This is a genomic window from Microcoleus sp. FACHB-672, assembly GCF_014695725.1.
GTDB lineage: Bacteria > Cyanobacteriota > Cyanobacteriia > Cyanobacteriales > Oscillatoriaceae > FACHB-68.
Genome location: NZ_JACJOU010000015.1, coordinates 1 through 57,671, shown reverse-complemented (window position 1 = coordinate 57,671; position 57,671 = coordinate 1). Strand labels below are relative to the sequence as shown.

The following is a 57,671-nucleotide window of genomic DNA, read 5'->3' as shown; positions in this document are numbered from 1 at the left end:
AAACCGCCGGAGGTTTTATGGAAAATACGGTTTTTTATGGTCTGATTTTCATGGCCATCGGGCTGATGGTCGTTGTGACAGGTGGAGTGCTGTATCTAACAGCCGCCGAGTGGCGCGATCGCCGGCGGCAGCTGCGGGAGAAGCGATCGCGCTAAGCAGGGGCTAAACTGCCCTAGAGCTAGGGACTGGTGCCGGCTAGTGTGTCACTCGCAAAAGTCGTGATGAAGTTATCGCTGGAGAAGTTTTCAGCTTGAACACCCACAACGACCCCGATCAGCACATTGCGGGCAGATTTCCCGTCGGAGCCTGTGACAAGCGGGCCAGTGCCGCCTCTGAGTGTATCTTCAGCGGGAAACTGAGCGTAAATTTCTGAGGTGTTGGCTTCTGATCCTTGTTGGAAAACGAGATCTTCAAACGTCAACCCGTCACTCAAGAATAAATAATCATTTCCGCGAAGCAGATCGTTGATTCGAGCAACACCCCCTAGCTGTAGGCCAAACGTGTCGCTACCGTCGCCGCCGATGAGGGTATCATTGCCCAAGTTGCCAAATAACGTGTCATTACCACCACCGCCCGACAGGCTATCGTTATTTTGGCCGCCGTAAAGCAGATCGCCCTCGGAGCCGCCGACCAGGATATCATCACCGGCGTTGCCATAAAGTGTATCAGAGGCTTCGGTGCCGACTACGGAATCTGAGCTGAGACCGGCAACCAAACTATCATCGATGAAATCGCCATAAATGACATCGTTGCCATCGCCCCCATAGATGAGGTCAGCATTTGAGGCTCCGATGATGGTATCGTTTCCAAGATCACCGTTGAGGGTATCGTCGCCGAATTCGCCATAAACCCGATCATTATCTTGACCTCCAAAGGCAAGGTCGTTGCCGGCTCCGACTAAAACGATATCGTCCCCGATATTACCGTTGAGAATATCATTGCCGACGCCGCCGCCGAGAAAATCGGCATCTCTGCCACCAAACACCAAGTCGTCCTCGGTGCCACCAATGAGGGTATCACTGCCAGCATTGCCAAAGAGTGTATCGATGCCGGTGTTACCATCGACATTATCATTGCCCTCACCGGCAACGACAACATCGCTATCAATGCCGGCCAATATCCGATCATTACCGATTCCGCCAAACAGGGTATCCGCCCCTTCGTTGCCCTCTAGTAAATCGTCGCCTTCGCCCCCATCTAGGTAATCTAAATCCACACCGCCAAAGAGGGCATCATTGCCGGCTCGCCCAAACAGCGTATCTAAACCCAAATCCCCTTCCAAACGGTCATTTCCGCTGTCCCCGTCGAGGAAGTCGCTGTCTAAATTGCCAAACAGCGTATCGTCGCCCAAATCGCCGTAGAGTGAGTCATTGCCTCGCTCGCCGTTCAAAATATCATTGTTTTGACCGCCCAGGACGAAGTCATTGCCCAGACCGGCGAAAATAGTATCGTTGCCAGGATTGCCGCCGAGGGTATCATTGCCTTGATCGCCATCGATAAAGTCATTCCCCGCGCCACCCAAAATCACATCATCGCTAATATTTCCATAGAGGGAATCATTATTGGTACCCCCGGCGATCAAGTTGCTGCCTTCTCCCCCTTCGACAATATCAACACCCTCAGTTCCCGGAATGAAGACTCCTTCGGGAGAACGTTTGGCAACCACCGCAGTCCAGTAATGATTTTGGTTGAAGTTGCCGATATCATCTTCAAGAAAGTAATAACCAATGCCGATATTTGTAACATCCGCCCTAAAAAGGTTCGTCGCTTCCGCACTGCTGAACCAAGAAGCGACAACTTCCTCTGCTGTTTCCTCGCCGGCTTCTACGTTTTGTGCATGAGTTGTAAAGTTGTACCCGGCATTTCTAATCCGACTCGCCGCATTCGAGCCATTCGAGCCGATTTGACCGAAAAAGTCATTCACAGCCATATCAGTGCTATGAATTTGCGCGGCACTATTAAGCTGGGTATCGATAGTCAGCGGGGGTAACCCAACCCGACTGCGTTCTATGTTGACAAGCGCGACAACTTGACTTACTAACTCCAGGGTAGCCATCCCTAATTCCCTCTCCGCATCGTTTCTATGTGACTTGCGACTTACAGCGTAGCTTGAATCTTTGGGGATTGGGGCAAGGCTTCGCCAACCTAAAGGTATGGGGATTGGGGATGGGGCACTCGAAGTTCCCGCTCTCCCCCTCTCCTATGCCCCTATAATTTTTATAGGCAGCGCATCCTAGGGGAGGCACAACAAGTGTTAAAAAAACCAGAAAAGGGCTGGACACCGGCACACTGGGCGAGTTGGAAGCCTTTTGGGATTGGTGAGCAATATCCGAATAACTATTGGGAAGTGTTTCGGGCAATTGGGGAAAATTTAGACGAACTGCCCTATGCGCTGCGAATCCTCAATCAGGGCGTTTGCGACGGTTGCGCCTTGGGGACAACCGGCATGAAAGATTGGACGGTTGATGGAATCCACGTTTGCAATGTTCGGCTGCGGTTGCTCAGGTTGAATACAATGCCGGCACTTGATAGCAAGCTGCTAGAAGATGTTTCTGCGTTAAAAGGCAAACGCAGTGCGGAATTGCGCGATTTAGGCCGGCTTTCTTATCCAATGGTACGCAAAAAAGGTGAGCCTGGGTTCCGCCGAGTTAGTTGGGATGAAGCATTAGATTTGGTTGCTGAGGGCATTCGCGCTGCCAAGAGGGTGCAAGATCGGGACAGGATGGGGTTTTATCTGACGAGTCGGGGCATTCCCAATGAGACTTATTATGCCGCTCAGAAAGCCGTGCGGGCGATGGGAACGAACTCGATTGATAATGCCGCCCGGATTTGTCATTCTCCCAGCACTGCCGGCATTAAGGAAGCATTAGGAGTCGCAGCCACAACTTGTTCTTATAAAGATTGGATCGGGACAGATTTACTGGTTTTCATCGGTTCTAATGTGGCGAATAACCAGCCGGTTACAGTTAAATATCTCCACTGGGCAAAGAAAGCCGGCACGAAAATTGTGGTGATTAATAGCTACCGCGAACCGGGAATGGAGCGGTATTGGGTGCCTTCTATTGTAGAAAGTGCGTTATTTGGCACGAAATTTGCTGAGCGATTTTTCTTAGTAAATGTCGGAGGAGATATTGCTTTTCTCAACGGCACACTAAAGCATTTGGTTGCGAATAATTGGCTGGATGAGTCATTTATTCAAAACTTTACTGTCGGCTTTGAGGAATTAAAAGCCGCACTTGATAGCCAATCTTGGGAAGAATTAGAGAAAGCTGCCGGTGCATCCCGCGATGAGATGTATGCGTTTGCTCAGATGGTAGGAGAAGCAAAGAAAGCTGTGTTTGTCTGGAGTATGGGAATTACCCAGCATGAGTGCGGCGAAGATAATGTGAAAGCGATTATCAATTTAGCGCTAACAAAAGGGTTTGTCGGACGGGAAGGGTGCGGATTGATGCCCATTCGCGGACATTCCGGGGTTCAAGGTGGAGCAGAAATGGGCGCTTATGCAACTGCTTTTCCTGCCGGCAAACCAATTACTCCTGAAAATGCCTCAGAATTAAGTAAAATTTGGGGTTTTGAAGTACCGACAACTCCGGGATTAATTGCTTCAGAAATGATTGAAGCTGCCCATGAAGGACAGTTAAATGTACTGTTTTCTGTTGGCGGAAATTTCTTGGAAGTCATGCCTGATCCCGATTATGTGGAGGAAGCTTTAAATCGGGTGCCGATGCGAGTACACATGGATATTGTACTTTCCAGCCAAATGCTATTAGAGCCGGCTGATACCGTTGTTTTATTACCGACAACCACACGTTATGAAATTCCCGGCGGTGTCACTTCAACGAGTACGGAACGCCGGATTATCTTTAGTCCAGAAATTCCCGGACGACGCATCGGTGAAGCACGTCCCGAATGGGAAGTTATGATGGAAATTGCCCGGAAAGTGCGCCCCGAAATTGCAGAAAAACTGCATTTTAACCCGAATTTTCAAATGCCGGCGGCTTCTGACACCACCCAAGACATCCGTGAAGAAATCGCCAAAGTTGTCCCCTTTTACGATGGCATTCAACATTTAAAGCAAGCCGGTGATCAGTTTCAGTATGGCGGTTCCCATCTCTGCCAAGATTGGAACTTTTCTACATCAAATGGAAAAGCTCATTTTGCCGCTTTAGCTTTGCCGGTTAAGCCTGAATTGCCCCCAGGAATGTTTCGCGTGACAACCCGACGCGGCAAGCAGTTTAACAGTATGGTTCAAGCAAAGAAAGATGCGATCACCGGCGCTTTGCGAGAAGCAATTTTTATCTGCAAAGAAGATGCGGAAAATTTAGGCTTAAAAGAGGGGGATGCGGTAGTTTTAAATAATAACTTTGGAAAATTTGAAGGAAGAATCCATACAGCGCCGGTTTTACCCGGAAATTTACAAGTGCATTGGCCAGAAGGTAACGTTTTGTTAGATAAAAACAAACGCTCACCCCAAGCCGGCATACCAGATTATAATGCTTTAGTGCATTTGGAAAAATTATAGTGAATGCCGTTAAATGATTGGACTGAAAACTTGAAAATCTATTCAATTTTTACGCTAGCAGTTCTTAATAATTCGTGAAAACGAGTTACCCAACTGCTTAGAGAAGTCGAGGCTCTGAACATCAGATATCTCACAGCTTAAATAGGATTGCTATAGAAGCCATTCGAGATTTGCCTAAAAATCCCCGCTACCCTCAGAATTTTAAACGAGATTTATAGCAGATTGTTGATGCAATTACAGAATTGGATAACACAGTAGATGGGTTAACTATTCGCAAATGCCCACCTATCAGCGGACAGTTAGGAACTGGCGTGTTGCAGACAACGCTTAGTTTTTAGAGCGAGTAATCTATCTGGTTCGACAATTTCATCATAATTTCATTTTTGCCGGCAAAGATTGACATTAAGCGAAAGATGTTACCGAGTTCCACGGCTGAACTATCCAGCTGGCCGGAGCGCTCATGATGACTGGCTATTGTCGATTTTGAAGGTCTAAAGCTATGCTCCAAGTGTTAAAAAACACTCCAAAATCGCTCCTGTCTAGCGATATCACGGAAGCGATTGGGACTGTCCCCATTGTTCGGATCAACCGCTTGAGCGAACTTTGTCAGGATCACGAATTTTATCTCAAATTGGAATCCTGCAACCCCGGTGGCAGTATTAAAGAGAAAAATGCCGTGTATCTGATTCAACACGCAGAACGTACAGGCTTGCTCGCCCCTGGTGGCACGATAGTTGAATCGAGTTCTGGTAACTTCGGCATTGGTCTGGCAATGTTTGGTGCAGCACGGGGCTATCGTGTGATTATTGTTGTCGATGCCAAAACTCCGCCTCCGTTTCGGCGAATGCTGGCTGCCTATGGGGCAGAAATGGTGGATGTGCCCCTGAGTAAGGCAGATGCCAATGGTTCGATGCAAGTTGCGAGAATGGAAAAAGCGCAAGAACTTGCCCAGAGCATTCCGGGGGCGTGGTATCCCTGCCAGCACTGCAATCCTGAAAACCCGACTGCCCATGAGCAATTCACTGCCCGCGAAATCGAACAAGCATTTGGCGGCGCACCGGATGTCATCGTTATCGGGGTCAGCACTGCTGGACAACTGGGGGGAATCAGCCGATTTTTCAAACAGCGCTATCCTCAAACCCGAATTGTCGGCGTAGATGTCGCAGGGTCAGCCATCTTCGGCACCCCCTCCCATCCCTACAAAATGACGGGATTGGGTTTGTCCTTTGTACCGCCCAACTTTGACGCGACAGTGTTGGATGCGGCTTATTCGGTAACTGATCGCCTTGCCTTCTCCGTTTGCCATGCTCTGGCGCGTCGAGAGGGGTTGCTGCTGGGGGCCTCCACCGGCGCAATCGTTGCCGCTGCCCTTGCCTATGGCACCCACTATAACCGTTCTCAGCGGATGGTATTGTTGAACCCGGATCGGGGAGATCGCTATCTCGAAACTGTTTACAATCCGCAATGGCTGACCCAGCAAGGGATTGAGATTTTGTCAGACTCAGTGCTTACTGCTACAATCCGTGCCCTCCAACCCGTCCCTGCAACCCTTCTGCGACAGCAACAACCCGCCTGACCATGACCTTAAACGCTTCTCAAAATCCGTCTAAAATCACTTTTTTAGATCTGTGGCGGCAGTTTATCCCGCTGTCCCTCAGCGATGTGGCAATGGCTTGCGGCGATCCAATGATGACCACCACTCTCGCTCACCTACCCGACACACGGGTGAATTTGGCAGCTTTGGGCATCGCCAAATCGCTAGCGATCTTTTTTGAAAGTCCGATTATTACGATCTTGCACGCCTCTAATGCCCTTGCACCAATGGAGCGATCACGGCGTGCCTTGTGGCGATTTACGCTTTTAGCTGGGGGCGGATTGAGCGCATTACTGTTGCTACTACTGACACTGCCATTTGTTTTTGCAACGTTAGGTGGCACCCTGTTGGGGATTCCATCCCAATTACAGCAAACGGTGCGTATTGTGTTGACGTTAATGATTCTGTGGCCGTTTGCGATTGCTTGGCGACGTTATTTCCAAGGGTTGTTGATTCACACAGGACATTCCCAGGCGGTTGCGATTGCCAGCATTGCGCGCCTGGTTATTGTGGCGCTCGTGCTTTTAGCCGGATTTACATTGAAGGTAGCCGGCGCAGTGCTGGCGGGAACTGCGTTAATAGCTGGGGTCGTTGTAGAGGCGGTGATCGTGACATGGGCGGCTCAGTGGCTTGGAGCGACTCGTCCCCCTCGACCGACTGACTCTGAGCCAAACCTGCCCACCAATCTCAAAAGTGTCTGGAAATTCTATTGGCCTTTAGCCTGTTCGATGCTTGTGCTATGGGGTGGGCGTGCGGTGCTGGTGGGAATTATCGCCCGTGCCCAAGACGCTGATATTGCTCTAGCTGCTTGGCCGGCAGCTTGGGGATTGGTTTTAGTGATTGCCAATGCGACTCGCATGGTACAGCAGGTGATTATTAAAAACAGAGGTCTAGTTACTGATCGACAATTGATCGCATTTGCCCTAAGCGTGGGGATGCTATGTTCGCTGCTGTTGCTTTTGAGCAGCACGACCCCATTTGGACTCATCGTTGTTCAGAGCTTCGTGGGAAACGATTCTGCTCTGGTAGAAGGTATCCGTCCTGTGTTGCTGTTGTGCGCTGTTGTCCCTCTTCTGGTTGCGGCTCAAAATGCTACTCAGGGCTTTTTGGTGGGGTCAGGTCAGACGCGAGGCGTGAACCGTGCAACCTGGATGGGTACGACGATTTTACTATTAGGCGCGTTTTTAGGAGTCCAGCTTGGAGTGCCGGGTGCGATTGCCGCTGCGACCGCCATGATTATTGCTTTAATATCAGAAGTATCTTGTCTTGCATTCAATTTCAGCAAACAATCAAGCAGCGTTTCTTGATGATTGCTGTGCTAGTAAATCGGGTTTTGGCAGGATTTTCATCTGGGTTTTATCTTCAGTGCATCACGCTTGAGGTAAAACAGGAGTTAGGAGCTAGGTAAAATTTACCCACATCTTTAAAACATGAAGTAAAATAATAGTAAATTTTTGAATCAATTAATTGAGTTGGAGCGGGACAAAAGGCAATTATAGCTGCGTCCGCTCAATTCGATTAAATTCAATTTAATTAAGATGAGTTGACAAAGCTTATGCAACCAATACGACAAGGCGATGTAATTTTAACGCCGGTACCTCAAATTGAAGGAGAAAAGCTAACCCATTTAACGCTCGCAGAAGGGGAAGTAACCGGACACAAGCATCAAATTAGTGAAGGCGAAGCTGAATTATATGAAAAAAACGGAGTTCTCTATCTACGCATATTTTCAGAAACAGCAATTTTAACTCACGAAGAACATCACGCAATTGCCATTTCTCAAGGTAGTTGGATGGTGCGAATTCAGCGGGAATATGAGCCGGCAGGATGGCGATATGTCGAAGATTAAGATTGAAAAACTAACGCCTGAGCAAGAAGCTTTAATTCCACTTTATCAGGAAAAGTGGAGGGAAATCTCGCTGGCAACCCAACCGATTGATCGTCAAAAAGCCGCTGAAACAGTCAAGGAAGCTTATACTTCGATTGGCTTACCTGAACCGGAGATTCTTTTTTATGATAGCCCCTATGAGGCTTTGAAGACCCTTAAAAGCAAACATCACCAATTTTGCCCGAACCGATGGAGTTCTCTGAGCAATCAGTTGAAAAGCCAACTGTTGAGCCAACTGGAAAGCGAATTATTGAGTCAAGTAGATAATCAATTATTGACTCAATTAGAAAGCAAGCTACGACAAACACTCAAGGAACAACTGTGGGAAAACTTTTATCCACAACTCAAGAGATATTTGGAGCCAGATATCGGAAATAGCTTTGTTAATTTAGCTTTTTCTGAGTCTGTTAAATCCGAAATTTGGACAGCTAGTGGATGTTTATTCGACTTTTGTATAACTGCATTAGATTGCCATTATAATGAAAAAAACTGGTCATTATTTCAGTCGCTGGTTAAAAATAATGGCTGGACTTTTTATTATAATAAGATAGCAATTGTTTGTAACCGGCCTGTCAAACTCTCTTTTGATAGTGACAATCGCCTTCATAGGGAAGGGGAAGCCGCCCTTCAGTATGCTGATGGATTCAGCCTATACTCCTATCATGGGGTGACATTACCTGAAAAATACGGGAAATTACAGCCACATCAGTGGCAAGCGCAATGGCTTATTGAAGAACGCAATGCAGAAGTTCGTCGAGTATTAGTTCAGGAAATTGGTTACGGGCGAATTTGCCAAGAATTGCAAGCTGCAGCCTTAGATTCTTGGCAGGAATACACGCTTTTAAAAATAGAAAATGCTGATGTAGAGCCAATATTTTTATTAAAAATGACTTGCCCCAGCACTGGCTGCATTTATGCCTTACGAGTTCCGCCTGATATACAATCAGCAAGAGAGGCAATTTCCTGGGTAAATTGGGGAGTTGATGCGGCGGAATTTTCAGTACAAACCTGAAAGATATTTAGCTAATTCAAAAACAAAAGCCAACGAATGAAGGCAACTCCAGGCAGCAAGACGAAAACCCAAGTTTGGGTGGTAGAAAATGGGCAAGTACAATCGCGTTCAGATCGTCTTGCCACAGAAGAACCCTTAGAAATTCGCTTGATTGTCGCCGGCATGAGGCGTACGATTGCAATTACCATGCGGACGCCAGGAAATGACTTTGAACTGGCAGCAGGCTTTTTATACAGTGAAGGTGTAATTAACAGCCGGCAAGATATCCAACGCATGACTCACTGCACCGATCCTGGCGTGGATATCGAAAATCACGATAATATTGTGAATGTGGAACTTGCCGGCAATGTCTGCCCAGATTTAGTAAGTTTGGAACGCCACTTTTACACAACCAGCGCTTGTGGGGTGTGCGGGAAAACCAGCTTGGAAGCATTGCGCCTGCAACGTTCTCCCGTCATTACTGAAGGGCCGGCAGTTTCAACAGAAATATTTTACAGCCTCCCAGAAAAGTTGAGAAATGCTCAGCGAGTTTTCGCAACTACCGGCGGCTTACACGCAGCGGCTTTATTCGATGCCGAAGGTAGATTGTTAGCATTGCGAGAAGATGTAGGCCGGCACAATGCTCTTGATAAACTAATAGGCTGGGCAGTTCTCGGAGATTATCTTCCCCTTTCTAGCAACATTGTAATGGTGAGTGGGCGAACAAGTTTTGAAATATTGCAAAAATGCCTGGTTGCAAGTGTACCAATTGTCTGCGCGGTTTCCGCCCCCAGCAGTTTAGCAGTCGCACTCGCGCAAGAATTTGGCATCACCCTAATCGGATTCCTGCGCGGGGAACGCTTCAATGTCTACTCTGGCATAGAGCGAATTCTCGCAAAAGTTACAGTGAGTGCTGAGTTGTGAGTTTTGAGTTTTGAGTTGGAAAGTAGCGTCAAAAACCTTACTTTCTGGAAAAAGTTAGGCGTTCAAATTTGAGCAGAATGCAGCGACGCTTAACTTATTTGCATTCTGCTCAGGCCAAAAAACAGACTAATTAGAGATTGGCACATTTTTAAATGCCGCTGTTTCCGGGACAAAAATATCCAGGCTTTTCACAGCCTCTGGTACTCTCAGCCAGACATAAGCATCTGCCGACGCATTCGGGCGCAGTTGGTATAAAGAAACCGAGCCGGTTGAATGTTCGACCATATCAATCGCTTTATAAGATTCGGTGGTTTGTGGATTGCGGGCGGCTGTTTCTCCTACACCGATAATGTCCATTGCCGCTACTTGTTCCGCATTGCGGCGAATTCGCATCTGCACATTCACAACGTCACGATTTCCCGTTTCTGGATCTTGAATTCGCTTGACAGAAAGCAGTTCCACTTCTCCTTTCGAGCCATAGGCTTGTTGGACAAACTCACCCGGTTTCAGTTCGGCAACGGCTTTAGACGCCGCAGCGGTAGGACTCGGTGATGGAGTCGCGGCGTTTGTTGCCTGCGCTGCCGGTGTTTTGCCAGCAACGCTAACAGGCGGTTTCGGAAGTGGGGAGGTGGCCGCCGTAGGTGTGCCAATAGAGGGATTGACTAAAGAACTATTTTGTAGGTTAGTTCCCTGCCCTGCCGGTGCGACCGGAACCTTTTTAAACACGCCAACGTTTTCGATAACGACATCGATCTCCTTCACAGTTGGGGGCACATTCAACACCGCATACCCTTCCACCGGCTGCCCTCGACGCAGCTCAAACAAAGAAATCAATCCCGATGAGCGATTCAGGGGATCGATGGGTTGGTAAGTATCGAAGGTGTCTGAATTACGAGCGCTTGTTGCTCCCACGTCAATAATTTCACCGGCAGCTTCATTAGCAAGACGCTCGACTCGCATCTCGATCCGCACCTCTTCAGCTTTTCCGGGAACTCGTCGCACAGAGAGTAACTCAACTCTCGCCTTATCTCCAAAAGCCGCTACGGCAAATTGTCCCGGTCGAAGCCCACCCGTATCGACTGCTGGTGGGGGAACCGGCGTTTCTAGAAGCGGGGGAGGGGAGGTGGTTTCTACTGTATTAGTCACTGCAGGGCTTACAGACTCGCTTACCCCACCGCCTTTCATGGCTTGATACAGTAAGAAGGCACCGCCGGCTAGCAACAGCACCAGTACCGTTGCCGCACCCGCCAAAAAGCTGTTTAAACTGCTGCCACGACCTTTATTTTCGGGGGTTCCGTTAGACGTTTCAACATTTTGATTGCGTGTTTTCATAAGCTCAGTCTAACCATGAGTATTCTATAGTCTTGGCTATCCTAAAGACTTTACATACAACCGGGCAGTCTGTGCCCTCTGCCATAAGAGAGAATTCTTTATCTTGGGGATTATTTGTTAAAAAAACTTAAGCGGTTCCCCCTAGCGTCTAAGCAATTGCGCCAATAATTTGTCGGCTCGATCCCCCAAGTATTTGAAAGTAGAGGAGCAAGCCCCAACAAAAAACTAATGGATCGCTTCTGGGGCGGGTTCCTCTGCGCCCCTATTTTTTTAACTTTTGCCTGAACTACCCCTCGCTTGCTCAAATGAGCTGCAAATTCGGCTAATAAAACTTGATATTTTCGATTTAATTCAATTTAGAACTCTCATTTTATTAAAAAAATTTTTAATGCTCTTCAATGAATATTTTTTGCACAAATCTTTTATTTATCAATTTTATTTTGTTTTATCTCTATCTGTTACGGTTTTGAAACCGCCATAAGAAAATTTATCGAAACCTTGGTAAAAAAATCTTTAATTTTTAGGATTCGTAAAAAAAATCCAAAAACTAGCTTGATAGAGCAATTTTAAATCTCTTGGAATATTTTTTTAGTAGGCAAGATGCCGGCACACCAAGCTTTTCAGGGTAATAATCATTAATTAATCATAGAGTAGGGCTATAGCAAAGACCCGCTGAAACGTTTCATTTCAATGTCCTTGTAGTCTAAAGCCTTTCATCAAATGCTTTAAGTCATGGGAAACTCATTTAAATTTGCCCCAGCTTTTTACGAGATTGAAGCTGTAATGTGCGAAATTTATGGAGCAGTGGATTTCTATCCCGTATAGTTCAAAACACTTTCTAATATTTACTATGACTGTTAAATGGATGGCAAATTTCGGTCAGCCTATGAGTGCGCTGCTGCTAATTCTGGGTTCGCAGTGGGCAGGGATGCCGGCATCTGCCCAGACGCCGAACACATCACCGGCAGCGCAGTCGATCTGTCCGGCGCAATTGCCAGATGCCATTGATGCCATCGCCAACCGCCCCCAGTTCAGTCGGGCGCGTTGGGGAATTCTCGTAGAACCACTTTCCCCCGCAGATGGCCAAACGCTGTACAACCGGCAGGGAGAGGGCTATTTCATCCCGGCATCGAATGAAAAACTGCTCACCACTGCTGCTGCTTTGGCAAAACTCGGCACTCAATTTCGTATCCGCACCTCGGTTTATGGAACTCCCGTCAGCGCAGGAGAGGTGTCTCTGCGGGTTGTCGGGCGCGGCGATCCTAGCTTAACGGATGCCCATCTGGCGAGTTTAGCGCAACAACTGAAGAGTCGGGGAATTCGCCAAGTCGGGCAGATGGTTGTTGAGGATAGTTATTTTCAAGGGCAGCCGGTGAACCCCAATTGGGAATGGGAAGATGTGCAAGCCGGCTATGGTGCGCCGGTGAATAGTTTAATTGTTAATGAAAATGCGATTAATTTGACACTCTCCCCCCAAGCTGCCGGTCAACCCTTACGTGTGACTTGGGACGATCCCAAAGAAGCAAGGGGGTGGCGAGTTGAAAATGATTCGGTAACGGTTGGGCCAAATGAACCGGAGTTTTTAGACATCGGGCGCGATTTCAGCCGGCCTGTATTGCGAATTAAAGGTCAGTTGCGTGCCGGCGCGGAACCGGAAGAGGTGGGCGTGGCAATTGTCAACCCTGCTGAAAACTTTTTGCAGCGCTTCCAGCAAGCGTTGGCAGCCGAGGGAATTGCTGTGGGGCGAGCACAAGTCGCTGCCGGCAGCCCGATTGCCGGTGAAGTGGAATTAGCAGTGGTTGAATCCCCACCGCTATCTGAACTGGTGATGAAGACGAACCAGGAGAGTAATAATCTATATGCAGAGGTGTTGCTGCGTTCCCTCGGTACCGTTGCCAAGGCAGATGCAGCGATGGCCGGCAAAGATACCGCAGATGCCGGTTTAGACGTGCTTAAAGCCGCCTTAACTCAATTAGGCGTTAACGCAGAAAGCTACATCCCAGAAGATGGTTCTGGATTATCCCGTCATAACTTAGTTAGCCCAGAAGCTTTGGTGCAAACACTTCGGGCAATGGCAAGTTCACCCGCAGCAGAGATCTACCAAACTTCACTGCCCGTTGCCGGTGTCAGTGGCACGCTCTCCTCCCGTTTTCGCGATACAACCGCCCAAGGAATTGTGCAAGCGAAAACCGGCACCGTTACCGGGGTTTCAGCGTTGTCAGGATATGCCCGCCCGCTGAACTATCCGCCTTTAGTTTTTAGCATTATCGTCAATCAATCTCATCAATCTGCCGGCCTACAGCGTCAAGCAATTGATGAGATTGTACTGTTACTCACTCGTCTGCGTTCTTGCTGATGGAAGGGGGAATTGGGCATGGGGCATTGGGCATTAGGCATTGGGCATTTTTCCTGACTCTCCCTCTTCCCTAGCCCCTAGTCCCTAGTAACCGGGTTCCTCTTCGTACTCTGGCAGCTTGGTTTTCTCTGGGATGTTGAGGCGGGGGGCTTGATAAGGCTTGGGTGATTCATCATCTGCCCAGGCATCCGCCTCTATATCCTCGTACTCATACTCTTCTTCGTACTCTTCCTCGTAGCTCTTGGCTGGAGTGTAGCCGCGATCATCGTATTCTTCCTCGTACTCGTCCCGCACAGAGGCTTCGCGCCAGTTCTCTTCTTCTTCTAGGTCTTCTTCGTAGTAAATCGATTCAGACGGTTGCTGGCGAAGGGAGGGGCGCACGATAATCGGTTCAGGTTGGGATTCTTCCCAATCATCTTCATCCCAGGCTGGTTGCACCACCTGCTCGCTCTTGCGAATGGGTTCTGGGGTGCGGAGGGGGATGCCGGTGCCCAATTGGTTTTCCGGTCGGGCCACTGGCGCATAATAAGTTTCTTCTTCTTCACGTTCCCAAGGCGCTTGGCCAATGCCCAAACGCTCCAGTACGCCGACTGTTAATTGAACGAGGCGTTCTTCTGCCCCTTCAAATACGATCAGCCGGTTTGGGCCACTGCTGATAATTTCCTCAATCGGCAGTTCATAGGTACTGATTACTTGATCGGGAATCAGGGGAACGCCTATCGAAGCCAGGATGAGGGAAACGACGGTGCCGGTTTCTGAGTTGAATTTGAAGCCGCGCACTTTGCCCAACAGTTCGCCGGTTTCGGTGATCACTTCGCTGCCGATTAAGCTGCTGTAGGCGTCAACGTCAATATCTTCAATGACGTTTTCATCCTCAACTAAAATCACGTCGCCCATCTGCCGGATGCTGGTGAGGAGCATAAACCGGGGCATTCCAGCGACCGAGAGCAGGTTGTCTCGTAAACCGAGTGCCACAACCTCCCGCCGATCAATGTCTACTAATAGCTCCTTAACCACCCCTAGGCGCTTGCCGGTGGTGCGGGTGATCACTTGGGTATTTAAGAGGTCTGAGCGTTGCCGGATTTGTTCAGATGTCATTCTTGCTCGAGTCCTGCTCTCGAATCCTAATTGTGTCTTTCGTATCTTTGTCTGAGTGTCCTTTGCCGGCTTGCAGCGATTTTTTGCCGCTCACCGATACCCTGGACTTCAGACTAATTACATAGTAGCTGTAAAAAAATCACACAGATGCACTTTTAGACTGTAGGTTCAGTCCAATCACTTGCGTGTAGGCTCCCCTGGCCTGCGTAACACCAATGGTACGCTCAGAAGATTCAATCATAGGCCGGCGGAGACTGACGACAATAAATTGCGCCTGTTGTGCTTGTTGTTTGATCATTTTAGCTAATCGCTCTACATTTGCTCCATCTAAGAACATATCAACTTCATCAAAAGCATAGAACGGAGACGGACGGTAGCGTTGCAGGGCAAAGATAAAGCTGAGGGCGGTGAGAGATTTTTCTCCCCCAGACATGGATGCGAGGCGCTGCACCGGCTTCCCTTTGGGATGAGCGACGAGATTCAGGCCGGCACTGAACGGATCTTCGGGATCATCCAGTTGCAGGTAGCCATCCCCGTCTGAAAGTTCGGCAAAAATCGTCTGAAAGTTTTCGTTAACGGCGTCAAAGGCTTCTTTAAACGCACGCAGTCGCAGGGTTGTGAAGTTTTCAATCCGCAACAGCAGTTCCGTACGTTCGCCTTCCAATGTTGCCAATTTCTGACTTAATTCATCCAGACGGGTTTGGGTGCGCTCATATTCTTCTAGCGCCAGCATATTCACCGGCTCCATTGCTTGCAAGCGTTTTTGCAGGGAACGCACGTCTTGCTGTAAGGCAGAAAGGTCTTTGGCATCGACTTTTTCCGGGATTGCCGGCAGGGGATCGGGCAATTCCGCCTGTTTCGCCTGCAATTCTTCATGCAGGGTTTCCAGTTTTTCCCGACGCGCTTGCTGATTTTCCAGATGTTTTTGCAGCTGCCAGTCCCGCTGTTGTTTAGCTAAATGCCGCTCTCGTAGTTGAGATTCTGCCTGATCCCGCGCCTGTTTCTCTTCCCCTAACTTTTCTTCTAACAAAGCCAGTGATGCTTTTGTCTGGACAATTTGCTGCTGTAGTGCTAAGTGTTGAGTGGTGAGTGCTGAGTTTTGCTGTTGCTGAGTTGAGCGCTGGGAGTTATATTCTTCCAGCCGTTGGTGGCTTTCTTGAATTTTCTCTTCTATACGCTGGCGCTGATTTTCCAAGTCTTGCAGTGTTTGTTCAACTAAGCGCACGGCTTTTAGACAGTCATTCACTTTGACTTCTTGAGCGCGGATGCTGACTTGGATTTGCTGCCATTCGCTATGAGTTTGCGATTGTTCGAGTTCGGTTAAGGCTTGCCGGTGTTGTTGCAGCTGGGCTTCTTGCGCCGGCAACTCCACTTCTAAGATATACAGTCGGCCTTGAGCATCGGATAGCTCTTGGTTATTTTTAACCAGTTGTAAGCGCAATTGCTCTTGTTGCGCGGTTAAATTTTTGATTTCTGTTTGAGTTTGCTCAGCTTTTAACTGGCTTTCCCGCTGCTGCTGTTTAGCTTCTATTAGCTCCTGATTTCGCGCTTTTACGGCTGCGGTGGCTTGGGTAATCGCTGCCGTGCAGCGTTCTAAAATTTGCTCAATTTCTTGCAAACGGGAGCGTAAGGCGGGGATTTCGCCGGATTCGGTGGCGGTGCCGGTGCCAAAGTGCAAGCGTGAACCGGCACTGCCGCTGCTACCGCCGGTCATTGCGCCGGTGCTTTCGAGGATATCGCCTTCGAGCGTAACGATGCGAATCTGGCCGAGATAGCGACGGCCATTATCTAAAATATCGAAAACGGCGGTATTTCCGAAAACATAAGCAAAAACGTCGTCATAGCGGGGATCGCAGTCAATTAAATTGATCGCATAGTCAATAAATCCCAAGGCTTGGTTTAACTGATTCAGCGGGGAAAACCGGCCCGGACGAATTTTATTCAGGGGTAAGAAGGTGGCACGACCGGCTCGTTTTTGTTTGAGCAGTGCAATCGCGGCGGCGGCAACGCTATCATCTTCTACGACTAAATTTCCCAAACGCCCCCCAGCAGCGGTTTCCAAGGCTAACTGAAAGCGGGGTTCAGTGCGTCCCAACTGGGCAACTGAACCACATACGCCTCGGATGCCGGCGGCGGTAATCACTTGACTGGCACCCGTGCCGGTGGCTTCTTGCATGGCTTGGGCTTGGGCTTCCAGTTTATCAAGCTGGCGCTGTTTTTCCCGCTGTTCGCCTAGCAGGCGCTTTTGGGTTTCTTGCTGGATTTGCAGTTCTTGTTCAGCGGCGGCAACAGCCTGGGTTAAGAATTCAACCTGCTGCTGGGATACGGGATGGCGCGTTTGTTGGTTATCTGCGAGATGAGCTTGTTTGCCGGCAAGTTCAACCTCCAAGGTTTGCAAAGATTGGCTTTGCTCTTGGAGTTGGCGTTCTAGCTGATCGGCACGTTCCCGCAGTTTCGCTTGTTCGGTGCGCTGGGGATTAAGGCTTTGCTGGAGGGTTTCAATCTGCCGGTGCAGTTCCGTTTGCTGTTGCACCCAGGCTTCGGAGGCGTCGGCGCTTGTTTCAGATTTTACTCGCAGCTCGTTGAGGGTTTGCTGGGCTTGATCCCGTTCTTGTTGCCGGCTGGCGAGGGCTTTTGTCTCTAGAAGATGCTGTTGGGTGAGTTGTTCGAGGGTTTGCCGGTATTCTTTGACTTTTTTCTCGGTTTGTGAAAGGTAATTTTCTGTTTCCCGTTGGGCGGTTTCCAGTTCTTGCCGGCGGTTTTGCAGTTGCCGGTTTTCCGCTTCCTGACTGGCTAGGGTAGATTGCACCGAGAGGAGTTCTTCTTCTCCCAAGGCTTTGACGCAAGCGTTAAGCCGGTCGAGTTCAGCCGTTGCCTGAGAAATTTCTTCTGTAAGGGTGCTAATTTGGGCTGTAAGGTCGTTGCAAGTACGCTCACCGGCTTCGATATGTTCTCGAAGTTGCCACTCCTGCTGTTGCAACTGACGCCACACCAGGACAATTTCTAATTGTTCTTTTTCGTGGAGTTCTACCCGCAGCTTTTGGTATTTTTCCGCTTTGCTGCGATCCGATGCCAAGCGATCTCGCTGGGCGATCAGTTCTTTTTCGACAATACGGCTACGTTCTTCGTGTTCTTTAACTTCGTCTAACTTTTCTTTGGCAAGAACTATTTTTCGATCAAAAGCTGCGACGCCGGCGAGTTCGTCAATAATCTCTCGCCGTTCACGGGGGTTCATGGAAATGATGCTGGTGACATCCCCCTGGAGTACGACGTTGTAGCCTTCTGGATAAATTCGCAGCCGGTTCAGTTGTTCGTGCAGTTCCGTGAGGGTGCAGGGGCTGCCGTTAATGTAGTAGTTGGAAGTGTAGGTGCCCTGTTTGGTAACGCGAAGTTTGCGCGTCACACTCCACTCACTGCTAGAAGGGGGAGAGGGGAGTGCCGGTGGGGGCGTTTCTTCGGGTTCGGCGCTTTTTCCATTGCCATTTTCCGTTTCTCCCCAGAATTCTTGATCCTCTTTTTCTTCTAGGAAAGCCGGTTCATCGGTGAGATCGAAGGTGACAGTGACGCTGGCTTCGATTGTGCCACGAGGGTTTTGCGTATTGTTGACCAAATCGGGCAAACGTTCCGCCCGCATTCCTTTGGAGGTAGAAAGTCCGAGGGCAAACAACAGCGCATCGAGAATATTTGATTTGCCCGATCCATTGGGTCCCGAAACGACGGTAAACACCGGCAGCAGCGGAATCGCTGTTGTGCCGCCAAAGGATTTAAAGTTGGTGAGTTCGAGACGCTTGATGTGAACCATTTTGGCTGGGTGGCCAGGTTGTGAGCGAGACTTAAAGGATTATTAATTAGTTTAACGATGCTGTATAGGTTAGCACGGTCTTTATGGGGAGCGAAGAGGGTTTGAGCCGGCTGCCGGTTGCCGGTGTCGGGGTTTGTCGCATCTGAACCAGCCCAAAAGCTCAGCCTTTGGCTATTGTCCACTTTTATTTCAAGAGAACTTTTGCGATTAGCCTGGTTAAGTTTCGGGCCGGTTTGCGAGGTGCTATTGACAAGGTGCTGTTGAAGTCGCTGCAAGATCTAAGGTTTAGCCGAATTGGTATAGATATGAATCCTGAAATGCTTCATCAAGCTAGAGAAAAGGTTAAAGCAGCCGGCTTACAAAACATCGAATTAACTAAGCAAATGCGGCATCCCTAAGCTTTAGACATAGGGGTTTTAATGCCATTTTCTGCTCTGATCTACTTGTACTTTTGATTAACATTCCTGCCAGTTTGCAACAGTGGGATTTCAAAAAAATGTATGAACGGATAGCTAGATTAAAAGAACTTTACAAACTAAACAATTTGGGACAATTCTTTTGCTTTTTGCAGTAGCAATTCAGCTCTTAATCCTAGAAAGCTATCGTAGTCATCTGTGAACGCATTGGTAGGGCAAAAATGTGTTGCTATTATTTTATGGAAAGTTTGCGAATCAGCAGGCATTAATGTGCGGTATTGGCTAGGTGGTTTATTTTTGATTTTATTGTTGTCCGCTCTGGCAAGCAATGAAAAGTTTGCTAAACAATTGATTTGCTCATCCTTATACCTGTTCAACTTTTCTAAGTAATCTTTGGGGAAAATATGATGGAACTCCTTTCGATTACCTTGGGATAAAACATCTTCCAAAGATATCTTCGTACCTGAAATAAAATTTAACGGTTTTTCTTGTGCTAAAAGGAGAATAAAGGTTTTTGTTGCAACTGAACCCATCCGGAAGGAGTTTTCGAGAAAGAAGCGAGTTTCTAAAGACACGTCAAAGTTTTCAAGTTTATGAGGTTTGCCAGCCTTAAGATTTTGTACTTCTGCCAAATCTACATCGGTACTCTTAGCTCCTCCCCTTGCATATCTTTGAGAAAAACAGGCACGCCAAAACCATCTCTTGATAGCTTGATATTGCTCGTGAGGTACAGGCGGTGGCTGTTTCTGTGACGACGCGAAGAACGATGATAAAACGGCTAATATGTTTTCCATTGGTAAAAGCTTAAGAGAAAAAACATTTAGCTCATCCTTCAAAAAGTCAATAGCCCTAAATATGCCTGTATGAATTTCATCAAATTTTTCTCTAACGGCACTACCAGGAAGTTCCAAAAAATCTTCTGGATCTGCACTATTCATTACTACCGCAGAGCAGCATTTTAAAAGTAGATCTGAGCCAACCTGTTTAAAGCCGAATGGTTCCAATTCTTCAGCAAGATCTCTAAACTTCTCTTGCAAGTCAAAATCTTCACTCCAGTTCCACACAGATAAAAGCTGAAAAGTATCTAATTCGACCCCTTGCCGATTGATCCTCTCAAAAACGGTTGCAACATATTTTCGTTCTTCATTTTCAAACCGTTCTACAGGAATCCGAGCCGTGTTAAATCTATCAACTAGATCGTCTATCTGTTGTGCTATAATCTCATCTAATTTTCTAGTTACTTGTCTATATTTAGGAGCGTCAAAAACATATTTTAGTGGAAAAAACTTTGTAGGATCATAATTTGTATAATCTTCCAAATATTGAAACGGAACAGATTCTTTGCTATTTAATTCAAAGAACAGATGAGTCCAATCAGTCTTTTCACCATCTTCAGCAGTAAGAGAATTTTGAAATATTCCAAAAATAGAAGTGATCCTCTGTTGTCCATCTAGTACATAATCTATTGGATATTCTGGATCATTATCATGGAGTTTATAAGGGCCTAGATTCCTTTCAGTTCTTAAAGGGTTCCTAGTTCTCCAAAGTAATACAGAGCCAAAAGGAAAACCTTTATAAATACTGTCGATGAAGTAGGAAACTCGACTAGGTTCCCAAACAAAACCTCGTTGAAAAGACGGAATTCTAATCCTTCCTCTTTCCAAATCATTGATTAATTCTTTAATAGAGCGGTAAGTGTCAGCCATAGAGAGTTAATGTGAAGCTAGCTTGATATTTATAGCATAGCGACATCCCAATCCTCAACCTCCTCCAGCTCACCCAACTCCTACAAAGCTAACTCACCAAAACCAACCTCGACCAAACCCTCCAACTCCTCTGAACTGTCGGCAGCGTACTTCGATAACCGTGATAGCCCTGCCGCCGACATCTATCGGCAACTCATCAAAAACTCCACTGCCCTAAATCCACAGAAGGCAAACCACGCACCCTCCCAGAACTCAAAATTGACTTCGACGCTACAATCTGCCTGATTGCCGGCACACACCATCTCACTATTCCCACCTTCTCACTCCAACCCCACCTGATTCAAGCGATTATGACTTGCCTGCAACGCAATATTTTAGAAGCTTGATAATCTCAACTATCTCTAAACTTAGGACACACTTCAAACGCCAACTGTGAACGATAAAAACAGACATCAAACTCCATAAAAAAGTTTAACTGACCTAAAATAATAGGCGGATCGTTAGAGTTCGCCCAAGCAAAAGCTAAACGAACAGGTGGAAAATCGCTAAGTAGTCCAAAAAGAGCCAAACCCCTTGCTTCCACTGGTGCAAGATTACCTGCTAACGGAATAGAAAGCGTTTGTTCCTCCCAAACTGCTGCTAACGCTAAACCAACATAGTACGGTAAAACATTAAGGCTCGATCCCGTATCCAACAAGCCAACAACTTCCGAAACACAATCCCGATAGTTTAAAGTTATAGGTACGCAGGGAAAAACATTAGCTTCTCCTGCTTGATTCTTTCGTTCGATAAAAGGAAATCGTTTAGCATTTCGCATTTTCTGTCGTTTCTTCTTGTTCTAATAAGCTCATTAATTTCTGAGCAGCGTCACCATAATCATAAGGCGACCAAGCACGATAAACAGCGGCATTATCTAAGGACTTTAAACCTTCTTCTTTCGTTAATTCAGCGGTTAAAAACTGCATCACTTCAACCTTCTCAGCATGGGATAACTGGCGAAGTTGAGCCAATAATTCAGGATTTGACATAAAACAACCTTGAATTCATTTTTCCATCTTACTACTACCCCAAGGATTCCACCAAACTCTCCAACTCCTCTGAAGTGCCGGCAGCTTGCTTCGATAGCCCCTCCGTATCTACCGTCTGCCTGCTCACCGGCTCACTCCACATTGAAGTAATATAGCGATACTCACAATGATTGCCACTTCAAAGAGTTATGGATGCTTATCAGCAGTTGATAATAGAACTTTACAATTCTAGAACTGTCTATGATCGGGAGGAAGGGACTCGTCATCCACTAGAAGCCAAACTTCTACTTGAATCTGTGCCGATTCAGAAGGGGCAGAAAATCCTTGATGTTGCGACTGGAACAGGTTTAGTTGCGATTCCTGCTGCTGAGAAAGTTGGTTCAGAGGGTTATGTCATTGGCATAGATATGACCCCTGGAATGCTTCATCAAGCTAGAGAAAAGGTTGAAGCTGCCAGCTTGCAAAACATCGAACTAATTGAGGCAGATGCGGAATCTATAAACTTTAGTGATAGTAGTTTTGATGTCATCTTTTGCTGTGAGGCACTTGTCCTTTTTACTGACATCCCTGCGAGTTTGCAAAAGTGGTATCGATTCCTTAAACCAGGAGGGTTTGTTGCATTTACCTCTCCGCCAGAAACGGCTTATCTGGCAGATGTTTATAAAAATATCTGCGCTAGAGTTTTGGGTGTATCGCTGCCACACATCCTCGAACCACTTGGCACTCCTGAAAAATGTCAAAATTTGCTACAGCAAGCAGGTTTTAGAGACATCCAAATTAAAATTGAGCCATCAGGCCGGCATCGTAGTTTTAGTGATGACAAATTATCGTGGAAGCTAATTAATTTAAGCTTTAAAGGCCATCCACTGCTGTATAAACTGTCACCCGAACAAATAGAGCGCTTCCAAGTTGAATATAGCGCCGCAATTCAAAAACTCGCAACGAATCAAGGAGTCTGGGAAGATACGACAAAATTCTTTGTTCGCGCTCAAAAGTAGGATGATAGGTGCGGCATTGTCTGTTTGTAATGATAGCCGGCATGACCTTTAAAAAGAAATATTATAAAAAATCCAATCCAAATAAAAAACAGCTTTGTAGCTCAGCTTTATTTCAATAAAAATAAAAATAGGTTAATTTGAGAGGCAAACCATCCCTGTTACTTAATGCCATATACGAATCTATTAAAATTGAGAAACTTGGAAGAATAAACAAAACCATGAGTGAACTGAAAACAGATATAAATGATTTGCAGAACCCTAGACAAGGACTGCTGGGAATCTGGGACTTAATTGTTGGGCCTGGTATGCCCGTACCAGAGATATTGTTAGGGCTAATTCCTTCCCTTCTAGCTGCGGTTGCCGTGCCCCTTTATGCAGTTCTAAATGAAATCGGATGGAATGTAGTGCAACTGATTATCGCTGCGATCATTGCTTTCGATCTAGTGGGCGGGGCGATAATCAACGTTACCCAAACGACTAAGCATTGGCACCATAAGCCAGAACACGGGTTTAAATATCACTTCTTATTTATCGCATTCCATCTTCACCCAGCAGTCATCGCCTGGTTATATTCAGGGGGAGATTGGGCATACTTTTTGTTTGCCTACAGTTACCTGATTATCGCAGCAACTATCATCCTTCTCTCGCCCCTCTCCCTCCAGCGTGCAGAATCAATTTTGTTGTATATGGGTGGCATTGTGCTGAACAACTATGTGCTAGCAAGAATTCCTGGCATGGAGTGGTTTCTTCCTATCTACTTCCTAAAGTTGCTGGTTTGTTATTTACCGCAAGAACCTATCAGCTTATCCAATCGCTAAACCAAATTGGCAAGGCATCGCAGAGACTTTTTTTCTGCTTAAGCGAATCGTGTCCTAGAGTGTGCCCAAACAGAATCACCCGCCTGGAATTTCATGCGAGGCGGGTGATAGCGTTATTGTGAGAAATAAATTAGACAGAATTTTTAATTTAGATCAGACCTTGACCCTTCGGACGGTCATCACGATCCATTGTCAGCTTCCCGTCTTCGTCTTGGTTGGCGTCTTTGAGTTCTTGAGCGTGTTCTCTTTTGAGGGCTTCCTCTTTTTCGCGCAAGTCACCAGGTTCGTTGATGTACATTTCCGGTTCAATGGCAAAGTTATCAACCAAACCTTCTTTGTCTACTGAGTAGCCGGCGGTGGTGTTGATGCTCTCTGGATCGGTTTGATCGTCAGTTACGGCGGTTTGGTCGTTTTCTTTGGAAGGAGTGTGTCTGAAGGTATCATGCTCCCGTTCTTCGCGGGCAGCGACTTCAGCCGGGATCAGTCCTCTATCGTAGTGGGGGGTTGTTGAAGGACTATCGATTAAAGGATTCTCATTAGCTTCATGCTTAGAAACTGGCTTTTTTTCTATTGTCATATCTCTGTCCTCAAGCAATTTCATTTTCATTGATATTAATAAACTTAACCTTGGGATCGCTAACAGGTAAACTACCTTTGGGTGTAGATTGTGATTGATTGCTGTTGTTGAAACCTATGTTGAAACCTATCTCAGCAAAATTATATGGCCTTGTCTGTTTTCAATAAAATCGAGTGCTATGTAACGCTGAAGTAGAAGAAGATGAATTCTAAAAGCGGACAGGGCCGTTACCTGACACTTCACAGAACTTTCGCCTAAAATAAACTTGGGAAGACTCAACAGTTGCCGAAGCCCTATTCAGGAAGCTATCATTTTTTGCTAGTACAAAGTATTAACTTGTATCCATCTTAAGATAGATATTATTAAAATATCGTCTCTATCTAAAGGTTGTAAAGTTTTGTTGCCAGAGACAGGGTGAGATTATAGAGATTGGCATAGAAGCTGAATGCTAGAGTTCGGCTCAAGCTACAATAACGCCGTTGCCTCAATAAGTATCAGTAAAAGTTTTATTTATGCTTTACTTTCTCTTTGCGGCTGGGCTAGCCATTGTGCATCTTTTCTCAGGCCGGCTGCGTTTTCTTGATAGCATTCCTCGCCATCGCTGGCTTTCGTTTGCCGGCGGCGCTTCTGTGGCTTATGTTTTTGTTCATATTTTCCCCGAACTTAGCGAGGGACAACATACAGTTGAAAAGACAAATATTTTTATCCTTGGCTTTTTAGAACACCATGTTTACCTCATCGCTTTGTTAGGATTTGCCGTATTTTACGGGTTGGAACAACTGGCAATAGTGTCACGCCGGCAGAATCTGGAAGAAGGAAACGCAGATGTGACAAGTCAAGAAGTATTTTGGCTGCATATTGGTTCCTTTGCTGCTTATAACGCTTTAATTGGATACCTGGTTGTTCACCGCGAAGAACCGGGCTGGCTTAGCCTTTTCTTCTTTTTTATGGCGATGGCTTTGCATTTTCTGGTGAACGATCACAGCCTGCGGCAACATCACAAATCCACCTACGATAAATTGGGTCGTTGGGTGTTAGCATCTGCAATTCTTGTGGGGTGGGTAATGGGCGTGGCTATTCCCATTCACAAACCTGCACTGGCGGTGCTTTTTGCTTTTTTAGCCGGCGGAATTATTCTCAATGTCATTAAAGAAGAATTGCCAGAACAACGTCAAAGCAAGTTTTGGGCGTTTGCTTTGGGTGCAGTTGGCTATGCGGTGTTGCTGGTTTTCAGTTAATTACTGTTAAGAATTCAGTGGTTAATTGGCGTTATTCAAATCAAATTTTTACAAGTTCATTTTATTGGGCTTAACCTTGGGTTCACTTTAAATTTTTAAAAGTTCATCTTCTTTTGCAGAACGCCCTATGACTGTTAAAAAATCGGTTTCCTTCTTGATCTCTTCGATAAATTCTTGAAGACCCAAGATTGATTGAATGTTGCCGGTTTTAATGGCGAGTGCAATCCCTGGAGTGACTTGCACTCGAATTTGAATGTTTGGTCGGTAAACTTGCAAGGGGTTATCTTTCGCTTGTGCTATACAATTTTGTATGGCAATTCTCGCTTGCGGCGACTTAAAGTATTTCTCTACAACAGCACGCGGGAGATGAAGCGGTTTTACGTCACAACCGATTACTCCTGACATATGAACGCCCAGCACTATCATGCTTTCATCATTATTGACGTTTTGCGTTCTTTTTTTCATTAATTTAAAAGACTGCATGATTGTAAAAATATACTCCTAAAAAAGATGTCTACTAAAGGCTAGGGAATGAGCATTACCTGAAAACAGACTTAAAGGACTTTGTTTCCCCCAGCACTGCTCACTAGGACGTTCAGTTCAGTTATCTTGTGCCGCTTTACATCAAAGTTGCTTTTAAAGATACCGATTGTATTGTATCCAAAATCCTCTTAAAGAGTCTGGTTTTTTCTGGGATAAATAAGCTGAAGAGGCGGCCAAGTTTGCTGCTTGCTTTACAGGTGCCGGCCACATCGCGCTGCGCTACAGTCCAAAATCGATATTCTTAAGAATTGTGAAGCGGTGGTTGCCGCACTTGATTTAAACCCAGGGCCGGCTAACAATGACAGCATCTAAACTCGATAAACCAGGGGAATTTTTGATACAGTTGTCAGTGTTCCGCTCAGCCCACTGAGCTTATCTGTATAACTAACCGGAGGTGCGCTATGGCCATTCTGCAACTCGAAAATGGCACCCAACTCACGGATCTGATTGAGATTACCGCTGAATTAGCGCCTTTAAATATTAAGCTCAGCCGGTGGCCGGTGGGGGAAAATCCCGAAACTCGTGCCCTGCTTGCCAAAGATGCGCTGAGTGATGCCGAAAAAGAGCAAGTGCTGCAAGACCTTGATAGCTATTTCGAGGAACTTCAACGCACCGATGGCTATCAATCTCGCGACCTGATTGTACTGCATCCAGAGATCCCCAATCTGGACACCTTGCTGTCTAAATTCAAGCCTTGCCACACTCACGCGGATGACGAAGTGCGCTATATCATCGCCGGCGAAGGGGTGTTTGGGTTTGTGCGCCCGGATGGGAGTCAAGTGGAACTAACCGTGCAGCCGGAAGAGTATATCAACGTACCTGCCGGCACCGAACACTGGTTTTATCTCACAGAGGGACGCCGCATTAAAGCAGTGCGCTACTTCATCGGCAAGGAGGGATGGACACCAGAGTACACCGGCACTGAAATTCGCCTCCGTCCTTTGGCGGCTGTCAGTTAATCCCTATCACTCCCACAACTACGAAGACAGTCACACCTGATCCCTGACAATTGACCGATGACGATTGAAGTAGACTACCGTTTTCCTCCCGGCGTTGATGCCTCACGACAAGCCAAAATGATTGCAGTTGGGCAAACTGTCGGCACTTGGGATGCCCGTTTTGCCCACCGTGAAGAGTCGCTGCGTTCGCATTTAGCTGAAGTTGTTGCCGTCAGTAGCGAAGCGACTGGGCACAGTTTGGCGACAATCCGTTTTCCCGTGGCGAATGTCGAGAACGACATCCCCAGTCTGCTGACGATGATTTTCGGGAAATATTCGATGGCAGGTGCGGCAAAAGTCGTGGCGCTACGGCTGCCAGAGGGTTATGGCACACTTCCCAAGTTGGGGATCACCGGCATTCGGGAACGTCTGGGTGTGACGGATCGGCCTTTAATTATGGCCATTTTTAAACCGGCCCTGGGTCTTTCTGCCGCAGATCATGCCGCGATTTTAAAAGAGGTTGCCGGTGCCGGTCTCGATATTATTAAAGATGATGAAATCATGGGCGACTTGGCCGGCGCACCCACTTTGGAACGCTTGCAGGCTTGCCGCAAAGTGCTGGATGCGGTGAAGCAAGAAACCGGGCGTACCGTGCTTTATGCGGTGAACGTTACGGGCAAAAATCCGGTAGAAATGGCAAAACGTCTCGTGGCAGAAGGGGCAAATGCCCTGCTGCTGAACGTGCTTTCCTACGGCTTTTCAGTCTTGCAACAACTGGCATCTGATCCAGAAATTGACGTGCCGGTTTTTGTTCATCCAGCCCTTGCCGGTGCCCTATGCGCCGCCCCTGAACATGGCATGGCGTACTCCGTGGTGTTGGGGACGCTAATGGCTTATGCCGGGGCGGATGCGGTGCTCTATCCCGCCCACTATGGCAGTTTGCCCTTTGATGCGGGGGAGGAAGCCCAAATTCGGGATATTTTGCGTGTTCGTAATGTTTTTCCCGTTCCCTCTGCCGGCATCCATCCCGGAATTGTCCCAAAAGCGTTGGCAGATTATGGGCAGCAGGTAATTCTTAATGCCGGTACGGGGATCATGGATCACCCAGATGGGGCAGCGGCTGGGGTTCAAGCTTTCTTTGAAGCGCTGGAATGGTTAGATGCCGATAAAGCTTTTGAGGTGGAGTCTTTACCAAATGGCCCGTTGCGCCGTGCTGTTGAAAAGTGGGGCGCAACCTGAGCGAATGAAGTTAAGGTTGGGAAAAGAACTAACCCCACAAAAATTTAATCGGAAAAAACGGTCTTGGGTGGATGATGTCGATGCCGGCGTTAATATTACCGCTACTCAATTAACGCTGGTTACTTATAATGTTTGGTTTTCAGAATATTACCGCAAAAAACGTTGCGAAGCTTTACTGCAAATTATACATGATTGCGATGCAGATGTCATCAGTTTGCAAGAAGTTACACCCAGCTTTTTGAAAATTCTTTTACAGCAAGAATGGGTGAGAAATAGTTACTATATTTCTGATGCTATAGGAGTGACAGTTACTCCCTACGGGGTGTTATTTCTGTCAAAAATTCCCATCAGCCGGTTATCTTTTTATAAATTACCTAGCTCCATGAACCGCACATTATTAATTTCTGAATTGTGTGTGAATGGAGAAGTTATTAAAATTGCAACCGTACATTTAGAAAGTCAAAAATCTTCAGCACCTCTCCGCGCCGAACAGCTTTCTTTAATTTTCCCCCTCATTCAAGATTCACCTCATGCTTTGCTCATGGGAGATTTTAACTTCTGTTCTTCTTGGAAAAGCGAAAACGATAATATAGATAGCAGCTACCAAGATATGTGGGCAACTTTGAGAACCGAAGAAGCCGGTTACACGGAAGATACAGATATTAATATCATGAGACTTGAGCGGAAAGGAAAAGAAAGAAAAGTCCGCTTTGATCGAATCTTTATCCGCTCAGATTCGCTCACTTGGCAGCCAGAGTCCATCGAAATGTTAGGAAAAACACCCATTTCTCCCAAACATCCAAAAGTCTTTCCTTCTGATCATTTCGGTTTAGCCGGCAGCCTCCTATCGCAATCATCCCCCATCAAAACTTAAAAACCTAGCCACCAAAAGAATAATCCATCTGCGTTTATCTGTGTGCATCTGTGGTTAATTTAAAAATCCATATTTTCCTAAATTTAACCCCCCAGTCTATGAGAAAATACAAAAAAAATCACACTACACAACAAAATGAAAAGAATCGTATTCTGTGACTTTGACGGCACCATCACCGCAGAAGAAACCTTTGTCGGAATGCTCAAGCACTTTACCCCCGAACTTTCCGCTCAACTCATGCCCGAAATGTATGCCTTGCGATTAACATTGCGAGAAGGCGTGCGTCAACTATTAGAATCTATCCCATCACGAAGATATCCCGAAATTATTGAATTCGCCCGCGCCAAAGCGCTGCGCCCAGGTTTAGTCGAATTACTTGATTTCTTGGATGCAGAAGAAGTGCCTTTTGTTGTCGTTTCCGGAGGAGTGCGGGGGATCGTACAAACGGTGCTTGAACCCCTGTTAAATCGCATCCATGCCATCTATGCTGTAGATGTGAAGACGAGCAGTGAATATCTGCAAGTGCACTCAGATTTTGAAGGAGAAACAGAGTTGCTGGCAAAGGTGCCGGTGATGGCGCAATATCAGGCTGATGAATTTGTAGCCATTGGAGATTCAGTTACAGATTTAAATATGGCAATGCAAGCATCTCTGGTTTTTGCGCGAGATCGTCTTGCAGACTATCTAGATGAGCGGCAAAAGCCTTATATTACCTGGAATGATTTTGTTGATATCCGGAAACAGTTGAGCAGCCGGTGGAAAAAAGTTTAAGTTTTAGAGAAATTTTAGAGATAAGCTTCAATGCCAAATCTGAATCCCCCCATCTAACCCTATGGAATCTTCTTTTTCTGACATTGAAAAGCACTGGGCGCAAGCGTGTATTTTCCAACTGCAAACGCTAAAAATAGCTGGTGGCTACCCAGATGGCAGCTTTCGCCCCGATGCAACCATTACCCGTGCAGAATTTGCTGTTTTGATGTGCAAAGCGTTCCCGAATATAGAAAAAAAACGCAACGCTATTACCTTTAAAGATTTGCCGGCAACTCACTGGGCTTACGAAGCGGTTAAAACGGCTTATGAAAAAGAATTTTTTACCGGCTATCCTGATGGAACGTTTCAGCCGGCGCGAAAACTGCAGCGAGTACAAGCATTGGTAATCTTAGCAAATGGGCTAAAATATACCGCCCCTGCAAATTCTTCGGAAATTCTCAAGAAATATTTTGAAGACGCGATGCAAATTCCCGACTACGCCATCAATGCAGTCGCAGCAGCAACCGCCGGACTTTTGGTTGTTAATTATCCTAATGTCAAACAGTTAAAACCCAATCAAGAGGCAACGAGAGGGGAAGTCGCCGCGATGCTTTCTCAGGCATTACGTCTCTCAAATGTAGTTCCTAAACACTATGTTGCCTGCAGCGAGTTATTTTCCATTCAGCCGCAATTTTATTGGGCAGCTTCCTTTTCCGAAGGACTAGCAATGGTAACAGTTGATACCAAATCTGGGTTTATTGATAAAATCGGCAACTTCATCATTCAACCCAAATTTGATCACGTCGGTTCCTTTTCTGAAGGGTTAGCGCCGGCAAAAATCGGCGAAAAATGGGGTTATATCGATAAAACCGGCAACTTCATCATTCAACCCCAATTTACTTCTGCCAGTTCCTTTGTTGATGGGTTAGCCCCTGCAAAAATCGGCGAAAAATGGGGTTATATCAACAAAACCGGCACCTTCGTTAGCCCGCAGCAATTTGATGCGGCTGATGCTTTCTCGGATGGGATGGCGCGAGTCAAAATTGGCGAAAAATACGGCTATATTAACACCACCGGCACCCTCGTCATTCAGCCCCAATTTAAAATCGCTTATTCCTTTTCCGAAGGGTTAGCCGCTGTCTACGCACCCCCAGAAAGAGAAGGCGCTCTTTCCCAGTGGGGGTATATTGATAAAACGGGAAACTTTGTTATTGAGCCACTCTATAGCTTTGCTTATCCTTTTTCCGACGGCTTAGCAAAGGTCGGCACCGGCTATCTTGATAAAACCGGAAACTTTGTCTTATCTCCCCAACAAGTTGAGGGTTTTCTCTCATTTTCAGAAGGGTTAGCCGCAGCGAGCGTGGGTGGAAAATGGGGTTATATGGACAAAACAGGAAAGCTCGTAATTCAGCCGCAATTTTATGGCGTAGACAATGCCGATGAAACTATAGCCGAACCTTTTTCAGAAGGGTTAGCGCTGGTAAGAATTGGCAACAAAGCCGGTTTTATTGATAAAACCGGCAAATTTGTATTTCAGCCGCAATTTGACAATGCTTATTCGTTTTCTGATGGCATGGCACTGGTCAACGTGGGCGGAAAATGGGAAACTGCTGTAGGATACGATTCCTCTGCCAATCCCGTCGTTGAAACCAATTTCCGGGGCGGCATTTGGGGCTATATTCGTAATCCCCTTAAGTAATAAAATCTTGTCTTTGTTGAGGGAGGAGCAGAATGAATATGAAACTTCTGTAAAAACTCTCTCTTCTCTGACTCAGCACTCAAGACTCATCAACTCACAACTATTATATCGATGAACACCGATCCAAGACAAAATTTAATTGCAGCAGCTAGCCATTTTTACACCCAAGGCTGGATGGTTGGCACCGCCGGCAACCTCTCGGCAAGGGTGCCCGATGGCAGCTTTTGGATTACCGCCAGTGGGCGCAATAAAGGGCATTTAACACCTAATGATTTTATCCGCATCGCACTCGATGGTACAGTGCTAGAGCAACCCCATCCTGACGCCCGCCCTTCTGCTGAAACAAGCATTCATGAAGCGATTTATGCCTGTTTTCCCAAAGCCCAAGCCTGCTATCATGTTCACTCAATTGAAGCAAATTTAATCTCTCGGATGAGCAATGATGAGGGGCTACCTTTGCCGACAATCGAAATGTTAAAAGGGCTGGGAATTTGGGAGGAAAATCCTAAAGTAACCGTGCCGATGTTTGAAAATCATTTCCAAGTGCCTGAAATTGCCGCTGACATTCGCACGCGTTTTCAGGTTGCGCCCCCACAAGTGCCGGTATTGCTCATCCGAGATCACGGAGTCACTGTTTGGGCTGATTCCCAAGCAACAGCTTACAATTATATTGAGCTGATAGAATATATTTTCCGCTATATGCTTGCAGCTCGAAAAATTGGCTTAAAGGAGCTTTTATGAGCTAATATTCGGCATATTTAAACATCTGTTACGGTAAAAACAAAAGGCATCCATTACCTGCTACTATAACAAAAAGCAGTTGCTAGGGAAGCTAAATAGCTATGTCAAAATACACCAGAATTCTTTCAATTGACGGGGGCGGAATTCGAGGGATTATACCAGGACAGGTTTTAGTAACACTGGAAGAAAAAATTAAGAATCGGACAGGCAATCCAGATGCAAGAATTGCTGATTATTTCGATTTAATTGCCGGCACCAGTACAGGGGGAATTTTAACCTGCATTTACTTGTTTCCTGATGAAAACAATCGACCTAGACCCAGATTTACTGCCCAAGAAGCAGTCAATATTTATCTACAGAGAGGAGGCGAAATTTTTAAAGCTCCGTTCTTTAAAAAATTGCAATCTTTAGCAGGAGTTACCGATGAAAAATACCCGTCGGAACCCTTGGAAAGATTGTTAAAAGACTATTTTAAGGATAAAAAACTGAGCGAATTACTCAAGCCGTGTTTAATTACTGCTTATGATATTGAAGCAAGAAGAAGTCGATTTTTTACTCAGCATGATGCCAAAAAAGATTTAGATCAAAATTATTTTGTTAGAGATGCAGCGCGAGCAACTTCTGCCGCGCCCACGTTTTTTGAAGTAGCAAAAATTACATCGCTTGCCTCTAAAAGCTATCCTTATATCGATGGAGGAGTTTTTGCAAATAACCCAACACTTTGTGCTTATGCCGAAGCTCGAACAAAATTACAGCGAAAACCGACACCGGAAGATTCATCCGAAGGGAATCCTACGGCAAAAGACATGGTGGTTTTATCCTTAGGAACGGGCGACATTAAAGAATCCTACACTTACGCTGAAGCAAAAGATTGGGGAAAAATTCAATGGGTCAGCCCAATTATTAATATTATTATGACGGGGGTCGCCGAAACCGTAGATTATCAATTAATCCAGGTTTTTGATAGCATCAAAAGCCCAGAACAATACCTGAGAATTAATACGGTTATTCAGGATAGTGATGCAATGGCAGAAATGGATAATGTGTCAGAGGAGAATTTGAAAAAGTTAAAAAGGAGAGGCGAGGAAACGGCTTTAGAGAATAGTGAAAAATTGGACAAATTTATCGATTTTCTGCTGTAGGTAAAAGAGTGGTTTTTAATTGGCGTAGCTGTAGGGAAAAAAGTAAATGTTTCCTACAGCTTTACCAGCCTTGACGCTGCCAAAAAGTTTTCACTCTTTCTTGCCACCGGCACCAAAAATCTGTCACGACTGCCGGCTCAAACCAAAACACCTCAGCCGGCATTTCAGGAATTGCCACCACTAACATTGCATGATTGATCTCAATCCCGGAATCTTTATAAGAATGATTCACTGCGCCGGCATAGGCGGCTAATTGGATCGGATAATCGTACAAACGCTCAATTGAACCTTTAGGATAATCGGCAGTTTTCCAGTCACAAACACAGGGAACACCGCGATAACTCGCAACACAATCTACCCTGCCGGCATATCGCAAATCGTAGTGAAAAATATTGCCTTCAACCAATCGCACATCTTCAATCTCTTGCAACACCGGCTCAACACTTTCCCAATAAGGTTTGATGCCCTCTGGACAGGTAACCTCCTCACCCAACAGATAGCGTTCAATGTGCTTGTGAGTGCCGGTTCCTCTGCGTCCCGCCGTTGAAGAAATGCGATAAGCTTCTTCCACACCCACACGCTGCTGCCACTGCGCCAGCCGGTCTCTATCTTCTTGAGGTTTCGTAGCACTCAGAATCGTCGTAACACTGGGTAAACGAACCCCTTGATCATCAATATAATATTGCTTCCCATACTCCCGTATTTGCTTAGCTTTGAGCCGGGGAAGTGGTTGAAAATTAGACGCCATTAGCAACTTTATTTTATCTACATATATTGTATCATTAATGAACCTTTTCTGCAAAAAAATATTAACTTTAGGCTCAGAAATGCCCTAGCTTAAATGAGTTAGAAGACTGTCTAATAAATTGGCTTTTCTGTTTCCCACGGTGTTTCTGCGAATTTCTCAACTTTCCGCTCATTTCCAAAAAATAGGTAAGGCTTAAATGCGATTGATATCGCATTCTGGCCACCTTAAAAATCTCCTAAGCCCTCAGCGAAAGCGCTTGTCTAAACCGCCAATTGTCCCCTAAAGGCTGGCCAATTTCAGGGCTGAACTTTGCTGCATTCCACTTAGCAACTCCTCTAACCTGAAACGTATTCAGAATATCATTTCACCTATGAAGCCGGCATTCTCATTACCTAGCTCTTAGTTAGATTTCAGCCGCTTAGTAATCTGACTGATAATGCCACTAAGAATCGCACCGCCCATCAAAATCCCGATGGCTGGAGTAAAAACCGGCTGCCAAAGCTTGTACCATAAATCGAGTCCTAGCGGAACCCCAGCCCCGCGCCCGATCACCGCAGCTGCCAGCCAAGCGAAGCTAAACAACACCAGGAAGACATCCGCCACTAAAAACAGATTTAGCCAATCAAGAAATTTATCTTTCATTACTTCTAACTGAAATTTCACACAAAAGAATTACTCTATGTGAGATGCCGACGTTGAAATGCCGGTGAAATCATCCCCCATGCCCATTTGAGCAGTCGAACCATACTTTGCGGATGGGAAATCGCCCATAAATTAATGCTCAGACAGGTCGCTGCAAGCCATAGCAGGATGTAGGTGGGAGCCATGACCACACCAATCATAAACCAAGTAATCACATGAAACACCATCACCAGAGCGGGAATGGCAGCAATGGCTGCCGCTTTCCACACCTGTGCTTTAGGGCGACGCAGGGCGGTTAAAACGATTGTAGCCAGGGTTGCCACCAGATTGGCCGGCACCAGAAACGCACAGATGCTGATGCAGTGATTGCGGGAGAATTCAGAAACGGTATTAAGGTCAAACATCATAGAAAACGATAAGCTAGGCTGTTAGTTTATCTGAAATCTCAACAAACCAATGGAAAATACTGATTTGCTAAATGCCATTGCTGGCGGTCTTGCTATCGTCATTGTAATTGGTGCGTTTCTAATGATGTTCACCAACGTGTGGACGACAAAGCGGTAAGAGGGGCATTGGGCATTGGGCATTGGGCATGGGGCATGGGGCATGGGGCATGGGGCATGGGGCATGGGACAAGGCTGCGCCAACCTAAAGGTAGGGGCGTGGGGCATAGGGCATGGGGTGTGGGACTTAACTCAGGAGTCAGAAACTCAGCATTCAGGTAAAGAAGCGGTAATACTGCCGCGACTGCCGGTGGCGATTCGATATTATTAGGGAGATTTAAACCTGTTAGCGTGACTGTACAGTCCCGTGCCCATGCAAAAAAACAAGTCGATTGCTCAACTTTTCCTCGGTGTGGTGCTGTCTTTGGTGATAGTGCCTTCGCTATTGCCAACCCCACAGGCAGAGGCAAGACGACCTATTTCCCTGTTTGATGCTCGCTGTGTCAGCACCGGCCCTGGTCGCTGGCGTCGGATTACTTCAAATGTATCTGTAGGCAGAGCCGTTTACACCTCTTATCTGTATATGGGAGCCGGTTCCGAATTTTCGGGCATGACGTGCCGGATTAAGTCTGACGAACCGAAGCCTTCCGAATATGACTTCCAAACGCTGCAATTAGAGTTTGGAATGCGAGATAACGACCGGGGTAGCCCTGCCAATACGATTAGAGTTTACTTAGATGGAGAACAAGATGCTTCTCAAACGGTGACAGTCGGGCCAGGAGAAAAAGCGTCTCTGTCGGTTGATGTCACCAACGTTCGCAATATTGCGGTTGAGACTGTCTGTAATAGTGAGACCAAATATTGTGATCGGGTTTACTTTTTCAAAGCTTTGCTAGAGCCGGTGGGTGAGTCAACTTATTCCAACCCGGGTGAAACCACTCCCATGCCTCCATCAAAGGATGGAAGCGCGGATCAAGTACCTCCACCGCCACCCAACACCGGCACGGAAGGGGATGCAGGCAAGACTCCACCGCCACCCAACACCGGCACTGAGCCAGATGCCGGCAAGACTCCACCCCCATCGAACACCGGCACGGAAGGGGATGCCGGTAAGACTCCTCTACCGCGCTTATAACCTTCCTAGCTGACTCTGATTAACTTTTTGGATAGGCGTGGGCAGACTAAACCTCTTGCAGACAGTCGATATCTTTTTTCTTAATCGCAGCCTGTAGAAGATGAACGCAGCCTGTTGACGCACACCCTGCGCTAGGGGCATCCGCTATAGTTGATTTTTGCAAGAGGCGAGGTCTGCTTTTTTATCCATACCGATCGGTGTGCAAATGAAGCCAAAAATTAAAAATGAAGTTGCATGGCAACAAGCTAGTGTGTTGATGCAGCCGGCCCTAATCAGGGTCATCGACAACATCCGTAAACAACTGGAAGAATCAGCTTGGCAGGGCACCTATCAAGAAGTGCAAACGCCCTATCCGGGTTATACGCTGTGTCTGCAACATCAAGACCGGCAAGTGACCTTTGATGTGTGGGATTTGTGCTATCAGGTCTGCTTTAACAACTACAGGCCCACCCACGCTGAAATGGAGAGTGTGGACGTTGAAATTGACACCAGTCTCCTCGATGAAACCGGCGATGTAGACTGGAACCAGCTAGACGCCAAAGCAAAACAACTGGTACAAGACGTCTTTGCCAACTTGCCCAAGGCATAGGAGTTTTGACTGCCCATGCCCAATCCCCCATGCCCCATGCCCAATCCCCCATGCCCCATGCCCAATCCCCAATTCCCAGTTTTGAGGGAGATTGGCATTCGCTCGCATAAAATAGCGAATGAGATGCGCGTTTGCTTTCTGCGTTTCACTAGCATCAGAAATCATTGACAACCGCTCAGGCACAGCATGATTCAAGAATTACAAGAACTTCAAACAGCCGGTGGGGCAACCTTTGAGGAATCGGCCTCTGGCGTGCCGGTGCCGGTTAGTTTTGGCAACGATGCAGCCGCCCTCAACGCGGTGCGGGAAGCAGTGGCTTTGTGCGATCTCACCCACTGGGGACGCATTCAAGTTAGCGATGCTGACCGGCTACGATTTTTGCACAATCAAAGTACAAACGATTTCAACAGCCTTAAGCCCGGACAGGGTTGTGATACGGTTTTTGTCACCTCCACTGCCCGCACGATTGACTTAGCAACCGCATATCTTACGGAAGATGCGGTGCTGCTGCTTGTCTCGCCCCATCGCCGTTCCAAGTTAATGCAGTGGCTTGATCGCTATATCTTTTTTGCCGATAAGGTGAAATTAACGGATGTGACGGAAAAAACGGCTGCATTCAGTTTAATGGGGCCAAACAGCGATGCTTTACTGGATCAGTTGGGTGCCGGTGCCCTTGCCGGCCAACCTTATGGCACCCACCAGATAGTACCCCTAGGGGACGCGCAAGTGCGTGTGGCTGTGGGCAGTGGCTTAGCAGTTGCCGGCTACACCCTAATTGTCGAAGCAGGCAACGCAGCCGCCGTGTGGGAGACTTTAACCGCTGCCGGTGCGGTTCCTCTGGGTGAACAATGTTGGGAACAGTTGAGAGTGGAACAGGGACGCCCCACACCAGATCGGGAACTCACAGAAGATTACAATCCGCTAGAAGCGCGTTTATTGCAAACACTTTCCTTCACTAAAGGTTGTTATATCGGTCAAGAAACAATTGCGCGTCTGGAAACCTACAAAGGCGTGAAGCAGCAACTTTGGGGCGTTCGACTAAGTGCTAGGGTAGAACCCGGAACTGTAGTGACGCTAGATGAGGAGAAAGTTGGAACCCTCACGAGTTATACAGAAACCCCTCAAGGGCCATTTGGTCTAGCTTATATCCGTACAAAAGCTGGGGGTGCCGGTTTGAAAGTGCACGTTGGAGATATTGAAGGGGAAGTTGTGGATGTGCCTTTTTTAAAGGGCGGGGAATCGTAAGTTTTTTTATTTGAACCGCAGATAAACATAAATAATTTATCTGCGGAATCTGCGGTTAAAAATTCACGATATTTGTGTTTTTGCAACAAATTCAGTCATATTTTTAACATCAGTTCGAGACAAGAAAGGGCAAAATAGATAGCCTAAAAGTGCTAAATTCTCATCCATCTGCCCGTCCCATGTTCAGTGTCGATAACTTTTGTCAAACCTTTAAACCTCAGTGGGAAGTCAACTGGCCGGTTGACTGCTTCTTTGGTTTCAAGAGTGCATCTGGTCGTTAATGATAAAGGTGAGTTGCTGAACTTTGTGTTCACCCTAGGCAATATGGTTGTGACAAATGAGTCAACCCATAAGTTAGAATTAAATAAGTTATTTGATCATTTCCTAGATGACTTGTCGCGTCCGGAAATAGCATCAATTAAAGGAACAAATAGAGAAGCTGTCAATATTATGAGCTGGAAAATTTTAAAGGCTAGAAAGTCTAATACTGATTCTTTTTCTTTTTGTACTTTAATTGTCCGGGAACCGCTAAATCTTTTTCTTAAATTAATTCTCGTGTTTAGAGTGGGATCGTCCGTAGGGAGGTTATATTTTATTTTTTCGACAAGGGGTTCCCAACTAGCAGGCTCCATCCGAATGGCATCATCAGCACCACTTTCTTCTAAGTATCTGTCCCGGTCACCTACCATGACTTGACCCCACATTGTTAAAATAACGGGAATTTGTGCGGTTTCCGGGTTGGATTTTAACATTCGGATATACTCCATCCAATCCACTTGTCTATATTTACCCGAATAACCTGTATTGACTAAAATTATATCCACTTGTTTGTTAGCTGCGATTTGCATTACGGTTTCTACGTCAAACCCATAATATGCCACCAAATTAAATCTTCTAATAAACCACTTAGCACATATTCTAAAATTAGACAAATCATCTTCAACCCTTAAAACCTTTATTGAGGCTTTAATCTGTTCAGGTTCATCAATCTCTGCGATAGCACAATGATTCATAGGATGAAAATTAAAAATAGCAATTATTTTTAATTTTTCATTCTGAAAACCCAGTAAATGATCATAGGCTTTTGCAGGAAATGAGCAATAGACTAAGTCCGACTGACAGGAGTTTTTATCTGGATTACAAACCAGTAATTTAACATGACAAAGCCACGAGGAAAATTCATCATCCATTTTTTTATTTCCCTTAATTCGCTACTTTTTTTGTAACCAATCGATGCTTTTAAAGATAGTCAAATCATGTTTTTTACACTTTTACTTCAACGACTGAGGATGAAACTTGGGATAAAGCATTGCCTTCACCGGCTTCCCCGCCTGCAAATGTCGCTCAACCACCACCGGCACTTCTTCTGGGCGCACATGGCAGTACCAAACCTCATCGGGTGTGACGAGCACCATTGGCCCATTCCCACATTGTCCCAAACAACTGCTGCCGGTGACGGCAACATCATCTGGGGCGTGGGATTGAAAACTGGCGAGTACCGCCGCCGCACCCTGTTTGCGACAGGTGCGGTTTTGGCAGACTAAGACATTTTTAGAAGCTGTCATACAAACAGGGTTGAATTTAAGAAATCAGAAGTGGGAATTAAAGATTTAACTCCTTATCTTTCCTCTGCTTGCACCCTTTCTAGGCAAGCTTGCAATGTTTCAGCTAAGCAGCGAACACGAGGTTCTAAAATGATGGTTTTGTGATGCCCTGGAATCTCTTGAACTTCCACGCCGGCTGCCGCGATTTCACCCCAGCCTAACAAGGGTTCATAATACTTGGTAGTTGGCCTTTCTATTGCCCGTAAAAGGGTGACGCGTCCCGGATAAATTTGGGGGACATAATTGGTGGCAGCAACACGATTTGCAATTTCAATTTTTTTGAAATGTTCGGGTAGCGGATCGGGCAAAGTTCGACCTGTTAATTTGTAGACCTTTTTCCAAATTTTTTGGATGAACCCCTCAATTTTCCAGTACACGCGATCTGTAATGTAAAGTACCTTATCTTTGCGATTGAGTCGTGAAAGATTCAGCCGGTGAATGTCAAATTGATAAGATTTGGGAGGAGTGCCTTTGCCAAATGCCAGGGGACTGAAGGTATCGAAAACTGCTACCAAACCGACTTTGTGGCCGCCCCGGACTAACTGCTGAGCCATCTCAAAGGCGATAATTCCTCCTAACGAGTGGCCGGCTAACAGATATGGCCCTTCAGGCTGAACTGTGCGGATTTCCTTGATATAGTCAGATGCCATGTCCTCAACCCGCGTGTGGGGAGTCTGTTGAGCATCCACTCCCCGCGCTTGCAACCCGTAAACCGGCTGATCCTTGCTCAAATAAGCCGCTACACCTTGGTAAGAAAGAACGTTCCCGCCAATCGCATGAATGCAGAATAAAGGCGTTTTAGAACCGTTTGGCTGAATAGGTACAAGTGAACGGATGGGCACTGACGACCCTTCAGAGCGTAAAATATTTGCGAGTTGCTCAACCGTTGGTGCTTGGAAAAGGGTTGCTAGAGGCAGGAGTTTATCGAATTTTTCTTGAATTTGGTTGAACAGACGCAACGCTAGCAGCGAGTGTCCCCCTAGTTCAAAGAAGTTATCCTTGACACCAATCGGTTTAACATGAATCAAGGTTTCCCAAATTTCGATTAATTGATGTTCTAAATCATCGCGGGGTGCAATGAAAGAATTTTCAGATTCGCTGCGGTATTCGGGTGCCGGTAATGCTTTGCGGTCGATTTTGCCATTGGGCGTTAATGGCACACTTTCCAGCATCACAAATGCTGATGGCACCATGTAATCTGGCAGCTTTTCTTTGACAAAATCACGCAATTCACTGAGTAGTTCAGATTGCTGAGTGCTGAGTGCTGAGTCAACCGTTCCAAACTCAGGAATAGGAACAAGATAAGCAACTAAACGTTTCTCTGCCGGTATATCTTCACGGGCTATCACGACACTTTGTCGAACATTAGTATGCTGGCATAATACTGTCTCAATTTCCCCCGGCTCAATACGGAAGCCCCGGATTTTTATTTGATTATCAGCGCGACCGGAAACGGATATATTTCCATCGGATAAGTAGCGTCCTAAGTCTCCGGTTTTATAGAGCCGATCTGAGGGGATATTTGTAAATGGATTGGTGATAAATCGCGATGTAGTTAACGATTCATCTCCCAAATATCCTTGAGATAAATAAGATGTGCGGATGTATATTTCTCCAATTTCTCCAATTCCTGCGAGTCTGTGAGAGGAATTTAAAATTAGCAGTTGCACATCTTCGATGCCCTGTCCCAAAGGAATTCGGGATTGAGTGCGAGATTGAGGAATTAGGGAATTTTCTGGTTGATGGGTTGCTGTGTTTCTATGTTCTTCTAGTTTTTGATTCGAAACGATGTAATACCCCATTGCTTGCGGAGTTTCTGTGGCTCCATAGAAGTTGACGCAAGTAACATTTGGGGCTATATTTCGCAATTTTTCAACATCACGAATGCTGAGGATATCACCTCCGAAGAAGGCATAACGCAGGTTGGTTAGTTGTTGGGTTTGGGAAGTTTCTGTTAAGAGCTGTCCCATTGCCGGTGTGAGGTGGCTGATGGTGATTTGCTGTTGCTTCATCCACTCACCTAACTTGCCTGGAGTGCCAATTTCTTTTGGGGTGGGAATGCAGAGGGTTGCGCCTAACCACAGGGGTGTGAAAATGTCTCGCAGCAAGGGATCGTGAGCGAGTCCAGATAGCACACTGAATCGATCTGATTCATTTAAATTAAAGGTTTGGGCGTGCCATTGCAGGAAGTGGGAAAGCGGTTTGTGAGTGCCTAAGATGCCTTTTGGTTTGCCGGTTGAGCCGGAGGTGAAGGCGATATAGGCTAAGTCATCGGGGTTAATTTCTGTGTGGGTATTTTCTGTTGAATAATCCTTTAACAGTTCACCGATTTGAGCGGCTGATTCAGGTAGATTCAACCGGCACTGGGTTGATAATGTCCCAATAAAGGTTTCTAAAGAATCGGGAAGGTTTCCACCGGCTGACATTTGCAGCCACCCCTTCGGCTGAGCTAGCTTAACACAATCAATCAACCGTTCGGCGGGATATTTGGCATCCAGAATCACAAATGCTGCGCCCGCTTTCAGAATTCCTAGCAATGCTACGACGATTGGGGCGCTACGATGCGCGTAAATCGCGACAACATCCTGAGAACCAATGCCATGTTTTTGCAGATAATCGGCGAGTTGGTTACTGATTTTATCGAGTTCTGAATAAGTCAGACTTCCTTGCCGATCAATTATGGCTGTGCTATTTCCCACCCGGTTTGCCTGTTGGGAAAACTGAGTGTGAACAGCGCCTTCCCAAGAATCATTGAGCGTTTGATGTGGATTCGGTAAGCGTGCTTGAACTGAAGACGTTACCAGAGAAATTTCTGCAATCTTTTCTTCTGGTTTCTTGACAACTTGAGCCAAAATATGCTGGAGTTGTGCCAGCATTTCAACCATGCGTGCCGGCTCAAATAAATCGGCATTATAAACAAATTCTAGCTGAGTTCGTTCAGGATTTTCTCGTGCATATAGGGTTATATCAAACTTTGATTCGAGTTCGGGACGGGGTAAGGTTTCTACAGTTAATCCTGATATTTCAATGCTATTTTGCTCAAAACTGAGCATATTAAAAAATACTTGAAATAGCGGCGTGCGGCTTAAATCTCTTTCGGGCTGTAGTTCTTCAACTAATTTTTCAAAAGGCAAGTCTTGATGAGCATAAGCGTCTAAAGCAACTTGGCGTACTCGCTGCAAAACTTCTTTAAAGGTTGGATTGCCGGCAAGATTGGTACGCAGAACTAAGGTATTGATAAAAAATCCAATGAGTCCTTCAATTTCTGCTCTATTACGACCGGCAATCGGAGATCCAACAATAATATCGTCTTGTCCGCTTAGCCGCATTAGCAATGTTTGGAATGCTGCTAGCAGCGTCATGTATAAAGTGACACCTTCAGCGCGGCTAAATGTAGCCAATGCGGTGCTTAATTCAGGGGAAAGGGTTAAAGATTGACGTGCGCCGCGAAATGTTTGAACCTGCGGGCGAGGGCGATCTGTTGGCAAATCAAGCACCGGCAGCCGTCCGCCTAAGTGTTTTTTCCAATACGAAAGTTGCTGGTTTAAAACTTCACCCTGCATCCATTCGCGCTGCCAGCCGGCGAAGTCTATATATTGAATCGAAAGTTCGGGCAAAAGGGAAGGTTTGCCGGCACTATAATATTCATAAAGTGCCGTCATTTCTCGAATTAGTATCCTACTAGACCAACCATCTGTAATGATATGATGTATGATTAGCCCTAATACATAGGATTCTTCGTCTAATTGAAATAAATTTGCCCGAAGTAACGGCCCGGTTTCTAAGTCGAAAGGCTGCTGTGCTTTTTGAGTGGATAACTGCCAGAAAGAGCGTTCGCGTTCTTCTACGGGCAAGTTTCTCAAATCGGTTACTGATAAAGAAATTGTTTGTGAAGGCGAAATGTATTGAACGGGTTCTGCACCCACAAGCGCATAAGTCGTCCGCAAAATTTCATGCCGGCGGACAATTTCATTCAAACTCAATTCCAGCGCAACAAGGTTAAGTCTGCCAGTGAGACGAACGGTGGTTGTTTCATTATAAACAGGATTTCCCGGCTCTAATCGGTCGAGAAACCACAACCGTTGCTGAGCAAAAGAAAGTGGGTAAGATTGACTCTCACTGCACCGAAGAATTTTTTGGATTCTAGAGACATTTAAACCCTTTTCTTTGAGTAGCAACTCAAAAAGTGCCCGCTTAGTGGGAGAAAGCGTTGCAATATCTTGGATAGACTCACCCATTTTGAATCCTTCTTGATGAACAATTGATTAAGATGCCGATTAACGCTGATAAAAATTAGCTGAAACTATAGGGTTTTGCAACAAGTATGCACACATAAATCAACTCAGCACCTCTCTCTGCAATGCCCTATGCTTCTTCTTCGCTAAATTAGTGTTCCCAATCTTTCCCCGTGATGGCGCAATTCTTTGGTAACTTCAATCATTTCTGGCCACCAGTATAACAACTGACCAAATTTAAGTACCAAACGCTGGGCTAGGTGTCGCGCTTCATCTAAATTGCGTCCCTGAACTAAATCCAAGGGAATGAAATAATCATCTCGTGTTAGAGATTGACATAACAAATCGGTGTATTTTTTAACATCATTTGCCCAATATGCCGGCGACTCTCCAGAAATTCGCAGATGTTCTTCTGCTAGGGAAATAAAGGAACTGCTGGTACGCCAAACTTGCAATTTTAGAAACTCTTCAAAACCGGCTAGGGGCATTGAACCTAATTCTATTAGGTGTTTACCCAAGGAACGCAGTCTTTCTTTTTCATCTGCCGGTGCCGGCCCGAATTCGCAAGATTTAATGCATTCTACAATTAACTTAGCGGTATCAAAACCAGAAGCGGTTCTGAAAATTTCCCCTGCCCAGAATTTCCGTTGTTCCACCGGCTCATGTAATAATGCCCAAGGTAAGTGTCCGAAAAAGCTGTCTTTAAAACACTTCCAAACAGTATTGGAAAAGATTAAATCTTGCCCGCGTCGTACCGGAAGAAATGGCGGCAGCACTCCTCGATTATCTAATCCCACAAATGTGGTCATGCCGAAACTGTCATCGCTAATTCCTAGTCGATTGGTGACTCTTAAAATATCCCGACTCGTCAGTGCATTGCGGTATCCTGACTCTGATTTCACTAATCGTTCGTGGGATTTACCGGCTAGCAAAAGATAGCCCAAAGGCGCACCCCAGTAACCGAAAGGCGCACCCCACCCGCAGTCTCCAACCAATCCGTTAAACGTGACTAAAACTTTGCCTGCACCGGCTTCTAAGCGGCGCATAAATTGAGTATCGATTGGGTTGATATTGACGGTGTCGCTAGTGCCGGCAGTCTCAAGAATCGCACCAACATTTTTACCCAATAACTGCTCATGCAAAGCTAAAAGGTCTTCGTCTGCAAACTTCACCGATTTTAAGGCAGTTTCACGGTCATCAAACACCCAGTAATCGGAAGGATCAGTGCCGGCAGTTAAAGTTAAGCCTTCCTGCAATTCTGGAGAAGGGACTAACTTGCATACCGTATCATCATCCGCGCTAAAAATGATGTCGCCGGCAGTATGCAACGTCAAAGCATTGCGGTTGGCACCCGGAGATGCGCCGGATTTTTCGACATCAAACAAGGCAAAATTGACAACGTCTTGTGGCAACCCTCCCTTTTGAGTTAATGATTGAGCAAATCGCTGTTTTTCCTCTAAGCCGGCATAAAAAATCTCCGCCCCATACTGCGTTTTAAGCGAGCGTAGCATTTGCCGATAGCCATCTCGCGTTTGAGAGCTAGCAGAATCATCCATCAGGACAAAGTTATTCGTTCTGCCGTGTTGTTGGCTATTTTCGATGTAGCTTGTCAGGGCGCGTTTTGCACCTTCTATGCGGTTACACGTCACCATCCCCACGGAGGCAACTGTGCTATTTGTCGCCTTGTTGTGTGCCGAGTGTTTCCCATTGGTGTGGGTTTTTACAGGCGTAAAGGAATGACTTCTTAAGTTGTCATTTTGAATGGGATAATGAGCGGTTAATTCCTCAACTGATTTGACTGGAATCTGTTTATCAGGCTCGATTTTTTCCAATAGCTGCTGCTGGGAAATTAAAAAGCCGACTTCGACAAATCCTGCTAGCTGAGTTTTAATTGCTGCAAGATTTACTCCCAATTCACGGCAGATATTTTGTGCGTGTTCGTCTAGGGTTTTAAATTGCCGGCATTCACACAGCATCCGCACAACATCAGCGTTTAGAAGTTGACTTCTACGACTGTTTCTTGAGTAAACTAACTCTTGGCCGGCGCGAATTGCAACTCGTTCGATATCACCAATGCGATAAGCTTGAGTATAGACGGATAAGTCTTGATTGTTGAGATCTGAATTTTCAGTGCTACGAGAAAGCGAATCATCAACGATTGAGGTTCCCATTTTCGCTTCCAGCATTGCCTTCGCTTCTGCTTCTGAAAGCCGGTTAACCATTTTCAAAAGTTCAGCAATCGCTTCGGCATTAATTGGCCCTGCTTGATTCTTTTCCAATAATAAAGCGAGTCCGGAAACCGTTGGCGCTTCAAAGAACCGCTGCATTGATAGCTCAATTTGGAAGTTATCGCGAATGCGAGAAATTAGCTGTGTAAGCAATAGCGAGTGCCCACCCAGCTCGAAAAAGTTATCTTCCACACCCACTTTATCTACGCCGAGAACACGTGCCCAAATGCCTTCTAACACTTCCTCTACTGGCGTTCGGGGGGCAATGTAACTCGATTCAATTGCCGGCCTAGATCGCAGCTTTTGCGATTCAATCACTTGCAAAATTTGCTCGGCATCATATAATTCCTTGGCAATCCGAATCAGTGTTCGGTGAAAGGCCGAGGAAGAATGAACGGCTTTTTCTTGCAACCGCATCGACGCATTTTGCGGTGAGGTTTCATTTTTAATTGCAGGATTTTCTGCTACATTCGATTCGGCTGCTGAGGGTTGATAACTGACTGCTGCGGCAACCTCCACCGGCACCAGATAATGCACGGCATCCCCAACCGCTTCTTTAACTGAACTGATGCTTTCGATAAAATTGAAAGCCGGCTGATTTTTTTGGGTTGGAATATAACCGATATCAACACGACAAAGCCCGCGATCCTCAGCAATTTTTCCGAGTTTTGTCAGCATTCGATGCTCTACACCTCGTCCTAAAGCGCGGCAACTGAGCAGGAATGTATCCACATTGATCGCTTCGGGGTTGCTGCCAAAAAGCATTGCCCCAACTAAACCATAATCGCCAAATCGATCCCGCACTTCAACAACAAAACCTTCTAATTGTCCCGATTCGCATAGCTGTTGAATGTCGCTTTCTGACCGGCGAATGGTTGTAAAGTTAAATTGATTGGTTCGCTGCGTAAGCTGGGCGACTCTGGCAAGATGGTGGGCTGCCATTTCAGAGATATCAATTTCTAACCCCAATCCCTCCAAAAAATTATACAGGGTTAAGGCTGAACTACGAAACCGTTCGCGTTCAGCATTTTGTTTGTAAAGGGCGGTGCGCTTCTTGTCTTCTTCGGTAACTTTCAGCCGGTCAAATGCCCAAATGTGATTAAGAAATCTAGGAATTTCATCGATTTCCGAAGGCAGCAGCAGTGTGAGAACTTCTGGACAATTGGCTTGTACTTCCGCACATTCAACCGGGTTATCATCGATAAAGATGAAACTATCTAAACCCAAATTAAGTTCTTCGGCGATGGATTTGATATTTTCTGATTTTGGTTGCCAGTTAATCCGCCAGGAAACGATATGTTCGCGTTTCAGAGGCATTTCAGGCCGGCGATCAAAGACTTCAAAAACATCAGCTTCTATGTTTTTGCTGCATAACCCAACAATCGTGCCGGCTTGTTGCTGCGCCACCATGAATTCTTGCAGAACTTTGCGGGGCGTATCGATTTCAATGCCCATTGCGCCATCTTCGCCGCAAACGCCTTTCCATAAAGTTTGGTCGCAGTCGAGCAAAATTACCTTGTAAGGGGCGCGACTCAGGCGGGCGATTTTTCGGGCGATAGTGGAACCCAGGGCGGCAAAGAAAGCCGGTGTGTAGGGAATGTGCCCCAACTCATCTGTGTGCGCGTCGTAGTAGTTGGTAACGGGATAGAGAGCGGCGAATTCTTGAGGAGTAACGGTGAAAATATTTCTGACGCTGTCTAATTCCAAGGCGATCACTTCTTCCATCTGCTGGAAGAATGCCTGCCGGCTAGAGTCTGCAACGGCTGCCGGTGATGCGGGACACAAGCACACGAGTTGGGGGGTTGCAGAACGTTCTCCCACCGATTTTAGAATTCGCACTAGATCCGCCACATTTCGTTCAATGTGTTGCTTGACTGCCGGCTGCAGCGCCATGCCGGTGTGTGCGCGTTCTTCCTGCTGTTCCCAGTCTTCTATCCGCACCAAAATAACATTAATGCCATTGTTATTTTGAGCCAAGAGGCTATCAGGAGCAAGCAGTTGCTGAAAAACCTGATTATAGGGTGCGAAGTCAATCTTAGAGGGGATATCTAGTTCTTGCATCCAAAAAGCGAGAGATTCCCCCACCGGCTCCGCCGTAAATGTCGCTGCAATTGCAATCGCGATTGCCGACAGTTGGGATGACGTTTCCTTCTCTTTTAATTGCATCAGAACTTCCTCTCCCTGGCTTGCTTAACTTTTCCGAGTCTCTTTCCACCTATTCCTGATCTTTCTGTTGAGGCAATCTTCCTTAAGGAAGATCCAAAAATGCCTAGTTTGCTCTACGATTCCGCTCAATCGACGGTTGGCTATTTTGGGAGCGTCTCAGATTCTCTGTCCTTGCAGATTGGGGTTCCCTAAATATATTGTATTAAATATTAATGAATTTCTAGGCGTCTATCTCGACTAAATTCATTGCCCCATAAGGCTTTGGGGATTTTTATTCCAGACTCTACTAGAGCAGAATGTGGATTTGGCAAAGCAGAAAAATAAAAATTTTCTATAATTTGCCTGACAAAAGCCTCAGTAGCTTTATGCCTCTGTATTACCCACGTACTTTAAGACCAAGCCTTGTATTAATCCCCAGTATAAATGATTCATGGCTTGAAGTTGTTATTATTATTTTTTGGTAGTTTCAGGGCTTTTCACCGGCATCCCAAGCAATAACTGTCCTAAAAATTGCAAATCTTGTGAAAATTACTTAAAAAAGCTTTGCCGAAAGTCAATACTTTCTCTGTAAAAATTTTGGGTTTTACACAGACTTTTTAATCGGCAGTCATTCTTTGTTTTGTGATCGTTCAGCAACAAAGTTTTAGTTAGAATACCTCAATGTTTATTGAGATTTGTGAGGTTATAAAGCATTTTTTAGCATCTGGAAGCAGAAATTGTATTTCCACTCAGTAAAATTTCGGTTTGAACCTGAATGGGTTGTTAGACTTCATCAAAATAGAACAGCGAGTCATCGCCTTGATCCCCCTCATAGGAGTGCCGGCTTGCAAATTGTAAAGCTCATTCAGGTGCCTGACTCGCGTACCCTGGGAAGAAATCGGGTTTGATTCAGGGTACGCTAAGCGACACGATATTAAGCCGGCAGCGTGGGAATTACGCGAAACCATAGCCGATAAAAAAAGACTGCACCGCGTTATGTCAGTGCAGTCTTATGGGAATTAGGGAGCCGGCTCAATTCATTGGATTTGGCTTTTGTAAGTAAACACTCAACTTTTCTGCCAGAACCTTTACATTCGGCTCTTGAAGGATGCCGATGTGATCGCCCGGAATATCGTGAATTTCTAACTCGCCGGCAGCAAACTCACCCCAACCTAATTGAGGATCAGTGTAAGTTGCCTCAAACTCATTTCGATCCATCGCCCGGAATAACGTGATTTTGCCTGGGTAAGGCTGGGGGGCATAATTTTCAGATGCCTTCTCAAGAACGAGTTCACGCAGATCGCGGATAACGGCATCCGTGCGGGTGTTGGGTAAAGAACCCTCGCTGCTAGACTCTAATTTCCCGTACCTCCGGCTAGTCAGTCTGAGTAATTGCTTTTTGGTAAATTTCAGCCGACGCTTTACTTTGTCCAAAGCATAGGCAAAGCCTTGGCGGAAAAAGTTTTGCACATGAAGCGTCACTCGCACCGGCAAGGGCGGTTTTTTCTGACTTCCCGGCGCAAAAGAATCAAATAAGGCAAGTAAAGCGACTTGTTCACCTTCTGCACGCAATTGCTGAGCGATCTCGTAAGCGACTAAGCCTCCGAAAGATTCACCGGCTAGATAGTAAGGGCCAACCGGCTGCTGTTTTCGGATTTCTTTGAGATACTGAATCGCCAGGGAAGTAACACTGATTGAGGATATCTGTTTTTCAGGGTTATCCGCTTTCAGGATATCTACTTCGGCTTGCAGGTAGACTCCATAAACCGGCTGATCGTCCGCCAAATTGCGTGCTAAGGCGTGATAAAGCAAGATTCCGTAAATACAGAATAGAGGCGGCTTATCTTTACCTAAACGCAGCGGCACGAGCGCTTCTTCGGAAGAATCAACCCCAGAAGCGCGGATAATATTTGCCAATTGTTCAACAGTTGGGGCGCTGAATAGAGTAGGCAGGGGAAGCGTTTTGCCAAATACCTTTTCCACACGATCTAACAAGCGCACAGCGAGTAACGAATGCCCTCCGAGATCAAAGAAATTGTCTTGAATACTGATAGAATCGATGCCTAACACAGTCTCCCAAATTTGCGTTAGCTGGAGTTCTAAGGTGTCGCGGGGTGCGGCAAAAGCTTCTTGCTCTTGGGAGCGATCAAACTCAGGTGCCGGCAATGCTCTGCGATCAATTTTTCCGTTGGGAGTTAGGGGAAACGCTTCCAGTAGCACGAAGGCAGAGGGCATCATGTATGCCGGCAGCTGTTCTTTTAAGAAGCCACGCAAGTCTGTAATGAGTGCTGAGTCTTGAGTGCCCAGTTGGGAGTTGGGTAAAGAGTTAGAAGTGAGATTGAGAGATGGCCCATCGCCTTCTTCAAGAGCGATATAGGCAACTAAGCGTTTGTCACCGGCTGCATCTTTGTGGGCAAGCACAATGGTTTCGCGTACAGATGGATGCTGGTTGAGAGCGGTTTCAATTTCGCCCAATTCAATGCGGAAACCGCGAATTTTAACTTGATTGTCGATACGTCCCAGGAACTCGATATTTCCATCCGGTAAGTATCGGACGAGGTCGCCAGTTTTGTAGAGCCGGTCTACATAGTCTCCCTCTTTTTTAAAGAAGGGGTTGGGAATAAACCGTTCAGCCGTCAATTCTGGCCGGTTCCAATAGCCTCGCGCTAAGCCGGGACCTCCGACATACAGTTCACCCCAGACACCGATGGGAACGGGGTTTAAATGGCGATCCAAAATATAAGTCGGACTGTTAGCAATCGGACGCCCGATGGAAACCGAATTTCCAATCTGATCAACGTCTGGGACGGTGTAGCAAGAGGAATAGGTTGAGTTTTCGGTTGGCCCGTAGCCGTTAATCATCCGGCATCCTTTGAGGGTTTCCACAACCTTTTGAGCGTGGGCGACAGAGAAAACATCTCCGCCGGTTAACAGTTGACGTACACCTTTTAAATCCTCAAGCCGCTCATCAATCATCACATGGAGCAGGCCGGTTGTGAGAAACAGGGTGCTAACTTGGTGTTGTTTAATCACCTGTCCTAACTCTTCCAGAGACGGGGTGTGAGGCGGGCCAATCACCAGCCGGCCACCATTGAGCAAACTGCCCCAAATCTCCAAGGTGGAGGGGTCGAAGGCACTTGATGACTGGTGCAGGAAGACTTCTTCGGAACTAAAGTCGGCATAGTCGGTATTTCTGACTAACCGCACTACGCCTTGATGGGGAATGCAAACACCCTTTGGCTTGCCGGTGGAGCCGGAGGTGTACATTATATAGGCCAGGTGAAGTGAAGAAATTTCAACCGGCGGATTTTCCTCACTTTCACGGGCGATGGCTTCCCAGTCTGTATCGATGCAGACGGTGTGTGCTTTGTGTGCCGGCAAAGTCTTAGCCAACCGCTCTTGAGCAAGCAACACCGGCGCTTGAGTGTCCTCTAGCATATAGCTAAGACGCTCGTGGGGATAGGCGGGATCGAGGGGGACATAAGCGCCGCCGGCTTTGAGAATTCCCAAGATTCCGATGATCATCTCAAGGGAACGTTCCATACACAAGCTCACCAACACATCCGGGCCAACACCCAGCGAACGCAAGTAGTGTGCCACCTGGTTAGCTTTGGCATTTAATTGCCGGTAGGTTAGCTGTTCTGTGTCAAAGATTAAGGCTACGGCATCAGGTGCTAGTTCTACCTGCGCTTCAAATAACGCTTGGATCGAGGCATCGTGGGGGTAATCTGTGTAAACATCATTCCACTCAAAGAGCATTTGGTGCCGTTCATCTGGGGTCAGAATTGGCAGTTCAGAAAGACGCTGTTCTGGGTTAGTAACGATGCCTTCCAGTAAGGTTTGGAAATGCTTAGCCATGCGCTCAATGGTGCCGGCATCAAATAAATCTGTGCTGTACTCAAACCAGCCACTCACGCCGCTGGATGTTTCTTGAAGTTGCAGCGTTAAATCAAACTTCGCCGTCCCGCAATGTACATTTGAGAAATTTAGAGTTAAACCGGGAATTTCTAACGTTTCCAGCCCATCCTTCTGGAAAACAAACATGACTTGAAATAAGGGATTTTGGCTTAAATCACGGTTCGGGTGAAGCTCGTTCACTAATTTTTCAAACGGTAAATCTTGGTGAGCGTAAGCACCGAACGCCACCTCCCGCACCCGCTCTAGCAACTCCCGGAAAGAGACATTTCCTGAAAGATCCGTGCGAACTAGCAGGGTATTGACAAAGAACCCAATCAGGTTCTCAATTTCAGACCAATTGCGGTTAGCCGTGACGGTGCCGAGGACAATGTCCTCCTGGGCTGTATAACGGTGCAGCAAGGTGTTGAACGCTGCTAGGAGGGTCATGTAAAGGGACGCGCCTGTTTGCCGGCTTAAACGATTCAGCGCTTCAATTAGAGGCTTGGGTAGCACAACTGGGTGTGTCGCGCCTCGGAACGTCTGAATCGGCGGACGTGGTCGATCCGTGGGCATTTCCAGCGCGGAGGGTGCGCCCTGGAGTTGTTGTTTCCAGTAAGATAACTGGGTTTCGAGGGGCGATGCTTTACCGGCTTCTTGAGTTTGCAACCACTGCCGGTGCCAAACTGCAAAGTCGGGATACTGAACCGGCACCTCAGCCAGGGGAGAAGGTTCTCCCGCCATCAAAGACTGATAAATTGCCAACATTTCCCGATGCAGTAACCCCATTGACCAACCATCGGAGACAATGTGATGCACTGTCAGCAGCAGGATGTGTTCTGTATCGCTCAATTGCAAAAGCGTTGCCCGGACTAACGGTGCTTGCGCGAGGTCAAAGGGACGCTGGGCCTCCTCTACGGTTAATCGCTCAGTTTCGGCTTCTCGCTTAGTCTCACTTAAACTCCGCAAGTCGAAAATGGGAAGTTTTAAGTGAACAGTTGCGGCGACGGCTTGCACCGGCTGTCCATCGACGGTTGTAAAACTACTCCGCAAGGCTTCATGACGCCGAAGGATCTCGTTAAGACTTTGTTCTAAGACGTTTGGGTTGAGCCGGCCTGCCATTTTTATGGTAGTAGCGATATTGTAAAACGCTGTTGCCGGTCTTAATTTCTCCAGAAACCACAGTCGTTCTTGGGCAAAAGATAGGGGTAGAAAATCCGTTTCACCTCGCGCAGAAATGTTTTCTGGGCGGAGTTTGAGTCCAGTATTTAAAGATTTGGGGATTTGAGTTTCTACGATTTGCAAATTCCCGAAAATTTCGCTGTATTGTGGATTTTCTGTGATTGCAACTGCGATTCCTTCCACAGTCGGGTTTTCAAATAAGCAGCGTAAGGGAATTTTAATTCCGAATGCGTCGCTTAGTCGGGAGATGAATTGAATCGCTAGCAGAGAATGTCCGCCTAACTCAAAGAAGTTATCGTGAATGCCAATTTCTTGAAGTCCTAAAAGTTGGGCTAAGATGTCAGCCAGTATTTTTTCAACGGGATTGCGAGGCGCAACAAAAATTTCTTCCCGTTCAGCTTTCTGGTGATTCGGTGCCGGCAATGCTTTGCGATCTAATTTTCCATTCGGTGTAAGTGGCAAAGCTTCCAGCAACACGAAGGCAGAAGGCACCATATAAGCCGGCAGTCTTTCTTTTAAGAAACGACGCAATTCTTTAATGATTTCTGAACTAGCCGTTGCGCTGGGGGCGATATAAGCGACTAAGCGCTGATCGCCCGGTACGTCTTCTCGTGCGATGACTGCGGTTTCTTGCACAGAGGGATGAGAATTGAGTAAGGCTTCAATTTCACCCATTTCGATGCGGAAGCCGCGAATTTTTACTTGATGGTCAATTCTTCCCAGATATTCGATGTTTCCATCTGCTAAATAACGGGCTAAATCGCCAGTTTTATATAGCCGACTATTGGCATCTTGGCTAAATAAATTGGCAATAAATTTCTCTGCCGTTAAATCAGGCCGGTTTAAGTATCCAAGTGCTAAACCGGCACCGCCAATATGCAACTCTCCAGCCACTCCCACCGGCACGGGTTGCAAGTGAGAATCGAGCAGGTAAACTTGCATATTTGAAATCGGTTTACCAATGGGAACGAGGGTATTTTCTCCCAGATCACCACAGTCATAAACGGTACTCCAAACTGTTCCTTCTGTCGGCCCGTATTCGTTAAATAAAGAGGCGTGAGGTAGCCGTTGCCGATGACGTTCAATTAAATCTTTTTGACACGCTTCGCCGGCAACAATCACGGTGCGTAGAGAACCGAGTTGTTGGGGTTTTGCAATGGATAAAAGCAATCCGTACAGAGATGGAAGGCTTAACCAGTGAGAAACTTGATTTTGCTCAATTAACTCAATGAGCTGTAGCACATCTGCTTGAGTGCCATCTTGGGGTAAAACAAGACTTCCACCTTGGCAGAGTGTCCAGAAGATGCCGGCAACTGAACTGTCGAAGGCAAAGGGCGACAGCAGTAAATAACCCTTGACTGGTTCTTTGTAATAGGCAGTGCGTGCAAACGTAGAATGAACTAAGTTTTGATGGGTGATGGGTACGCCCTTGGGTTTGCCGGTGGAACCTGATGTGTAGATTGTATAGGCAAGACTTTCTGCGCTTACCGCAGCGTTGGGGTTGCAGTCACTATGTTGGGAAATCGTTTCCCAGTCTGCATCGAGGCAGATAACTTGGGCGTTGTGTTGAGGCAGTTTTTCAACAAGCCGGCTTTGAGTTAGCAGCACCGGCGCTTGGGTATCCTCAAGCATGAAACTAAGGCGATCTTGGGGATACGCCGGATCTAATGGCACATAAGCAGCACCGGCTTTGAGAATTCCCAAGATGCCGGCCATCATTTCTAAGGATCGCTCAGCGCAGATACTTACCAAGGTATCTGGAACAATTCCTAGGGAACGCAGATAATGAGCGATTTTGTTCGCCTTGGCGTTAAGTTCTTGATACGTTAAATGTTCGCCTTCAATGACAACGGCAACGGCATCAGGTGTTTTTTCTACCTGGGCTTCAAAGAGTTGGTGAATGCAAACATTTTGCAGGTAATTTGTATCGGTAGAATTCCACTCAAAGAGTAGCTGCTGCCGCTCTGATTCTGTCAGAATTGGGAATTTTTGAATCTGCTGATCTGGGTTAGCAACAATGCCTTCCAGTAAAATTTGAAAATGCTCAGCCATGCGGGTGATGGTGGCATCATCAAACAAATCTGTACTGTATTCAAAACGACCGATTAATCCCTCTGGTCTTTCGTCAAGTTCTAGGGTTAAATCGAGTTTTGCGGTGCCGGTTTCTACATCAAGTTGGCTTAATGTCCAGCCAGATTCAAGGGCCGGCATTGGCGGTTCAAGGACAAAGGAAACTTGGAAAAGCGGGTTTTGGTTGAGGCTTCGTTCTGGCTGTAATGCTTGCACCAGTTGCTCAAAAGGTACATCTGAGTGGGCGTAAGCGCCTAACGTCACTTCGCGCACGCGTTCGAGTAACTGCTGGAAACTGGGGTTGCCTGAGCAGTCGGTTCGCAATACGAGGGTGTTGAGGAAATACCCGATCAGTCCTTCAATTTCAGGCCGGCTACGGTTTGAGGTGACAGTGCCAATGACAATCTCATCTTGGCCGGCATAACGGTGCAGCAAGGTTTTAAAAGCTGCCAACAGAGTCATGTATAAAGTGACACCTTGCCGGCGCGAGAGGGCTTTCAGTTCCTCTGTTAAGGATTTCGAGAGGGATACACATTGTCTGGCACCCCGGAAGGTTTGAACTGCGGGACGGGGGCGATCCGTGGGCAGTTGTAACACCGGCAGGTTGGCCAGTTGTTGGTGCCAATAATCTAATTGTGGCGCTAAAACGGACGCTTGCAGCCATTGCCGTTCCCAGTGGGCGAAGTCTGGATATTGTACCGGCAATTCTGGCAGAGGCGAGGGGTTGCCGGCGCAGAAGGCTTCATACAAGGCGGCGAGTTCTGGCGCAAGCACGCTGTAGTTAGAAACGCCGTCATGGATAATGTGGTGCAGAGTTAGAAATAACCGGCAATCTAACTCATCTAGCTGGATAAGAATGGCCTGGATTAAGGGGCCGGCTTCCAAGTCGAAAGGACGCCGCGCTTCTTCTGTGGCAAGGCGTAGGGCTTCTGCTTCTCGTTCTGACTCTGGCAATTCTTGAAGATTTACCACCGGCAGGGTGAGCGTGAGCGTTGGATGGACAACTTGCACGGGTTGACCATTAACTTCTGCAAACGTGGTTCGCAGTGCTTCGTGCCGGCGGATAATTTCGTTAAGACTATTTTCCAGAGCGGGAATATTAATCGAGTCGGTGAGGCGAATCGTGGCTGGTTCGTTGTAAACCGGGGTATCCGGCGCGAGTTGCCCGAAAAACCATAGTTGTTCTTGGGCAAAGGAAAGCGGAAGGTTGCGCTCGCGGGAAATCGGGGTGATGGCAGGGGCGATCGCAGCCAATTCTTGCTCACCGGCTGTTTCTACCTTTTGCGCGAGTTCCGCAACCGTGGGCGCTTCAAAGAGCGACCGCAACGGCAACTCGACTTGATAGCTGTTACGCAAACGGGAGATTACTTGCATTCCTAATAAAGAGTGTCCTCCCAACTCGAAGAAATTGTCTTGAGTGCCCACTTGCTGAAGTCCCAGCACGTCTGCCCAGATAGCGGTTAATGCGGCTTCAAGGGGGCTACGGGGTGCGACAAAGGTTTCTGCAAGTGCGGTAGATGCGTCGGGTGCCGGCAGTGCTTTGCGATCTACTTTGCCGTTGGTTGTTAGGGGCAAAACGTCCAGCATTACAAAGGCTGAAGGCACCATATAGTGAGGTAAGGTTGCCTCTAGGAAATGGCGCAATTCTTTTGTGAGTGCGGAGTCAGATATTTCGCTAGGGACAACGTAAGCGACTAAGCGTTTGTCACCGGCAACATCTTCCCGCACGATCACTGCGGTTTCTCGCACGGCTGGATGTTGACTCAGGGCAGCTTCAATTTCGCCTAATTCAATGCGGAAGCCGCGAAGTTTAACTTGATTGTCAATGCGACCAAGATATTCTATAGTGCCATCGGGTAAATAACGGGCTAAGTCACCAGTCTTGTAGAGCCGGTTTGAAGTGAAAACCGAGTCTTTCCCTGTATCAAAGAAGGGATTGGCAATAAATTTTTCAGCCGTTAAATCAGGCCGGTTGAGATATCCCCGAGCCAGTCCTGCTCCTCCGATATAAAGTTCACCTTGAAGACCAACCGGCACGGCTTGGAGATGTTTATCTAAAATATAAAGTTGCGTATTTGCAATCGGATTACCGATAGGCATGGCTCCCGATAATTCCGCATCTTCAGGCACTTCATAAATGCAGCATCCCACAACGGTTTCAGTTGGGCCATATTCATTAATTAATCGGGTTTGTGGGGATTGAGTGCGCCAGTAGGACAGGGTTTTTCCTAACAGTGCCTCGCCGCCAATAATAAACGCTCTGGTTTGACCGGCTGGCTTTTCACTGGTCAAGCACT

39 protein-coding genes are annotated in these 57,671 nt (G+C 46.6%); 22 read left to right on the top strand and 17 right to left on the bottom strand.

What is annotated here, in order from left to right; genetic code table 11:
* Positions 1-17: 17 nt before the first annotated feature.
* The gene (locus tag H6F56_RS10200; RefSeq protein ID WP_190667478.1) at positions 18-155 is read left to right on the top strand and encodes a hypothetical protein; all 138 of its coding nucleotides are present in this window, start codon (positions 18-20) and stop codon (positions 153-155) included.
* Positions 156-178: 23 nt separating this feature from the next.
* Here the strand turns inward: H6F56_RS10200 and H6F56_RS10195 are convergent, their stop codons facing one another.
* Positions 179-2,056, bottom strand: coding sequence for a CAP domain-containing protein (locus tag H6F56_RS10195; protein WP_190667476.1), 1,878 nt, complete (start codon positions 2,054-2,056; stop codon positions 179-181).
* A 195-nt stretch (positions 2,057-2,251) separates the two neighbouring features.
* Between H6F56_RS10195 and H6F56_RS10190 the strand changes: the two genes are divergently transcribed.
* The 6 genes from H6F56_RS10190 (at position 2,252) to fdhD (ending at position 9,919) form a co-directional block, all read left to right on the top strand.
* Positions 2,252-4,522 carry an FdhF/YdeP family oxidoreductase gene (locus H6F56_RS10190; RefSeq protein ID WP_190667474.1) on the top strand — a complete coding sequence of 757 codons (2,271 nt, stop codon included), beginning with the start codon at positions 2,252-2,254 and terminating at the stop codon, positions 4,520-4,522.
* Positions 4,523-5,021: 499 nt separating this feature from the next.
* The gene (locus H6F56_RS10185; RefSeq protein ID WP_190667472.1) at positions 5,022-6,098 is read left to right on the top strand and encodes a PLP-dependent cysteine synthase family protein; all 1,077 of its coding nucleotides are present in this window, start codon (positions 5,022-5,024) and stop codon (positions 6,096-6,098) included.
* A gap of 2 nt (positions 6,099-6,100) precedes the next feature.
* Positions 6,101-7,423 carry a hypothetical protein gene (locus tag H6F56_RS10180; RefSeq protein WP_190667470.1) on the top strand — a complete coding sequence of 441 codons (1,323 nt, stop codon included), beginning with the start codon at positions 6,101-6,103 and terminating at the stop codon, positions 7,421-7,423.
* Between the two features lie 248 nt (positions 7,424-7,671).
* Positions 7,672-7,965, top strand: a complete 294-nt coding sequence (locus H6F56_RS10175; protein WP_190667467.1) for a hypothetical protein — start codon at positions 7,672-7,674, stop codon at positions 7,963-7,965.
* A 250-nt stretch (positions 7,966-8,215) separates the two neighbouring features.
* Positions 8,216-9,016 carry a DUF6745 domain-containing protein gene (locus H6F56_RS10170; RefSeq protein ID WP_309236493.1) on the top strand — a complete coding sequence of 267 codons (801 nt, stop codon included), beginning with the start codon at positions 8,216-8,218 and terminating at the stop codon, positions 9,014-9,016.
* A 36-nt stretch (positions 9,017-9,052) separates the two neighbouring features.
* The gene (fdhD, locus tag H6F56_RS10165) at positions 9,053-9,919 is read left to right on the top strand and encodes a formate dehydrogenase accessory sulfurtransferase FdhD (RefSeq protein WP_190667462.1); all 867 of its coding nucleotides are present in this window, start codon (positions 9,053-9,055) and stop codon (positions 9,917-9,919) included.
* A 126-nt stretch (positions 9,920-10,045) separates the two neighbouring features.
* Here fdhD and H6F56_RS10160 read toward each other — a convergent pair whose 3' ends face one another.
* Entirely contained in the window at positions 10,046-11,251 is a 1,206-nt protein-coding gene (locus H6F56_RS10160; RefSeq protein ID WP_190667461.1) for a hypothetical protein, read from the bottom strand.
* An 850-nt stretch (positions 11,252-12,101) separates the two neighbouring features.
* On the opposite strand from H6F56_RS10160, the gene dacB reads away from it, so the two are divergent.
* Positions 12,102-13,607 (top strand): D-alanyl-D-alanine carboxypeptidase/D-alanyl-D-alanine-endopeptidase, encoded by a 1,506-nt coding sequence (dacB, locus tag H6F56_RS10155; RefSeq protein ID WP_242031945.1) that lies wholly within the window; start codon positions 12,102-12,104, stop codon positions 13,605-13,607.
* Positions 13,608-13,691: 84 nt separating this feature from the next.
* Here the strand turns inward: dacB and H6F56_RS10150 are convergent, their stop codons facing one another.
* The 5 genes from H6F56_RS10150 to H6F56_RS10130 form a co-directional block, all read right to left on the bottom strand.
* Positions 13,692-14,705, bottom strand: a complete 1,014-nt coding sequence (locus H6F56_RS10150; protein WP_190667459.1) for a PRC-barrel domain-containing protein — start codon at positions 14,703-14,705, stop codon at positions 13,692-13,694.
* Between the two features lie 139 nt (positions 14,706-14,844).
* Positions 14,845-18,507: a chromosome segregation protein SMC gene (gene smc / locus H6F56_RS10145; RefSeq protein WP_190667457.1), complete on the bottom strand. Its 3,663-nt coding sequence runs from the start codon at positions 18,505-18,507 to the stop codon at positions 14,845-14,847.
* A 535-nt stretch (positions 18,508-19,042) separates the two neighbouring features.
* Positions 19,043-20,629, bottom strand: a complete 1,587-nt coding sequence (locus H6F56_RS10140; protein WP_190667455.1) for a DUF262 domain-containing protein — start codon at positions 20,627-20,629, stop codon at positions 19,043-19,045.
* A gap of 391 nt (positions 20,630-21,020) precedes the next feature.
* Positions 21,021-21,446 carry a hypothetical protein gene (locus H6F56_RS10135; RefSeq protein WP_190667453.1) on the bottom strand — a complete coding sequence of 142 codons (426 nt, stop codon included), beginning with the start codon at positions 21,444-21,446 and terminating at the stop codon, positions 21,021-21,023.
* On the bottom strand, positions 21,433-21,657 hold the full coding sequence (locus H6F56_RS10130; RefSeq protein ID WP_199312720.1) for a hypothetical protein: 225 nt from the start codon (positions 21,655-21,657) through the stop codon (positions 21,433-21,435). Before H6F56_RS10130 ends, H6F56_RS10135 begins: the two co-directional genes overlap by 14 nt.
* A 188-nt stretch (positions 21,658-21,845) precedes the next feature.
* Between H6F56_RS10130 and H6F56_RS10125 the strand changes: the two genes are divergently transcribed.
* Both H6F56_RS10125 and H6F56_RS10120 read left to right on the top strand, forming a co-directional pair.
* Positions 21,846-22,655, top strand: coding sequence for a class I SAM-dependent methyltransferase (locus H6F56_RS10125; RefSeq protein ID WP_190667451.1), 810 nt, complete (start codon positions 21,846-21,848; stop codon positions 22,653-22,655).
* Positions 22,656-22,873: 218 nt separating this feature from the next.
* A complete protein-coding gene (locus H6F56_RS10120) occupies positions 22,874-23,473 on the top strand; it encodes a hypothetical protein (protein ID WP_190667449.1) in 600 nt (199 codons plus the stop codon).
* Between the two features lie 148 nt (positions 23,474-23,621).
* Here the strand turns inward: H6F56_RS10120 and H6F56_RS10115 are convergent, their stop codons facing one another.
* Complete coding sequence (locus H6F56_RS10115) at positions 23,622-24,050, bottom strand: hypothetical protein (RefSeq protein WP_242031944.1); 429 nt, start codon at positions 24,048-24,050, stop codon at positions 23,622-23,624.
* Between the two features lie 512 nt (positions 24,051-24,562).
* Between H6F56_RS10115 and H6F56_RS10110 the strand changes: the two genes are divergently transcribed.
* Entirely contained in the window at positions 24,563-25,288 is a 726-nt protein-coding gene (locus tag H6F56_RS10110; RefSeq protein WP_190667447.1) for a hypothetical protein, read from the top strand.
* Positions 25,289-25,375: 87 nt separating this feature from the next.
* Here H6F56_RS10110 and H6F56_RS10105 read toward each other — a convergent pair whose 3' ends face one another.
* Positions 25,376-25,771, bottom strand: coding sequence for a hypothetical protein (locus tag H6F56_RS10105; RefSeq protein WP_190667445.1), 396 nt, complete (start codon positions 25,769-25,771; stop codon positions 25,376-25,378).
* A gap of 461 nt (positions 25,772-26,232) precedes the next feature.
* Between H6F56_RS10105 and H6F56_RS10100 the strand changes: the two genes are divergently transcribed.
* From H6F56_RS10100 to H6F56_RS10070, 7 genes are all read left to right on the top strand, one after another.
* On the top strand, positions 26,233-26,790 hold the full coding sequence (locus H6F56_RS10100; protein WP_190667443.1) for a 1,2-dihydroxy-3-keto-5-methylthiopentene dioxygenase: 558 nt from the start codon (positions 26,233-26,235) through the stop codon (positions 26,788-26,790).
* A 57-nt stretch (positions 26,791-26,847) separates the two neighbouring features.
* Positions 26,848-28,008 carry a RuBisCO large subunit C-terminal-like domain-containing protein gene (locus tag H6F56_RS10095; RefSeq protein WP_190667441.1) on the top strand — a complete coding sequence of 387 codons (1,161 nt, stop codon included), beginning with the start codon at positions 26,848-26,850 and terminating at the stop codon, positions 28,006-28,008.
* Positions 27,965-28,882 carry an endonuclease/exonuclease/phosphatase family protein gene (locus H6F56_RS10090; protein ID WP_190667438.1) on the top strand — a complete coding sequence of 306 codons (918 nt, stop codon included), beginning with the start codon at positions 27,965-27,967 and terminating at the stop codon, positions 28,880-28,882. The genes H6F56_RS10095 and H6F56_RS10090 overlap by 44 nt, the downstream gene beginning before the upstream one ends.
* Before the next feature lie 135 nt (positions 28,883-29,017).
* Positions 29,018-29,653 (top strand): HAD-IB family phosphatase, encoded by a 636-nt coding sequence (locus H6F56_RS10085; RefSeq protein ID WP_190667436.1) that lies wholly within the window; start codon positions 29,018-29,020, stop codon positions 29,651-29,653.
* A gap of 61 nt (positions 29,654-29,714) precedes the next feature.
* Positions 29,715-31,331 carry a WG repeat-containing protein gene (locus tag H6F56_RS10080; RefSeq protein WP_190667435.1) on the top strand — a complete coding sequence of 539 codons (1,617 nt, stop codon included), beginning with the start codon at positions 29,715-29,717 and terminating at the stop codon, positions 31,329-31,331.
* A 111-nt stretch (positions 31,332-31,442) separates the two neighbouring features.
* Complete coding sequence (mtnB, locus tag H6F56_RS10075; protein ID WP_190667433.1) at positions 31,443-32,072, top strand: methylthioribulose 1-phosphate dehydratase; 630 nt, start codon at positions 31,443-31,445, stop codon at positions 32,070-32,072.
* Positions 32,073-32,173: 101 nt separating this feature from the next.
* On the top strand, positions 32,174-33,214 hold the full coding sequence (locus H6F56_RS10070; protein WP_190667431.1) for a patatin-like phospholipase family protein: 1,041 nt from the start codon (positions 32,174-32,176) through the stop codon (positions 33,212-33,214).
* A gap of 61 nt (positions 33,215-33,275) precedes the next feature.
* On the opposite strand, the gene H6F56_RS10065 is transcribed toward H6F56_RS10070, so the two are convergent.
* The 3 genes from H6F56_RS10065 to H6F56_RS10055 form a co-directional block, all read right to left on the bottom strand.
* Complete coding sequence (locus tag H6F56_RS10065; protein ID WP_190667429.1) at positions 33,276-33,962, bottom strand: PD-(D/E)XK nuclease family protein; 687 nt, start codon at positions 33,960-33,962, stop codon at positions 33,276-33,278.
* Between the two features lie 399 nt (positions 33,963-34,361).
* A complete protein-coding gene (locus H6F56_RS10060) occupies positions 34,362-34,604 on the bottom strand; it encodes a hypothetical protein (protein ID WP_190667427.1) in 243 nt (80 codons plus the stop codon).
* 35 nt (positions 34,605-34,639) lie between these two features.
* Positions 34,640-35,011 (bottom strand): hypothetical protein, encoded by a 372-nt coding sequence (locus H6F56_RS10055; protein ID WP_309236492.1) that lies wholly within the window; start codon positions 35,009-35,011, stop codon positions 34,640-34,642.
* 172 nt (positions 35,012-35,183) lie between these two features.
* Here H6F56_RS10055 and H6F56_RS10050 point away from each other — a divergent pair, with 172 nt between their 5' ends.
* From H6F56_RS10050 to H6F56_RS10035, 4 genes are all read left to right on the top strand, one after another.
* Positions 35,184-35,378 (top strand): hypothetical protein, encoded by a 195-nt coding sequence (locus H6F56_RS10050; protein ID WP_190668226.1) that lies wholly within the window; start codon positions 35,184-35,186, stop codon positions 35,376-35,378.
* 42 nt (positions 35,379-35,420) lie between these two features.
* The gene (locus H6F56_RS10045) at positions 35,421-36,182 is read left to right on the top strand and encodes a hypothetical protein (protein WP_206753396.1); all 762 of its coding nucleotides are present in this window, start codon (positions 35,421-35,423) and stop codon (positions 36,180-36,182) included.
* A gap of 205 nt (positions 36,183-36,387) precedes the next feature.
* The gene (locus H6F56_RS10040) at positions 36,388-36,771 is read left to right on the top strand and encodes a hypothetical protein (RefSeq protein WP_190667422.1); all 384 of its coding nucleotides are present in this window, start codon (positions 36,388-36,390) and stop codon (positions 36,769-36,771) included.
* Between the two features lie 186 nt (positions 36,772-36,957).
* Entirely contained in the window at positions 36,958-38,016 is a 1,059-nt protein-coding gene (locus H6F56_RS10035; RefSeq protein WP_190667420.1) for a YgfZ/GcvT domain-containing protein, read from the top strand.
* 377 nt (positions 38,017-38,393) lie between these two features.
* Here H6F56_RS10035 and H6F56_RS10030 read toward each other — a convergent pair whose 3' ends face one another.
* The 5 genes from H6F56_RS10030 to H6F56_RS10010 all read right to left on the bottom strand — a co-directional run bounded on the left by H6F56_RS10030 (position 38,394) and on the right by H6F56_RS10010 (position 57,666).
* A complete protein-coding gene (locus H6F56_RS10030) occupies positions 38,394-39,206 on the bottom strand; it encodes a hypothetical protein (protein WP_190667418.1) in 813 nt (270 codons plus the stop codon).
* Positions 39,207-39,287: 81 nt separating this feature from the next.
* The gene (locus tag H6F56_RS10025; protein WP_190667416.1) at positions 39,288-39,581 is read right to left on the bottom strand and encodes a (2Fe-2S) ferredoxin domain-containing protein; all 294 of its coding nucleotides are present in this window, start codon (positions 39,579-39,581) and stop codon (positions 39,288-39,290) included.
* Positions 39,582-39,634: 53 nt separating this feature from the next.
* Positions 39,635-43,858, bottom strand: coding sequence for a non-ribosomal peptide synthetase (locus tag H6F56_RS10020; protein WP_190667414.1), 4,224 nt, complete (start codon positions 43,856-43,858; stop codon positions 39,635-39,637).
* Between the two features lie 143 nt (positions 43,859-44,001).
* The gene (locus H6F56_RS26265; protein ID WP_190667412.1) at positions 44,002-48,249 is read right to left on the bottom strand and encodes an HAD-IIIC family phosphatase; all 4,248 of its coding nucleotides are present in this window, start codon (positions 48,247-48,249) and stop codon (positions 44,002-44,004) included.
* A 1,011-nt stretch (positions 48,250-49,260) separates the two neighbouring features.
* Positions 49,261-57,666, bottom strand: coding sequence for a non-ribosomal peptide synthetase (locus H6F56_RS10010; protein WP_242031943.1), 8,406 nt, complete (start codon positions 57,664-57,666; stop codon positions 49,261-49,263).
* Between the last annotated feature and the right edge of the window lie 5 nt (positions 57,667-57,671).

Excerpts from the sequence above, each read along its gene's own strand:
- H6F56_RS10200 (WP_190667478.1), top strand. The coding sequence starts at position 18 with ATGGAAAATACGGTTTTTTATGGTCTGATTTTCATGGCCATCGGGCTG.
- H6F56_RS10195 (WP_190667476.1), bottom strand. The coding sequence starts at position 2,056 with ATGGCTACCCTGGAGTTAGTAAGTCAAGTTGTCGCGCTTGTCAACATA.
- H6F56_RS10185 (WP_190667472.1), top strand. The coding sequence starts at position 5,022 with ATGCTCCAAGTGTTAAAAAACACTCCAAAATCGCTCCTGTCTAGCGAT.
- H6F56_RS10180 (WP_190667470.1), top strand. The coding sequence starts at position 6,101 with ATGACCTTAAACGCTTCTCAAAATCCGTCTAAAATCACTTTTTTAGAT.
- H6F56_RS10175 (WP_190667467.1), top strand. The coding sequence starts at position 7,672 with ATGCAACCAATACGACAAGGCGATGTAATTTTAACGCCGGTACCTCAA.
- fdhD (WP_190667462.1), top strand. The coding sequence starts at position 9,053 with ATGAAGGCAACTCCAGGCAGCAAGACGAAAACCCAAGTTTGGGTGGTA.
- H6F56_RS10160 (WP_190667461.1), bottom strand. The coding sequence starts at position 11,251 with ATGAAAACACGCAATCAAAATGTTGAAACGTCTAACGGAACCCCCGAA.
- dacB (WP_242031945.1), top strand. The coding sequence starts at position 12,102 with ATGACTGTTAAATGGATGGCAAATTTCGGTCAGCCTATGAGTGCGCTG.
- H6F56_RS10150 (WP_190667459.1), bottom strand. The coding sequence starts at position 14,705 with ATGACATCTGAACAAATCCGGCAACGCTCAGACCTCTTAAATACCCAA.
- smc (WP_190667457.1), bottom strand. The coding sequence starts at position 18,507 with ATGGTTCACATCAAGCGTCTCGAACTCACCAACTTTAAATCCTTTGGC.
- H6F56_RS10140 (WP_190667455.1), bottom strand. The coding sequence starts at position 20,629 with ATGGCTGACACTTACCGCTCTATTAAAGAATTAATCAATGATTTGGAA.
- H6F56_RS10135 (WP_190667453.1), bottom strand. The coding sequence starts at position 21,446 with ATGCGAAATGCTAAACGATTTCCTTTTATCGAACGAAAGAATCAAGCA.
- H6F56_RS10130 (WP_199312720.1), bottom strand. The coding sequence starts at position 21,657 with ATGTCAAATCCTGAATTATTGGCTCAACTTCGCCAGTTATCCCATGCT.
- H6F56_RS10125 (WP_190667451.1), top strand. The coding sequence starts at position 21,846 with ATGGATGCTTATCAGCAGTTGATAATAGAACTTTACAATTCTAGAACT.
- H6F56_RS10120 (WP_190667449.1), top strand. The coding sequence starts at position 22,874 with ATGAGTGAACTGAAAACAGATATAAATGATTTGCAGAACCCTAGACAA.
- H6F56_RS10115 (WP_242031944.1), bottom strand. The coding sequence starts at position 24,050 with ATGACAATAGAAAAAAAGCCAGTTTCTAAGCATGAAGCTAATGAGAAT.
- H6F56_RS10110 (WP_190667447.1), top strand. The coding sequence starts at position 24,563 with ATGCTTTACTTTCTCTTTGCGGCTGGGCTAGCCATTGTGCATCTTTTC.
- H6F56_RS10105 (WP_190667445.1), bottom strand. The coding sequence starts at position 25,771 with ATGCAGTCTTTTAAATTAATGAAAAAAAGAACGCAAAACGTCAATAAT.
- H6F56_RS10100 (WP_190667443.1), top strand. The coding sequence starts at position 26,233 with ATGGCCATTCTGCAACTCGAAAATGGCACCCAACTCACGGATCTGATT.
- H6F56_RS10095 (WP_190667441.1), top strand. The coding sequence starts at position 26,848 with ATGACGATTGAAGTAGACTACCGTTTTCCTCCCGGCGTTGATGCCTCA.
- H6F56_RS10090 (WP_190667438.1), top strand. The coding sequence starts at position 27,965 with ATGGCCCGTTGCGCCGTGCTGTTGAAAAGTGGGGCGCAACCTGAGCGA.
- H6F56_RS10085 (WP_190667436.1), top strand. The coding sequence starts at position 29,018 with ATGAAAAGAATCGTATTCTGTGACTTTGACGGCACCATCACCGCAGAA.
- H6F56_RS10080 (WP_190667435.1), top strand. The coding sequence starts at position 29,715 with ATGGAATCTTCTTTTTCTGACATTGAAAAGCACTGGGCGCAAGCGTGT.
- mtnB (WP_190667433.1), top strand. The coding sequence starts at position 31,443 with ATGAACACCGATCCAAGACAAAATTTAATTGCAGCAGCTAGCCATTTT.
- H6F56_RS10070 (WP_190667431.1), top strand. The coding sequence starts at position 32,174 with ATGTCAAAATACACCAGAATTCTTTCAATTGACGGGGGCGGAATTCGA.
- H6F56_RS10065 (WP_190667429.1), bottom strand. The coding sequence starts at position 33,962 with ATGGCGTCTAATTTTCAACCACTTCCCCGGCTCAAAGCTAAGCAAATA.
- H6F56_RS10060 (WP_190667427.1), bottom strand. The coding sequence starts at position 34,604 with ATGAAAGATAAATTTCTTGATTGGCTAAATCTGTTTTTAGTGGCGGAT.
- H6F56_RS10055 (WP_309236492.1), bottom strand. The coding sequence starts at position 35,011 with ATGATGTTTGACCTTAATACCGTTTCTGAATTCTCCCGCAATCACTGC.
- H6F56_RS10045 (WP_206753396.1), top strand. The coding sequence starts at position 35,421 with ATGCAAAAAAACAAGTCGATTGCTCAACTTTTCCTCGGTGTGGTGCTG.
- H6F56_RS10040 (WP_190667422.1), top strand. The coding sequence starts at position 36,388 with ATGAAGCCAAAAATTAAAAATGAAGTTGCATGGCAACAAGCTAGTGTG.
- H6F56_RS10035 (WP_190667420.1), top strand. The coding sequence starts at position 36,958 with ATGATTCAAGAATTACAAGAACTTCAAACAGCCGGTGGGGCAACCTTT.
- H6F56_RS10030 (WP_190667418.1), bottom strand. The coding sequence starts at position 39,206 with ATGGATGATGAATTTTCCTCGTGGCTTTGTCATGTTAAATTACTGGTT.
- H6F56_RS10025 (WP_190667416.1), bottom strand. The coding sequence starts at position 39,581 with ATGACAGCTTCTAAAAATGTCTTAGTCTGCCAAAACCGCACCTGTCGC.
- H6F56_RS10020 (WP_190667414.1), bottom strand. The coding sequence starts at position 43,858 with ATGGGTGAGTCTATCCAAGATATTGCAACGCTTTCTCCCACTAAGCGG.
- H6F56_RS26265 (WP_190667412.1), bottom strand. The coding sequence starts at position 48,249 with ATGCAATTAAAAGAGAAGGAAACGTCATCCCAACTGTCGGCAATCGCG.